At 67.4% G+C, this 57,301-nt stretch carries 46 protein-coding genes, 1 tRNA gene and 12 pseudogenes; 27 read left to right on the forward strand and 32 right to left on the reverse strand.

Translation table 11 applies throughout. From position 1 onward, the window contains the following. The first annotated feature begins 451 nt into the window (after nt 1–451). The 3 genes from ACIQ8J_RS28295 (at nt 452) to ACIQ8J_RS28305 (ending at nt 3,275) form a co-directional block, all read left to right on the forward strand. Nucleotides 452–1,717, forward strand: coding sequence for an amino acid deaminase (locus ACIQ8J_RS28295; RefSeq protein ID WP_403278176.1), 1,266 nt, complete (start codon nt 452–454; stop codon nt 1,715–1,717). A 337-nt stretch (nt 1,718–2,054) separates the two neighbouring features. Next, on the forward strand, nt 2,055–2,237 hold the full coding sequence (locus ACIQ8J_RS28300; protein WP_403278174.1) for a hypothetical protein: 183 nt from the start codon (nt 2,055–2,057) through the stop codon (nt 2,235–2,237). Between the two features lie 33 nt (nt 2,238–2,270). Then, nucleotides 2,271–3,275, forward strand: a complete 1,005-nt coding sequence (locus tag ACIQ8J_RS28305; RefSeq protein WP_403278172.1) for a transposase — start codon at nt 2,271–2,273, stop codon at nt 3,273–3,275. A 23-nt stretch (nt 3,276–3,298) separates the two neighbouring features. Here ACIQ8J_RS28305 and ACIQ8J_RS28310 read toward each other — a convergent pair. Both ACIQ8J_RS28310 and ACIQ8J_RS28315 read right to left on the reverse strand, forming a co-directional pair. Then, nucleotides 3,299–3,982, reverse strand: a pseudogene (locus tag ACIQ8J_RS28310) (IS110 family transposase); the annotation flags it as partial. 1,101 nt (nt 3,983–5,083) lie between these two features. Beyond that, nucleotides 5,084–6,376 (reverse strand): GNAT family N-acetyltransferase, encoded by a 1,293-nt coding sequence (locus ACIQ8J_RS28315; protein WP_403278171.1) that lies wholly within the window; start codon nt 6,374–6,376, stop codon nt 5,084–5,086. Between the two features lie 743 nt (nt 6,377–7,119). On the opposite strand from ACIQ8J_RS28315, the gene ACIQ8J_RS28320 reads away from it, so the two are divergent. The 3 genes from ACIQ8J_RS28320 to ACIQ8J_RS28330 all read left to right on the forward strand — a co-directional run bounded on the left by ACIQ8J_RS28320 (nt 7,120) and on the right by ACIQ8J_RS28330 (nt 9,198). Next, nucleotides 7,120–7,794: an IS630 family transposase gene (locus ACIQ8J_RS28320; RefSeq protein WP_403278170.1), complete on the forward strand. Its 675-nt coding sequence runs from the start codon at nt 7,120–7,122 to the stop codon at nt 7,792–7,794. Between the two features lie 955 nt (nt 7,795–8,749). Then, nucleotides 8,750–9,097, forward strand: a complete 348-nt coding sequence (locus ACIQ8J_RS28325) for a hypothetical protein (protein ID WP_403278169.1) — start codon at nt 8,750–8,752, stop codon at nt 9,095–9,097. Between the two features lie 28 nt (nt 9,098–9,125). Further along, nucleotides 9,126–9,198: transfer RNA gene (locus tag ACIQ8J_RS28330), tRNA-Lys, on the forward strand. Nucleotides 9,199–10,184: 986 nt separating this feature from the next. On the opposite strand, the gene ACIQ8J_RS28335 is transcribed toward ACIQ8J_RS28330, so the two are convergent. The 5 genes and pseudogenes from ACIQ8J_RS28335 to ACIQ8J_RS28355 all read right to left on the reverse strand — a co-directional run bounded on the left by ACIQ8J_RS28335 (nt 10,185) and on the right by ACIQ8J_RS28355 (nt 13,780). After that, a protein-coding gene (locus ACIQ8J_RS28335; RefSeq protein WP_403607973.1) for an IS5 family transposase occupies nt 10,185–10,984 on the reverse strand; the annotation gives its coding sequence in 2 pieces (ribosomal slippage) (nt 10,185–10,645 and nt 10,645–10,984; 801 coding nt in all). Nucleotides 10,985–11,187: 203 nt separating this feature from the next. Next, nucleotides 11,188–11,658, reverse strand: a pseudogene (locus tag ACIQ8J_RS28340) (transposase family protein); the annotation flags it as partial. Beyond that, nucleotides 11,640–12,531: pseudogene (locus ACIQ8J_RS28345) on the reverse strand (glycosyltransferase family 2 protein). The pseudogenes ACIQ8J_RS28340 and ACIQ8J_RS28345, both read right to left, overlap by 19 nt. A gap of 156 nt (nt 12,532–12,687) precedes the next feature. Then, nucleotides 12,688–13,086: pseudogene (locus ACIQ8J_RS28350) on the reverse strand (hypothetical protein); the annotation flags it as partial. A gap of 40 nt (nt 13,087–13,126) precedes the next feature. Beyond that, nucleotides 13,127–13,780 (reverse strand): winged helix-turn-helix domain-containing protein, encoded by a 654-nt coding sequence (locus ACIQ8J_RS28355; RefSeq protein WP_403607964.1) that lies wholly within the window; start codon nt 13,778–13,780, stop codon nt 13,127–13,129. A 319-nt stretch (nt 13,781–14,099) separates the two neighbouring features. Between ACIQ8J_RS28355 and ACIQ8J_RS28360 the strand changes: the two genes are divergently transcribed. From ACIQ8J_RS28360 to ACIQ8J_RS28390, 7 genes are all read left to right on the forward strand, one after another. Beyond that, complete coding sequence (locus ACIQ8J_RS28360; protein WP_403277064.1) at nt 14,100–14,984, forward strand: ParA family protein; 885 nt, start codon at nt 14,100–14,102, stop codon at nt 14,982–14,984. Between the two features lie 280 nt (nt 14,985–15,264). After that, complete coding sequence (locus ACIQ8J_RS28365; RefSeq protein WP_403277061.1) at nt 15,265–15,699, forward strand: hypothetical protein; 435 nt, start codon at nt 15,265–15,267, stop codon at nt 15,697–15,699. 297 nt (nt 15,700–15,996) lie between these two features. Next, nucleotides 15,997–16,461: a hypothetical protein gene (locus ACIQ8J_RS28370; RefSeq protein ID WP_403277059.1), complete on the forward strand. Its 465-nt coding sequence runs from the start codon at nt 15,997–15,999 to the stop codon at nt 16,459–16,461. A gap of 1,872 nt (nt 16,462–18,333) precedes the next feature. Next, nucleotides 18,334–18,837: a DciA family protein gene (locus ACIQ8J_RS28375; protein WP_403607966.1), complete on the forward strand. Its 504-nt coding sequence runs from the start codon at nt 18,334–18,336 to the stop codon at nt 18,835–18,837. A gap of 156 nt (nt 18,838–18,993) precedes the next feature. Further along, complete coding sequence (locus ACIQ8J_RS28380) at nt 18,994–19,125, forward strand: hypothetical protein (protein WP_403607968.1); 132 nt, start codon at nt 18,994–18,996, stop codon at nt 19,123–19,125. 498 nt (nt 19,126–19,623) lie between these two features. Further along, on the forward strand, nt 19,624–20,352 hold the full coding sequence (locus ACIQ8J_RS28385; RefSeq protein WP_403277053.1) for a response regulator transcription factor: 729 nt from the start codon (nt 19,624–19,626) through the stop codon (nt 20,350–20,352). Then, nucleotides 20,349–21,794: a sensor histidine kinase gene (locus ACIQ8J_RS28390; protein WP_403277050.1), complete on the forward strand. Its 1,446-nt coding sequence runs from the start codon at nt 20,349–20,351 to the stop codon at nt 21,792–21,794. Before ACIQ8J_RS28385 ends, ACIQ8J_RS28390 begins: the two co-directional genes overlap by 4 nt. Nucleotides 21,795–21,835: 41 nt before the next feature. On the opposite strand, the pseudogene ACIQ8J_RS28395 reads toward ACIQ8J_RS28390, so the two are convergent. The 4 genes and pseudogenes from ACIQ8J_RS28395 to ACIQ8J_RS28410 form a co-directional block, all read right to left on the reverse strand. Continuing rightward, nucleotides 21,836–21,991: pseudogene (locus ACIQ8J_RS28395) on the reverse strand (IS630 family transposase); the annotation flags it as partial. Nucleotides 21,992–22,062: 71 nt separating this feature from the next. Then, on the reverse strand, nt 22,063–22,530 hold the full coding sequence (locus tag ACIQ8J_RS28400) for a transposase family protein (RefSeq protein WP_403277048.1): 468 nt from the start codon (nt 22,528–22,530) through the stop codon (nt 22,063–22,065). A gap of 252 nt (nt 22,531–22,782) precedes the next feature. Next, nucleotides 22,783–23,838, reverse strand: coding sequence for an alpha/beta hydrolase (locus tag ACIQ8J_RS28405; protein ID WP_403277046.1), 1,056 nt, complete (start codon nt 23,836–23,838; stop codon nt 22,783–22,785). A 286-nt stretch (nt 23,839–24,124) separates the two neighbouring features. Further along, nucleotides 24,125–24,911, reverse strand: a pseudogene (locus tag ACIQ8J_RS28410) (transposase family protein). 366 nt (nt 24,912–25,277) lie between these two features. On the opposite strand from ACIQ8J_RS28410, the pseudogene ACIQ8J_RS28415 reads away from it, so the two are divergent. Further along, nucleotides 25,278–25,475, forward strand: a pseudogene (locus ACIQ8J_RS28415) (transposase); the annotation flags it as partial. Between the two features lie 183 nt (nt 25,476–25,658). Then, nucleotides 25,659–26,546, forward strand: a pseudogene (locus ACIQ8J_RS28420) (transposase); the annotation flags it as partial. Nucleotides 26,547–26,714: 168 nt separating this feature from the next. On the opposite strand, the gene ACIQ8J_RS28425 reads toward ACIQ8J_RS28420, so the two are convergent. From ACIQ8J_RS28425 to ACIQ8J_RS28435, 3 genes are read right to left on the reverse strand one after another with little or no spacing between them, the layout of a single operon-like run. Beyond that, on the reverse strand, nt 26,715–27,662 hold the full coding sequence (locus ACIQ8J_RS28425; protein WP_403277043.1) for an ABC transporter permease subunit: 948 nt from the start codon (nt 27,660–27,662) through the stop codon (nt 26,715–26,717). Nucleotides 27,663–27,667: 5 nt separating this feature from the next. Continuing rightward, nucleotides 27,668–28,471: an ABC transporter ATP-binding protein gene (locus tag ACIQ8J_RS28430; RefSeq protein ID WP_403277040.1), complete on the reverse strand. Its 804-nt coding sequence runs from the start codon at nt 28,469–28,471 to the stop codon at nt 27,668–27,670. Continuing rightward, nucleotides 28,468–28,677 carry a hypothetical protein gene (locus ACIQ8J_RS28435; RefSeq protein ID WP_403277037.1) on the reverse strand — a complete coding sequence of 70 codons (210 nt, stop codon included), beginning with the start codon at nt 28,675–28,677 and terminating at the stop codon, nt 28,468–28,470. The genes ACIQ8J_RS28430 and ACIQ8J_RS28435 overlap by 4 nt, the downstream gene beginning before the upstream one ends. A gap of 159 nt (nt 28,678–28,836) precedes the next feature. Between ACIQ8J_RS28435 and ACIQ8J_RS28440 the strand changes: the two genes are divergently transcribed. From ACIQ8J_RS28440 to ACIQ8J_RS28455, 4 genes are all read left to right on the forward strand, one after another. Next, on the forward strand, nt 28,837–30,102 hold the full coding sequence (locus tag ACIQ8J_RS28440) for a sensor histidine kinase (RefSeq protein WP_403277035.1): 1,266 nt from the start codon (nt 28,837–28,839) through the stop codon (nt 30,100–30,102). Continuing rightward, the gene (locus ACIQ8J_RS28445) at nt 30,099–30,776 is read left to right on the forward strand and encodes a response regulator (protein ID WP_403277032.1); all 678 of its coding nucleotides are present in this window, start codon (nt 30,099–30,101) and stop codon (nt 30,774–30,776) included. The genes ACIQ8J_RS28440 and ACIQ8J_RS28445 overlap by 4 nt, the downstream gene beginning before the upstream one ends. 588 nt (nt 30,777–31,364) lie before the next feature. Next, entirely contained in the window at nt 31,365–32,450 is a 1,086-nt protein-coding gene (locus ACIQ8J_RS28450) for a sensor histidine kinase (protein WP_403277029.1), read from the forward strand. A gap of 536 nt (nt 32,451–32,986) precedes the next feature. Then, nucleotides 32,987–33,649, forward strand: a complete 663-nt coding sequence (locus tag ACIQ8J_RS28455; protein WP_403607974.1) for a response regulator — start codon at nt 32,987–32,989, stop codon at nt 33,647–33,649. 838 nt (nt 33,650–34,487) lie between these two features. Here ACIQ8J_RS28455 and ACIQ8J_RS28460 read toward each other — a convergent pair. Then, on the reverse strand, nt 34,488–34,886 hold the full coding sequence (locus tag ACIQ8J_RS28460; protein ID WP_403277024.1) for an ACT domain-containing protein: 399 nt from the start codon (nt 34,884–34,886) through the stop codon (nt 34,488–34,490). Nucleotides 34,887–35,147: 261 nt separating this feature from the next. Between ACIQ8J_RS28460 and ACIQ8J_RS28465 the strand changes: the two genes are divergently transcribed. Then, nucleotides 35,148–35,962 (forward strand): IS5 family transposase gene (locus ACIQ8J_RS28465; RefSeq protein ID WP_403277071.1). Its coding sequence is split into 2 segments (ribosomal slippage): nt 35,148–35,490 and nt 35,490–35,962, totalling 816 coding nucleotides; the frame shifts between segments, so codons are not numbered across the junction. Nucleotides 35,963–36,370: 408 nt separating this feature from the next. On the opposite strand, the pseudogene ACIQ8J_RS28470 reads toward ACIQ8J_RS28465, so the two are convergent. From ACIQ8J_RS28470 to ACIQ8J_RS28515, 10 genes and pseudogenes are all read right to left on the reverse strand, one after another. Further along, nucleotides 36,371–37,127 (reverse strand): annotated as a pseudogene (locus ACIQ8J_RS28470) (transposase family protein). A gap of 200 nt (nt 37,128–37,327) precedes the next feature. After that, complete coding sequence (locus tag ACIQ8J_RS28475; RefSeq protein ID WP_403277021.1) at nt 37,328–38,017, reverse strand: response regulator; 690 nt, start codon at nt 38,015–38,017, stop codon at nt 37,328–37,330. Further along, nucleotides 38,014–39,219: a sensor histidine kinase gene (locus tag ACIQ8J_RS28480; protein WP_403277018.1), complete on the reverse strand. Its 1,206-nt coding sequence runs from the start codon at nt 39,217–39,219 to the stop codon at nt 38,014–38,016. The genes ACIQ8J_RS28475 and ACIQ8J_RS28480 overlap by 4 nt, the downstream gene beginning before the upstream one ends. 3 nt (nt 39,220–39,222) lie before the next feature. Further along, nucleotides 39,223–41,049, reverse strand: coding sequence for a nitrate- and nitrite sensing domain-containing protein (locus ACIQ8J_RS28485; RefSeq protein WP_403277015.1), 1,827 nt, complete (start codon nt 41,047–41,049; stop codon nt 39,223–39,225). Between the two features lie 196 nt (nt 41,050–41,245). Continuing rightward, on the reverse strand, nt 41,246–41,674 hold the full coding sequence (locus ACIQ8J_RS28490) for a roadblock/LC7 domain-containing protein (protein WP_403277012.1): 429 nt from the start codon (nt 41,672–41,674) through the stop codon (nt 41,246–41,248). Between the two features lie 59 nt (nt 41,675–41,733). After that, a complete protein-coding gene (locus tag ACIQ8J_RS28495) occupies nt 41,734–42,354 on the reverse strand; it encodes a GTP-binding protein (protein ID WP_403277009.1) in 621 nt (206 codons plus the stop codon). Further along, nucleotides 42,335–42,613, reverse strand: coding sequence for a DUF742 domain-containing protein (locus ACIQ8J_RS28500; protein WP_403277006.1), 279 nt, complete (start codon nt 42,611–42,613; stop codon nt 42,335–42,337). The genes ACIQ8J_RS28495 and ACIQ8J_RS28500 overlap by 20 nt, the downstream gene beginning before the upstream one ends. Before the next feature lie 64 nt (nt 42,614–42,677). After that, nucleotides 42,678–43,142 (reverse strand): roadblock/LC7 domain-containing protein, encoded by a 465-nt coding sequence (locus ACIQ8J_RS28505; RefSeq protein ID WP_403277003.1) that lies wholly within the window; start codon nt 43,140–43,142, stop codon nt 42,678–42,680. Next, nucleotides 43,129–45,618 carry a nitrate- and nitrite sensing domain-containing protein gene (locus ACIQ8J_RS28510; RefSeq protein WP_403277000.1) on the reverse strand — a complete coding sequence of 830 codons (2,490 nt, stop codon included), beginning with the start codon at nt 45,616–45,618 and terminating at the stop codon, nt 43,129–43,131. Before ACIQ8J_RS28510 ends, ACIQ8J_RS28505 begins: the two co-directional genes overlap by 14 nt. A 262-nt stretch (nt 45,619–45,880) precedes the next feature. Next, nucleotides 45,881–46,087: a helix-turn-helix transcriptional regulator gene (locus ACIQ8J_RS28515; protein ID WP_403277068.1), complete on the reverse strand. Its 207-nt coding sequence runs from the start codon at nt 46,085–46,087 to the stop codon at nt 45,881–45,883. Between the two features lie 535 nt (nt 46,088–46,622). Here ACIQ8J_RS28515 and ACIQ8J_RS28520 point away from each other — a divergent pair. Continuing rightward, entirely contained in the window at nt 46,623–47,270 is a 648-nt protein-coding gene (locus ACIQ8J_RS28520) for a response regulator (protein WP_403276998.1), read from the forward strand. Here the strand turns inward: ACIQ8J_RS28520 and ACIQ8J_RS28525 are convergent. From ACIQ8J_RS28525 to ACIQ8J_RS28535, 3 genes and pseudogenes are all read right to left on the reverse strand, one after another. Continuing rightward, the gene (locus tag ACIQ8J_RS28525; protein ID WP_403276996.1) at nt 47,228–47,788 is read right to left on the reverse strand and encodes a SigE family RNA polymerase sigma factor; all 561 of its coding nucleotides are present in this window, start codon (nt 47,786–47,788) and stop codon (nt 47,228–47,230) included. The genes ACIQ8J_RS28520 and ACIQ8J_RS28525 overlap by 43 nt on opposite strands. A 640-nt stretch (nt 47,789–48,428) precedes the next feature. After that, nucleotides 48,429–48,893, reverse strand: a pseudogene (locus ACIQ8J_RS28530) (histidine kinase dimerization/phosphoacceptor domain-containing protein); the annotation flags it as partial. A gap of 42 nt (nt 48,894–48,935) precedes the next feature. Beyond that, nucleotides 48,936–49,130, reverse strand: a complete 195-nt coding sequence (locus ACIQ8J_RS28535; RefSeq protein WP_403276995.1) for a hypothetical protein — start codon at nt 49,128–49,130, stop codon at nt 48,936–48,938. Between the two features lie 197 nt (nt 49,131–49,327). Here ACIQ8J_RS28535 and ACIQ8J_RS28540 point away from each other — a divergent pair, with 197 nt between their 5' ends. The 5 genes from ACIQ8J_RS28540 to ACIQ8J_RS28560 all read left to right on the forward strand — a co-directional run bounded on the left by ACIQ8J_RS28540 (nt 49,328) and on the right by ACIQ8J_RS28560 (nt 53,374). Next, entirely contained in the window at nt 49,328–50,047 is a 720-nt protein-coding gene (locus tag ACIQ8J_RS28540; protein WP_403276992.1) for a response regulator transcription factor, read from the forward strand. A gap of 45 nt (nt 50,048–50,092) precedes the next feature. After that, on the forward strand, nt 50,093–50,773 hold the full coding sequence (locus tag ACIQ8J_RS28545) for a carbohydrate-binding protein (RefSeq protein WP_403276990.1): 681 nt from the start codon (nt 50,093–50,095) through the stop codon (nt 50,771–50,773). Nucleotides 50,774–51,469: 696 nt separating this feature from the next. Further along, nucleotides 51,470–52,090 (forward strand): RNA polymerase sigma factor, encoded by a 621-nt coding sequence (locus tag ACIQ8J_RS28550; protein WP_403276988.1) that lies wholly within the window; start codon nt 51,470–51,472, stop codon nt 52,088–52,090. Continuing rightward, entirely contained in the window at nt 52,087–53,058 is a 972-nt protein-coding gene (locus ACIQ8J_RS28555; RefSeq protein WP_403276986.1) for a CU044_5270 family protein, read from the forward strand. Before ACIQ8J_RS28550 ends, ACIQ8J_RS28555 begins: the two co-directional genes overlap by 4 nt. Nucleotides 53,059–53,101: 43 nt before the next feature. After that, complete coding sequence (locus ACIQ8J_RS28560) at nt 53,102–53,374, forward strand: hypothetical protein (protein WP_403276985.1); 273 nt, start codon at nt 53,102–53,104, stop codon at nt 53,372–53,374. A 1,084-nt stretch (nt 53,375–54,458) separates the two neighbouring features. On the opposite strand, the gene ACIQ8J_RS28565 is transcribed toward ACIQ8J_RS28560, so the two are convergent. Next, entirely contained in the window at nt 54,459–55,040 is a 582-nt protein-coding gene (locus ACIQ8J_RS28565) for an ISAs1 family transposase (RefSeq protein WP_403607975.1), read from the reverse strand. Between the two features lie 10 nt (nt 55,041–55,050). Here ACIQ8J_RS28565 and ACIQ8J_RS28570 point away from each other — a divergent pair, with 10 nt between their 5' ends. Then, nucleotides 55,051–55,269 carry a hypothetical protein gene (locus tag ACIQ8J_RS28570; RefSeq protein WP_403607979.1) on the forward strand — a complete coding sequence of 73 codons (219 nt, stop codon included), beginning with the start codon at nt 55,051–55,053 and terminating at the stop codon, nt 55,267–55,269. A gap of 66 nt (nt 55,270–55,335) precedes the next feature. Here ACIQ8J_RS28570 and ACIQ8J_RS28575 read toward each other — a convergent pair. The 3 genes and pseudogenes from ACIQ8J_RS28575 to ACIQ8J_RS28585 all read right to left on the reverse strand — a co-directional run. Then, nucleotides 55,336–55,608: pseudogene (locus ACIQ8J_RS28575) on the reverse strand (transposase family protein); the annotation flags it as partial. Between the two features lie 196 nt (nt 55,609–55,804). Continuing rightward, entirely contained in the window at nt 55,805–56,314 is a 510-nt protein-coding gene (locus tag ACIQ8J_RS28580; RefSeq protein WP_403277252.1) for a hypothetical protein, read from the reverse strand. Between the two features lie 599 nt (nt 56,315–56,913). Beyond that, nucleotides 56,914–57,226: pseudogene (locus ACIQ8J_RS28585) on the reverse strand (IS30 family transposase); the annotation flags it as partial. Between the last annotated feature and the right edge of the window lie 75 nt (nt 57,227–57,301).

The raw sequence follows: 57,301 nt of genomic DNA on the forward strand, positions 1-57,301 counted from the left end.
GGCCCCCCGAACGAGCCTGCTGTGGTTGACACTTCACACGCTACGCCGAGGGGACCGATCTTGTATCCAGCGATCAACTACCGGTGATCCACCCACTTTTGAATGACCTTCCAGCTGTGACGGAGTTCCGTATTCACCGTTTCGGCCTCCGCCTGGGTGGAGCAAATTTTCGGCGTTCTTCACCCGCGCCAGCCTCGATCCTTCAGCATCGTGATTGTGTGGGTCTATCTGCCTTTTCACCCATTTCATCCCGCGTGATCGGGTGTGGGACATGATGATCTCGGTCAGGAAGGACTGGCCCCTGTGTCCCGTAGCCGCCAGTCGCAGGACACTTCTTAATGGGGCCATATGGGGTATAGATCATCGCATTGGTGGCTTCGGCTCTGCTGGTTGTGCTGATGTTCTGTGAGGGGGACCAGCCCCCGAGGGAACTACGCAATATGGAGGACAGATGTCTGCTACCAGCATGTTTGAGCGGCTCAGTGAGGAGCGCATCGGTCATGGTTTCCTGGGCCTCCTGCCGGACTCGGAGGGGATGACCGTCGGTGAACTGATTACTGAGCGCCGTAATCTGTTCACCGGGGGCTTCACCACTCCCATCCTGGCCCTTTCCGCCGAGTCCATTGACCGTGACCTGGTGTTAATGGAGCAGTACTCCACCACACACGACCTGAACTTCGCCCCCTATGGCAAGGTTTGTGCCTCCTCTCAGATCCTCCACCGTCAGCGCGCAAAAGGCGCCTGGGGCATCACCGCCGCCACCCCCCACCAGGTACGCGCCTACCGCGCCTTCGGAATCCAGCGGGTCTTCCTGGCCAGCGAGCTGATTGACGCGGCCATGCTGGGCTGGCTGGCGCGGGAGCTGGCTGCTGACGTCGACTTCCGCTTCGTCGCCTTCGTCGACTCAGTCCGCGGAGTTGAGCTGATGGACGCTGCCCTCCACAAGGCGGGCGCTCCTCGCCCCGTCGAGGTGGTCATCGAGCTCGGGGCGGGCAAGGGGGCAGGCACCGGCGTCCGGACCGCTGACCAGTGCATGATGATTGCAGATGCAGTAGCCAGTGTTCCTACACTGCGTCTGGTGGGTATCGCCGGGCATGAGGGCGAGGTGCCTGGCGCCGACTACACCAAGGTCACCACGTGGCTGCAGCAACTCATCAAGATCGCCACCGACCTTGACAAGGCTGGCCGTTTTACGGACACCAAGGAGATCATCGTCAGTGTGGCCGCCGACACATGGTTCCATGCGGTCACCGCGGCGTTTGCTCAGATTCCCCCGCTCTCCCGTCCCCTTCTGAAACTGGCGCGTACGGGGACGCCGGTCTCCCAGGGCAGCCAGCAGAACCCATTCGACGATCACTTTGACAAGAGTGTCCCGAACACCGGTCTGAGACTGTGGACCCAGGTCGTCTCTCTTCCCGAACCGGGGCAGGCCTTCATCAACACGGGCAAGATCGACACCATCCAAGACCTCAATCTCTCCTCAGTGCAGGTAGTACGCCACACGGATGGTGAGACACACCTGGCGGCCGGTGTCACCCTGGCAAGAGTCTGCGAACACCACGCGCAGCTCAAGCTCACCGACGCAGCTGACCTGGAAGTCGGTGACTGGATCGGTCTTAGCCTGCCCTACACCTCGACGCCGTACGAGACCTGGCCCCTCATCCCCCTCGTACAAGCAGACGGCACCATCATCGACTGCATCCGCAGCCTCCGCTAACACCGCTCCTCCCATGGGTGGAGCCCTTTCCGAGGACTCCACCCGTCACTACAGACACCAAACTTTGCCTGCGGGTGTGATCCAGTTGGGGCTGCAGCGGGCGTGGCGGAAGATCTGCCAGGTCTTGATGCGTGCCGCCGTTCGACGAGGCAGCGCAACCGGGCACGAGGTTCAGGGGCCGCTGTTTCCATGGACCTGACTTGCCAGTCGCCGGCCGGCGGGGCCCGCGAAGGTTCCTCGGGCGCGGTGTAGCCGAGGTTAGCGATGACGGGGATGCCGAGGCGAAGGTTGGCTGACCGGCTCGTTGGGGCATCTCTTCAACCGGCCGGAGCCGCGGGTGGTCTTCGCGCAGTTCGTCGAGGGCTTGCTGGCGGAGCTGCCGAGGAAGAACGGCTGGACGCTCTCGGAGCGGGCCGGGCATGCGACCGAGGACCGGATGCAGTGTGCCTTTTCCAGCCTTTGTGCGCTGACCGCGAGTTGGGTACTCCTGCGCAACGATGAAGCTCCTGGGTGCTGGTGAGCGGGGCGATGTCGTCCCGGATCGAGTTGTAGCTTGTGGATCACGTCGTCCGAGCCGGGTTCCGCGGAGGTTCTGGCTGCCCGGGTGGCGGCGCTGGAGCTGTTGCTCACGACCGTGCAGGCCGAGACGGCAGCGGCGAATGCGCGGGCCGATCAGCTGGCCGGGATGGTCGAGGACCTGTTGATCGTCGTTGAGGGCCGCCCCGTACTGCACCTGGACGAGACCCCGGCCCAGGTCAGCGGGGACGAGATACGGCAGATGGAGACCGAGGCCCTCCTGCGAGGGGAGATCCTGGACCCCGGCCGCAGACAGCCCGGACCGGACTGGATGTACGTCCACGTAGCCCGCTCCGGACAGCTCATCTGGCTCGGCGCCCACAAACGCCGCTCCCACGACGCCACCGATCATTTCGGAATCCTCGAAGGGTACGAAGGCGTCCTGGTCATCGACCGGCTCGCGCTCTACGACAAGTACGCCAAGACCGCCGCCGGCCGACAGATCTGCTGTGCCCATGTGCTGCGGGACCTGACCGGCGTCATCGAGGGCGAACCCGCCCACGATCACTCCTGGGCGCAGGCAGCACAGGACGCCCTGCGTGACTTCCACACCGCCGTCGAGACCACCAAAGCAGCAGGTCAGGACCGGCTCGACGAGCAGACCAGCGTCGAGCTCCACCAACGTTGGCGACACGCATATCTGGTCGGTCTCGCCCAGAACACCGGCCGACGTACCAGCCAGAACAAGCGCCACCCCGCCTGGATCGCCGCCGAGATGCTGAAGAAGCGCACCGACGAAATCCTGCCGTTCACGACGCGCTTCGATGTGGAATGGACCAATAATCCGGCCGAGCGTGCGCTGCGGATGGTCAAGCTCCAGATGGCCGTGGGCGGTTGCTGGCGACGAGTCACCACCGCCGACTGGTACTGCACCGTCCGGTCCTACCTCGACACCGCCCGCAACCACGGCATCGACCTCCTTGACGCCCTCCGCGACGCCTTCACCGGCAACCCCTGGATGCCACCCGCGACATCCTCGTGAGGCGACACCCCTGAACAGTTACCGACGGTCTGCTCGTCGAGCGCGCCGAAGACCTCGTCGATCAGGCGGGTGGCCATCCTGGGCGCCTTGGGCCGGATCACTTCAACGAGCCTGCGGCGTCCGGCTTTTCTCAGGGCGGCCGGGGAGCCGTAGCGTTCGGGGAGCCAGGTCACGGCCTGGTGATCGAGCCGGGGCCCGAGGACCCGTTCGAGGCTGGGGTGGAACTGGGTGAGCAGGCCGCGTATGCGGTTGCTGGTGGCCTCGGCAGCCAGGTCCTGGACGAAGCCGACCAGCACGATCAGCTCGGCGGTGACCTCGTCAGTCAGCTCCAGCGAGCGCAGGGTGTGCGGCATGGTGCGGGCGGCGTACGCGATCACCGCGGCGTCTTTCGCGTCGGTCTTGGCCTCGCCCGGGTAGAGATCGGCGATCCTCCGCATCGCGAGTCCTGGCAGGTAGGCAACCTTGCAGCCCGCGTCCCTCGCGACTGTCAGGGGCAGGGCGCCGATCGAGGCGGGCTGGTCCACGATCACCAGGACGGTGGCGAACTTCGCGGCCAGCTTGTCGAAGACGGCCCGCAGTTTCGGTTCGCTGTTGGGCAGGGGCTTGTCGAAGACCTTCTTGCCGGCCGGGGTCAGCCCATGGCCATGGTGGGCGCTCTTGCCGACGTCCAGGCCGAGGAACACGCCCACGTCGCCGGTGTCGAACATCGTGCTCTCAACTCCTTTGGTGCGGCTGGCCTTGGCGTCGGCGTCGTACTCGCGCATCCACGTTATGCAGACCTGCCGTCCGCGAACTGCCCGGCGTTGCACCGGACCAGACGGTAGCCGGACCTCTCATCAGCGTCTCCGACGGCACCCCTCGGGCCCGGTGACACCACCCCCCAGGTCATCCGTTCCAATGCTGTTGCTTTTTGGTTCATTGCCATCTGTGCCCCCGGGCGGGGCTCTTCGGCCCGCTTCCTGGCGGTGCGGACCGACTGAAGAGGCCCGACGTCCTCGCCATCGAGACGCACCGGGCCGGCGGGCACAGCGCCCCGCCGCGGGGCAAGCCGCTGCTCGACGGTACGGGCCGGCCGGTGTACGGGCCGCGGGATCAGCCCGACCTCGCCAAGGCGGCCGCGTTCGGCATCCCGTTCTGGCTGGCTGGCTGTGCCGCACATCCGCAGCGGCTCGCCGAGGCGCGACGGCCCGGCGAGCCGGCGTCCAGATCGGGAGCGCGTTCGCGCTGTGCGAGGAGTCCGGACTGCGCGCCGATCTGCGCACGGAGTTGAGGACGCGCCCGGACCGGGACGCTGAGGATCCGCAACGACCGGCAGGCCTCGCCCACCGGCTTCCCGTTCAAGGTCGCCGAACTGCCCGGCACGCCCTCCGACGAGACAGTGCGGGCGGCCCGGCGGCCCGTGTGCGACCTCGGATACCTGCGATACCGGCCCGCGCGGCGAGCGGAGCGCTCGTCTACCGCTGCGCGGCCGAGCCGATCGCCACGTACGTGCGCAAGGGCGGGACGGCCGTGGACACCGTCGGACGCGAGTGCCTGTGCAACGCACTGCTCGTGACCGTGGGCCTCGGGCAGCGCACGCCTGGCGGGGCCGCCGAGCCGCCCACGTGGCCCTTGGGTAGGACCTCGGCTTCCTGGAGGACATCAGCCCGGACGATGAGCCCTACCCGGCCGCGCGCGTCGTCGACTGGATGCTGACCACTGGGCCCTCGTTGCACGGGCGACGAGGGCCGGACCAGTGACGCGAACCGAGAACAACCCCTTGGCCAAGTGGCAGGCACATCCAGACAGTTAGGGCAGGGGAGCGGGAGTCACAGGCGCGACAGCAGGGATCGGCAGAAGCTGTGGGGGAGCCACGGTGCCACCGGCGAGGTGAACGCGGCGGTGGCGGTGGCGAGCGCTTCTGGCCGGTGCGCGCCGACCCTGCCGGCTGCGGCCAGTTCCGTCAGCGTGGTGCCGCCGAGGTAGGCCGAGCCGAGGGCACAGGCGTCCAGGGTGAGGTCGGGCGCGGCGTCCGTCCGCGTGCACACGGCTCCGGCCCGGTCACCCACCAGCCGCCAGCGTCCCCGGTTCCACGGGGCCTGCGCGTCCTCGATCTCCAGGACGAGGTCGATCGCGGTGGCATAGGTCCGGGCGGCCAGAGCGACGGGTGCGTCGACGACGCGTACGTACAGGCTGTCCAGCACCGTCGGCGCGCAGTGGCGCACGTCCGAGACCATGTGGAGCAAGGCGTCGTCGACCGGCCGGTTGGGGGCGATGACGCGCGAAGTGAGGTCGGTCTCCAGGAGGAAGCGCCACAGCGCCGCGTAGACGCGCGGGTCGGCCGCCTCGATGTCCCTCACCCGCACGCTGCCCTGAGCGGTATTCTGCGGTGACCAGTCGATGGCGACGGAGTAGCGGGCGTAACCGGCGACCTCGCCGTCCAGGCGTGCCACGACGCATTCGAGGGGGTACGCGGTGGAGCGAGGGCACGGTGTGTCGAGCAGCGGGAGCAGTTCCCAGCCCGGGGCCCGGGCCAGCATCCCCGGGCGGCGGGGGACTTGACTGGCGTAGAACTCCTCGCAGGCGGGCAGGGCCTTGGCCGGGGCCTCAACGGTGAGGGTCACGCCGTGGGCAGCGGGCGCCGTCAGTGAGACGCGGCGCGACTGTATGTCCAGGGACAGCTGCCGGGCCGCGACGCCGTAGCCGAAGCGCCCGTAGATGGGTGCCTCGGAGGCGGTCAGGACGGCCAGCGGCTCGCGCTGTCGCTGTAGCGAGTGCAGCTGATGGTGCATCAGTGCCGAGAGCACGCCTCGGCGCCGATGGGTGGGTTGCACGCTCACCATGCTCACCCCGGCGGTCTCCACGAGGTGATGGCCCGGGACGGTCATGCGGAAGGAGAAGGCACCCGCCGTGCCCACGATGGCTCCGTCGTCGCGGACGACCAGGCACCGCTGGGGCTCCGCGAGGCTGCGCCACAGGGCTGTTGCCTCTCCCGGTTCGGTCTCGTGGAACGCGTCGAGTACGGCGGCGTAGAAGGCCTGCCATTGCGTGGTCGGGAGGGCCTGGACTTCCCACGCGGGCGGCGGGAGGCTACGTGCGGTGAGTTCGGTCGAGGTCGACATGGGTGGACACCTTCCTGTTTCTCCGATGTGGTGCTGCCCATCTGTAGCAACGACGACCGGATATTCCTAGGAGTCGCAGCCATTTCACGCCACCCGACTCACTCCGTGGATCCATCGGATCACGAGCGGTAACTCCCTTCGAATGTGCTTCTGGTGAAGGGTTTCGTCCCTCGCGATCCACGGCGGGGTGCACGGATTCTTTGGCCTGAAGGCCGCCGGGCGACGAGACGTGCGCTGGCTCGGGCTCAGTTGCCCGGCGGCTGGGCCGGATTGTGAGGAGGAGCGGTCTGCCGGGTCGGGGGCGGCGCGCGAACCGCGGACAGCACAGCCGCCGCAACCGGGTGCATGGGGTCGGCCGCAGCATCCGTGACGGGACCGGTCGGCCCGCCGCTCACCACGGCAGGCTTGCGATCTGGACGACGGCGACCGCCAGCAGCCAGGGCGACCGCGAGTTGGACATCGGTGGACAGGAGGGTCAACCGGCGGCCAATTTCATGCCATTGGACGGCGACCGTCGCCATGCACGGCGTCTATTGATCCGAAACGCTTGTCATTCTCGGTCGTTGCGCTGTGTGTGAGTGAACTGGCGGGGGATGCAGGGCACTTGTCGCCGTCGGTGCAGGAGGTCCTGCGGTTGCGTTCGGTGGCCGCGCTTGCGGCGGGGCGAGAGCGTGAAGATGTTGCCTCGGTGTTCAGGGTGTCGTTGAAGGCCGTGGACAACTGGTGAGCGAAGTGGCAGGCCGGTGGGGGAGGCGCTGCTGGCCCGGCCGAAGGGCCGCCCGGTGGGAGTGCATCAGGTGCTGGGTGAGGCTGAACAGGCGGCGGTTCGGCAGGCGGTGCTCGATCACCGGCCGTGTGATGTGGGTCTGGTGGGGCAGTTGTGGACCCGACGGCTGGTCGGCGATCTGATGGCGAAGCTGTACCGGGTACGGCTGACCGAGTCCGGGGTCGGCACGTACTGGAAGCGGTGGGGGCTTTCCTTCCAGCGCCCCGGCAAACGGGCAGTGGAACAGGACCCCGAGGCGGTGGCTCGCTGGCACGAAGAGACCTGGCCGGCGATCGGGCCGAGGCGAAGGCGGAGGGCCGCGGAGATCCTCTTCGCCGACCAGGTCGCCGGCCGCACCTGGGGCGAGAAGGGCCACAGCCCGATCGTGCGACGCACGGGCAACCGGTTATCGGTGAACGCGATGTCGGCGATCAGCACCAAGGGCCGTATGCATTTCATGGTCTTCACCGACAGTTTCGACGCCGGCGTGAGGTGCCGCTTCCTGGAACGGCTCGTCGGGCACTTCGACCACAAGATCTACCTCGTGGTCGACGGGCACTCCGCATACCGCTCGAAGACGGTCCGTACCTGGCTCGCCGCTCACACCGACGATATCGAGCTGCACTCAACACTCGCCCGAACTGAACCCTGACGAGCTGGTCAACGCCGACCACAAGCACAGCCTCCCGAAGGACCACCGGGCCCGGAACCGGGCCGAACTCGCCACCGAGACCCGCAGGTTCCTCCGCAGACGCCAACGTCAGCCCCACATCGTCCGCGGCTACTTCCACGGCCCCCACGTCCGCTACACCCTCAACGAGAACCCTTTGAGTTCTGATCCCCTCCAGACCACACGCGAGATGCTGCTGGAACTGGCCGCCGAGGACGACACCGAGCCGCCCGAACCACTGCCGCCCGGCTACCACGAATCCTCGCCGCCTTCGAGACGGCCGCAGACGGACTCCACGCCAAGGACCTCTGCCAGATACTCAACACCAGTACCGAACCCCGCCACGTCGAGACCATGCGGGCCAAGCTGAAACGGCTGGTCAGCCGCGGACTTCTCAACGAATCCGAGCCCGGCCTGTTCACCCCCGTACAGCCCGCACCGGCTACCCCAGACCCCAACTCAGCCTAAAAGCCAGGCGAACCATCACAGAACACCCACTGAAACACCACGTCCACGCCGCCCGCGCCACCTCGGTCGACGACCTCGCCCGCGAAACACGGCGCTCCCTGCACCGCCGACAGCGCCAACCCCACATCGTGAACGGCTGCTTCCACACCAGACACGTGCGCTACACGATCCAGTAGGCAACCCATCAGGTTCGCCTCAATTGCTCGTCCTGCTAGATATCTCCTAAGGTCCGGATTCACCGTTCGGCTCTTTGAGGCCGCCGAAAGTTGATGTGGTGCCGCTAGGCTTAGGGATATGATATTCCTGATACGGGCCTTCGTTGAGCATCGACTGTGTTCCTCGGTGCCGAGTGGGTGTCAGGGCGGAGTTTTGCTGAATTGGGGGTGCGAGAAGAGTTCATGGAACGGTTTCAGGCGTGGAGGAAGATGGTGCGATTTAAAAGTCGGGCGCAGTGGGAGGAGCTGATCGCATGGAGGTAGTCCTCGTCAACATTTCCCCCAAGGTTCGAGCGCATGTATTGAATCTCATCGCGGCAGGTTGCGGCATCAAACTGTGCGCGCTGATCGTGGGGTGCGATGAACATGCCGTACGGCGGTGGTTGTACAGGGGTGAAGAGGAGAGGGCGCCGGACACGTTTGGCACTGCCGAGAACTGCTCCGCGCTGACCTCCACCGAGGTGCATAGGGCCCGGCAGGCTCGCGGCTTGATCATGTCAGGTGCCTCGATCCCTGACACGGCCCGAGCGATGGCAGTTCCGGAGCGCCGTGTTGTCTTGTGGCTGGCAGGAAATGAAAGCCGCCGATTCCCCGTCCAGTGATATTCGGCGCAAATGGCGCCTCGATCACGGGCCATTAGCTCAATTGGCAGAGCAGTGGACTTTTAATCTATTGGTTCAGGGTTCGAGTCCCTGATGGCCCACCGGTAAATCAATCATGCATACATCGGGGACTATTGGTGCAGGGTGTGGCATTGCCCGGAGTCAACGGCAGCCATCGGAATGGAGGTGCTGATATTTTTTGAGGGTGGTCTGTGTGCCGCGACCCAGGCTGCCAGGCGGCGCTCTACGTCACTGAACCTTTCTCATCTTGGGTTGTTGCTGGTGAGCAGCTTGCTCCGGCGTGAGCCGTGCGAGCCTGTGACCAGCGATGTCACGAGGAGCTCCGCACCGCTCATGGCATCGTCATCATCCCTGCGAGACAGGATGAGAAAGGTTCACTCACAGCACCCAATTGAGATCGGTGATGTGCCGCGATGCCTATCAACCCATGTGGAGGGAGTCATGGCTCACGGCACCCGCCGCCGTACGCGCCATCGCATACCGCGGCGGCGCGATCGAGGCTGCCACCGACGCCCTAGTTATGCACGGCAGATGACACTGCTCCTAGCGCTTCTGGCCATCACAGCCTGGGCAGCCAGCCAGGGCTGATTCAAAGTCGGACAACACTGAGCCGCGTACACTGGCGCGTACATGTAAACGATCGGCGTCGGCCCTGGTCGGAGAGCCACTCGAGGCCGACTGCACCTGACCCTCCGTCAGGAACGGTCGCCTGCAGGACCAGCTCCAGTGTTACTGACCAGCGACGCCCTGGGCAGCCAGCCAGAACAACGGTTGAGCCTGAAGAATCGGCATTTTTCACAGAGCTATGCTGGCTGCGGGTGATCGCGGCCGGATGCACGGTGCGGTACCCGAGCAACTCCCGATCAGCAACCAACATTGGCTAGCAGGCGACCTTGGCCTGGCGTGTCCTGTCCCGTCATCACTGCGGGGCCTTGGGCGGGCACGCAGGATCTTGCCCTGCTATGACCGGATCGCGGCTGGCGCGCCCGAGGTGCTGGTGAATTAAGCAGCCGCCGCTGGAAGGCGGGGGACCTGATGCTGCAGCGGCGGCTGCTAAGACGTCATCTCATTTGGCGAGTCTGCGGTAGCAGATGAGGGTGCAGGCGATGCTGGTGAAGGCGAGGAAGTGGTCGGCCTTGCGTTCGTAGCGGCGGTGGAGGCGGCGGCAGCCGGCCAGCCACGACATGGTGCGCTCGATGGTCCAGCGGTGGCGTCCCAGGCGGGTGGAGCTCTCGATTCCCCGGCGGGCGATGCGATGGGCGATGCCCCGGCCGCGTAACCATCGCCGCAGGTGGTCGTAGTCGTAGCCCTTGTCGGCATGCAGCTTTCCGGGCCGTCGCCGCCGGGGGCCGCGGCGCGAGCGGATGGGCGGGATACCCCGCACCAGGGGCTCGAGGGCCTGACTGTCGTGCAGGTTCGCCCCCGAGATCCCCACGGACAGGGGCAGACCGGTCCGCTCCGTGATCAAGTGGATCTTCGAGCCGTACTTGCCCCGGTCCACAGGATTCGGACCCGTCAGGTCCCCCTTTTCAACGCCCGCATGTTCACCGAGTCGATCGCGCAACGCGACCAGTCCAACTCCCCACGGGAGCCGAGTTCATCGAGGACCAGGCGGTGCAGCTTCGCCCACACCCTGGCCTTCGACCACTCGGCAAACCGCCGATGGGCCGTCGCTCCCGACGGCCCGAAGGACGCCGACGGCAACTGCTGCCAGGTACAGCCGGACGTCGCCACGAACACGATCGCAGCCAGCACCTCCCGGTCGCCGTGCCGACGCCGTCCGCCACCCTGAGGACGCATCGGCGCCTCCGGCACCACCCGCTGGAACAGCTCCCACAACTCATCCGGCACCAGCCGCTCAACAATCCCCACCACAGCCAGCACTCTACCCAAGGCTAGCCAAATGAGATGACGTCTAAATGATCATTACTGAGTCTTGGTACGGAGGCAAACGGACCACTGCCGACAAGAACGGAAACGTGCCATTGGTCCTTCCTACCGTCCAGTTTCCACGGCGCCGGTCCGACTGCCCGCACGATCTTCGGTGCGCGCGTGGCCCGCTGATCGAGTCAGTTTGATGCGGAGCGCACCACTGAACCTCGTTCTTCCTGCGATTTCGCAGGTGGGAGGGTGCGGATGGCGGCAACGCATCTGCTGATGCGGTTGGTTGAGCAACGTGTCTTGCGGAAGAGACGCCACGTCCTGAGGCGGGCGAAGGCGTGTTCGCCCGGGGCGCGCAGGCGGGCGTGGTCGCGGATGTAGTGCTGGTAGTGCTCGAGCAGTTCGCGGTGGCCCTTGTAGGGGGTGCGGACGGTGGCGCCGGCTTCTTGGTTGGCCGTGACGTTGTGAGGCACAACGTCACAGCCACCTTGGTAGGCGCGGTCGGCCAGGATCAGGATCTGCCTCGTGAGGCAGGCCTGGACGCCGTGCGCGCTGGCCGCAGTCAGATCGTGGGTGCGGCCGGGTGCGGCCCGCGAGAACCACAGGGGTGTGCCGTCCGGCGCGGCGATGACTTGCACGTTCATGGCGTGCTGCCTGTGTAGATGCGGCCGATGTACTCGCCGATCAGCCCCAGCATGATCATCTGAACGCCGCCCAGCCCGACGATGATCGCCACCAGGGTGACGTAACCCGGCGAGTCGGCACCGCCGCTCATCGCCATGACGATGATCCACAGGGCATACAGCCCGGCCAGCGCGACGAGCGAGACCCCGAGCCAGATCCCGATGCGCAGCGGCCGGTTGTTGAAGGAGATCAGGCCGTCCATGCCGTAGTTCAGCAGGGACCCGAACTTCCACTTCGTCTCGCCGGCCTCGCGCTGGGCGTTCTGATAGTCGAAGTGGACGGTGTCGAAGCCGATCCAGGAGAAGAGCCCCTTGGAGAACCGGTTGTACTCGGGCAGCGCCAGCAGCGCGTCCACGGCCGGCCGCGACAGCAGCCGGAAGTCGCCGACGCCGTCCGCGAGCTCTACGTCGACCCGGGGGTTGACGCCCCGGTAGTAGAGGCGGCTGAGCGCCGAGCGGAGCTTCTTGTCGCCCTCGCGCGTGCGCCGGGCGATGACCTGGTCATGCCCCTGCCGGTAGTAGTCGAGCATGATGGCGATCAGCTCCGGCGGGTGTTGGAGGTCGGCTTCCATGATCACCACGGCGTCGCCGGTGGCCTCGCGCAGCCCGGCGAGCATGCCCGCCTCCTTGCCGAAGTTCCGGCTGAAGGAGACGTAAACGCGCCTGGGCACCGTGCTCGGCCGCGATCTTGCGGAGCTTTCCGAGAGTTCCGTCACGGCTGCCGTCGTCGACGTAGCAGACCTCGTACTCGACGGGCAGGGCGTCCAGGACCCTGCGGACGTCGATGTCGAAGCTGTCGATCACAGCCTCTTCGTTGTAGCAAGGGACAACTACGGACAGCTTGGTCATAAACACTCCCTACGTTGTCGGCCGCTCAAGTACCGAAGTGGTTCTAGGGGTTCGGGCGGCACCCGATTCGCGGGGGTACTTTGGCAAACAGTCGCTATGGCATCTGGATGGGGTGGTTGGGCAGTCGCCGGTTGCTCTGCCGCCTACGATTCCGCGCTTTTGAGAGTAGTGGGGCTCGTCCGCCTTGATGCGGTCGATGGGGATCAGGGTGCCGTCGACGATGACGAAGCCGCCCTCGCCCAGACCCACGTGCCTCCCGCAGGCCCGGGGCCCACTCGGCCAGCACCTCAACTGTCTCGTTCACATGCCGCCACGCTGTGGCTTGCGAGACCCCAAACCCTGCTGCGACCTAGGCCAGCGTCTCGTTCTTGCGATGGCTGCGACGACCCAGTTACCACCGGCGTAGCCATTCTTGCGAAGATGGGCGAGTGCCAGAAGAGAGTGTTTGAAGCGTCCCAACCTCCGTCAGCGCGAGCCCAGTTCATGCCTTCGCGTGTAGATGAGCCATGGGACGTGCTCTACGCCATGTGCCCCCAGCTGACCAGCCTCTTTCACCGCAGCGGAACCGGATGAATGAGGTTTGCTGACGGGCCCCTCATGGTGTTGGTGTTCTGCCTGTACGCGGGAGTGCCATGGCACTCCCGCGTACAGGGCGGGGTGAGAGTAGTCCTTGCTCCGTTAGAAGATTGACGGCTTTGTTGATCGTTGTGGCGCTCACTCCGTACTCGGTGGCGAGCTGGGCACGGTTGGGTAGACGGTCCTGCGGCAGACCCGCGCGGATTCGGTCGCCGAGGTCGTCGGCTACGCGCCGCCAGGGCGGCCACTTTGTGTTCTCGGTACCTCTGAGTCCGCCAGCGCTTTGGAGGACCGGGGAGCGCCTACGGGTGTGCAGGGCGCGCCGGACGAATTGGGCGGTAGTGAGAGAGACCCCGTACAGGCGCGCAATCTCCGTGGCCTGAGGCGTGGATGCACGCGTGCCCTGGATGGCTTCGGCGATGCTCTGATAGCGCGGACCGGCCCCCTCGGCAGTCGCCCGTCTCCGCCGGCTGGGTGCGGCGGTGTGGCGCGTAGACAATGTCCATCCTCCGAGTGGCATGTAGGTGCGTGACGTTGAGGACAGTGTCCTGCCATGGAATGGACTGACGCACGGGTAATTGGTCCTGCCCTTTGGGCCGATGGGCCATCGGGGAATGAGTGCCGTCTCTCGGATGATGCTGTCAAGGGCCCAACGCCCTCTCCCGGACATCATGATTTATTTCCTTTGGCCGATATTTTCTGGACCATCGGCGAATCGGTTGTCATCGTTCGGTTGTGCTTTCGCGCAGCGCCCCCCATCTGGCCAGGGAGATTGCCCATCCGAGGAGCGTCCGTGCGGGGCTGATGTGCTCCTCGTCGGGTTGTTAATGTCCTGCCTGTCATTCCCGCGCCACTCTGAAGAACGGCGGATAGTCAGTGCAACTTCTGTCGCTGCACCCCGGGATTCGAGCCGTGGTCGGCTGCCGTTGCTCCGGAATCGCTCTCGTGACACGAGAGCCGGGGAGCGGCGTCATTGCATTCGAGGGCGCCTCATGAAGATCATTGCTGTTGCGACGCAGAAGGGAGGCGTCGGCAAGACCAGCACCACCGTCAACCTTGGAGCAGCGCTGGCCCTGGCTGGGCAGCGCGTTCTGATTGTGGACCTCGACCCGCAGGCGCAGGCGGGCACCGCCCTTGGACTCAACCTCTCCAGCGAGGACCAGCTACCCCGCTCGCTTGGCTGGGTCATTCAAGGCCGGCTCCAGGGGATGAGGATGAGCCTGGCATCCATCTGGTTCGACCGGAGTGAACTGGTCGCTGAATTCGAGGGGTCGGGCTCTCTCCACCTGCTGGCTTGTGAAGAATCGACGATGACGGCAGCCCAGGATCTGATCCACAAGCGGGGCTACCAGGCCACGCCGGTCCTGCGCCGCATGCTCGTGGAGGGGGCCTCCGAGTTCGACTTCGTGGTTATCGACACGCCGCCCGCGGTCTCTTCGATGTCGGCGACGGCCTTGGCGGCCGCCGACTACGCGCTCACGGTGTGCGTGCCCGAGTACCCGTCGCTGAAGGGTGCGGCAGCGACCCGAGGCACCGTGCGGTATGTGAAGGACCGCACGGGCGGGGAGTGCGACCCCCGGTACCTGGGCGCAATCGTCAATCGCTCGAATCCACCATCCGGGTGGAGGATGCAAGAGGTGAACGTGCGCAATGGGATGCTCGACGCGGACCTTGCACCCTTCCGGGCCGACATACGCCTGGACAACCGCATCAGCGACTCCTTTGCGTTCGGCGTCCCGGCTGTCGTCCGCTTCGCCAGCCACGCCCCCGGTAGAATGTACGGCGAACTGATGCATCAGGTGCTGACTCGGATGCGGCAGGCGCAGGAGGAGTGGGAAACCCCCAGGCGGATCGATGGGGAGATGCTGGGTGGCTGAGGAAGCTCGGCACTCGCAGGCGCGAGGCGCTAAACGGCGCATTCCGCCCCACTTCCGCGTGGCTGACGCCTCTCTGGTGCAGGACCTGCTCGCCGGAGCGGACGATGTGGCCGATCGATCGTTCCTTGGCGCGGGGGGCCAGGCGGTCGGACCAGAATTTCTCCGATCCGCAGAATTGAGTGACGATGGCGGAGTCTCAGAGCCGCCCGGTGTGCGAAATGCGGGGGGACCGGCGGGTTCTGGGCAGCTCTCTGGTGGGGGTGCGTGGGCGCACACTGCGGTGCATGAGAGCTTCGCCGATGCCAAGCTCTCGTCAGCGAAGTGGAAGTCGCACGGATTCCGCATCGCTCCGGACGTCCTGGCCCGCCTCAAAAGCAGGGTGAATGCTGACCGGCGTCAGACTGGCAACGTGAATTTGGCGTTCGGTCACTACGTCGACGCCGCCCTGCGGCACATGCCTGGGCAAGTGTCCGAGCTCATCAGCATGGCCGAGGATTTCGGCGCGGGCCAGCTGTGGAATTCCGAGAAGACCCAGCCCTCCACCTATCGGGTCGGGGAGGCCGCTTATCGGGTTGCCTCCAGCCTCAAGGTCATATTGCAGGAAGCCGACTACGGGCGTCGAGGCACCCGGGTAGTCTCCGCTGGCGTCGAGGCCTTCCTGGACGCCCTCGACGCACAGGGCCCTCTGGCACGGCCGGAGTGTCGGCATCGCTGAAAATAAAGTTCCCAGGCTTTTACTGCGGCTGCAACGATGGATATTCAGATGGCTGCGTCATTGCAGCTAGCAACGAATCTATCGATCCATCATGTGATCTCTTCAGCCACCTTTCTATCCTTGTGGCATTAGACCGTATCCGTGCCAGTTGCAGCGATTCTCCCGTAGAACTCTGGGGTGGCTCCGAGAGGATTCCCCGGGAGGGGTCTGTCGTCTAGTGACGCGAGAATCCAGTCCTTTTGCTGCGCTAATATGATGCGCGCAACGTTCCGTCGACTTATGTGGGAGAAGTCCCTCGTGTTCCTGCTCAGTGAGAAGCTCAGTATCAGCGCTGTTGCCGCCGCTGCCAGGCTCAGCGAGTCCTGGGCATGGAAGGCCAGAGACCAGGGCGTGCTGAGCGAGCCTCATTTCGAGGAGGACATCGTCGCGCTCCGCGTCTACGCCTTCGTGTCGCAGATCGTGTGGCCAGGGACCCGTCGCCCCCGAAGCGCTCGGCAGGATCTCGAACTGTGGCAGCAAGCGGCCGTCGAGGCAGCGCGCCAGGCCGCATCCGACACATCTACAACCCCAGAGACCGCGCTCTGGGTCTTGGAAGACTCCGTGCACCTCATCGCGGCACCGGAGGAGCGCGCGGCATTCGACCTCAAGTACCTAAGTCGGCGGTCTGCCTTTCGTATCCCGGTCGGACTCTGGATCTCAGAACTGCCTGATGCCATGGCCGCCCGGCGGCGCCGAGGCACTCAGTCCAGGTCGCAGGGGTAAGACATGTGCCGAATTGCGCGCCAGCGCAGACAGATGGCCTATGCCGTCCCGTACACCCTCGGGGGTGTGAGATGACATAGGCCATAGGGCGGCTGAGCCGCTGGGGACATGCCTTGACTGAAGTGATTCGCAGTCACCTCAAGGGATGTCCCAATGACTCCGGAGGGATTCGCAGCCCCTCTGAAGGAATTGTCCGACCGGTTCACACCGGATTCGGACGGTTCAGCTTTCCGCTTCCTGCCGAGCACCCGAGGAGCGTCCACGAGGGCTTCGCCATGCCCTCGATATCCTAGAAGGCTTCGTTTATCTTGCACTACAGCCATGCCTTTTTCCAGTTCGATCTTTCTGCCGACACAGCTGCCCGCGCCCGTGGAGCAAGCCTGTGAGCGCGTCGGCGCACGAGGAACCGACCACACTCTGGGTGCCTGAGGCCGGACAGTGGCTGTCGACGACCACGGGCCGCATCGCATCGGACGGCTACTCCTGGATGCAGGCCGTTCACTGGGTCGCCGGCTGCGGCCTGGACCGACCGCAGCGATCGCATGGCCCCGCCTTCGGGGCAACCACCATCCGGGTCGCGCGCGAACTCACCCGTCTTTCGCCCTGTCGTCCCGGCGTCTCCTACCTGGAGCGACGGCTCGGAGTGAGCGAGCGAACCATCCAGTACCACCTCCAACTGCTGCGGCAGGCCGGGCTGTTGGCATACGTACAGCGAGGCACACGAGTCCGCGCCGAGGGTGCGCGGGCCAGTGAGTTCACCCGAGTCATTCCAGCGAGCTTCGATCGCACTCTCGGGATCCGGACTGAGGGCGAGGGAACCAGGCGGCGAATTGTCGGCATTGCCGGGCACGGACGTGCCCTCATAGCGGCCTTGGCCCGCAAGGCCGCGAGCAAGGCCCCTGGCCGAGTGGGCTCCGGCCGCCGAGCCCGGCGTAAAACCGCCGTCGCGCGCACCTCCCGTTGCACCCCAATGGGGGTTGGTATCTGCAGTTTGTCTCGTGCGGATAGTTCTCTCCTGCCCCCTGAGAGCGAACTCGCAAGCGGGCCCGACACCTTCGCATCCCCCCAGCGATCTGGTCGCAGGGCACCGCGGACGCTCAACAGAGTCGGCCGCCGCTACCAGCTGGCAGGCGAACTCATCCGGCAGGTGGACTGGCTCGCCCGGAGCCGGGCGCCACGGATCGCCTGGATTGTGCGGCACGTGGCCGACGCGGGATGGACTGTTGCGGAGGTACGGGCCTGGCTGCACTCGCGCGGTGAGGCGGACACAGTTCGGCGCCCGTCCGGGCTGCTGGCGGTACTCCTCGATGGAGCGGAACGGATACTGGACACGCCGGCCAAGCGCGCTGCGGCTGTGGAGGACTGGCGTGACTCCCGCACCGCAGCCGAACGGCGCCATCGGCAATGGGCCGTGGTCCCAAGCGGCCCGCGAAACCGGGCGGTGCAGCGGATGGTCGCCGCAGCACTCATACCGCGACCGCCCCGGATCCCCTCGCAGGCACTCATGCCGACGGAGGGCCCAGCGCTGTCCGCCGCGGATCTGAAGGCCCTGAGAGACACCGCCCGCGGCGAGTTCATGCGGGGGGAGACCACACTGGTCCGCTCAGCCGTCGAAGCCTGGGGGCACGAAGCCGCCGAGGAGTTGTACGGCAGCGCGCTGGTCCACCGTGCCGTACAGCTTTCCACCGGAACGACGCACATGCTCCTTGGCGGCCAGCGTTCGGGGCCGAGGTGAGGGACATCGGCGGTCGCCCACGCGGCACAGGTGGGCAGGATGTTGGGCCGTCCTGGCAGGGTGGGACCGACCTGGCGCGCATGGCGCTCCAGGCGGCGCGCGAAGCCGCCCGTGGGGGCAGGGAACAGGGAGCCCGGATGGTGAACAGAGCGCGGTCGTCGCGAAGAGAGGGTGGGCGGGATCCTTACGCACTGGGCACAGTCGTCGCGGCCGTGGTGGCTGAGCGGGCCTGGGACACCGCGCTGCCCGAGAACACCGTGCTGGACCAATGGCCTGTCTCCGCCCCTGAACTCGCCCGGCACGTCGCAGCGGTGTGCTTCGCCATCGACGAGGGGCGACTGGACCTGCTGCCTGATTCGCAGGCCTATGCGGTGCAGGTGCGCCTCACCGCGGATCGGCTAGTCGAGCGGATCAACACGGAGTTGGGCAGAGCGGCGATCCGGAGGATCCGTGTCCTGGTACCGGGATCCGCCGACGCTGCGGGGCCCGCTGAGGCGGCGGACAACCGCGACGACGCACCCACCGGTCCGGAGCCGTCCGCCGGCTACCGCAGAGCGCTCGCGGCACTGCGCTCCAGCAAGGCGGGCCGGTCTGGCGGTCCAACGACGCCTGTGGTGCGGGTGGGACAAATCCGTGAGTAGGTGCGGGCTGCGCGAGTATATTCGGGGCCAGACGTCTGCGGATTACCTGAGTGGCAGCCGGGCCAGGGGGCGCAGCCCTCTCAGCTGTCCTGGGTCTCGACCGTGGGCGCGTGGTCGTGCCACGTGCAAAAGACCGAGCTCTCCCGAGCTCCTTTGGTGAACGTCACCCGGATCCACTTGCCCTGGTTCCAGGACTGCATCTGCCAGTCGGACGACGGCGTCGCGCTGACCAGCGAGGCGGAGGTGGCGCCCAAGTCGAAGACGACGCGGCCTCCGGTGACGGTATAGGCCTTGATGCTGCTGGCTGGAGTACTCGGCTCGGATGCGCTGGAGCTGGGGGAGCCTTTGCTCCTGGGGGATTGGTGCGCGGGCTGACCTGGTGTCCCGCTCTGTGGGGCGCGGGCCGACGGGCTGTTGGACGGTGACGGTGGTGCGTCGCGGGCGGGGGAGGGCGAAGTCGATCCGGCTGACAGAGGAGTGGGGGCAGGCGAGGCGCCAGGGGGAGACTGCTCCGCAGTGATGGGCAGAGCCTGTGGTGGATCTTGGGCGCTGGACATCACGTCGTGTATGCCCCACCACGGCAGGATCACGACGGTCCCCATGGCCAGGAGCCAGACCGTTCCTCGCACGAACGCTCGTTGCATTTCTTCAGGCTATCGGGGCTGCATCTGGGATGCCAAAGGAGGATCCCCAAATGGTGAATTGGGAAATTGACCGGTGGCTTGCGCCGCTGTACTGAATGACGTTCCCGAGGGGGCCGGTCGGCCATGACATACACTTTTGGCCATGGCAAGTGTGCTCGTAGTCGAAGACGATCCGTCGGTGCGCTCCGCTCTTATTCGGCATCTGTCCGATGCGCATCACACGGTCCGCAGCGTTGGCACAGCGCTTGAGGCGCTGCGGGAAGTCTCCTCGCAAGACCTGGACGTCGTTATTCTCGACCTGGGGCTTCCCGACCTCGACGGGTCGGAGGTTTTGAAGATGATGCGCGGTATCACCGACATTCCTGTGATCATCGCAACCGCGCGGGACGACGAGGTCGAGATCATACGGCTGCTCAACACCGGCGCCGACGACTACTTGACTAAACCATTCTCGGTGGAGCAGCTCTCCGCCCGCCTGGCGGCCGTCCTGCGCAGGGCCCGGATGGGCACCCCCGACCAGCGGGATCCCACGGGCCTCATCCGTGTAAATGACCTGTGCATTGACCCGTTGCGCCGGAAGGCAGCCCTGGGCGACCAGCCGCTGGAACTCAGCCGCCGCGAGTTCGACTTGCTGGCATTCCTCGCCAAACGGCCCGGCATTGTCGTATCCCGCCGCACCCTGCTCTCCGAAGTGTGGCAGCAGTCCTACGGCGACGACCAGACGATCGATGTCCACTTGTCCTGGCTGCGCCGCAAGCTCGGTGAAACGGCCGCGCGGCCGCGCTACCTGCACACCATCCGGGGGGTCGGCATCAAACTCGAGTCCCCGGGCACGGCGAGAGACCCCGAGACGATGGCCCACAGCGCATGAGGTGGGCGCTGGTCCGGATATGCCTGACGGTGACCGTGATGGTGGTGGCGGCGTTCGCGGTGCCCCTCGGCGCCGTCGTCCAGCAGATGGCCCGTGACCGGGCCTTCACCAACGCCGAGCGGCAGGCAGCCACGATCGGACCTGCCCTCTCCATCACCACGGACCGGCAACAACTCGGCAAGGCCCTCGCCTCCACCCAGGCCGGCGCACAGGAGTGGATGGCTGTCCATATGCCACGCGATCCGGCCGCGCCGGACGGTACGGGATGGGAGTTGGGAACCAGCCGGGCACGTGCCGGGGACGTGGAGACCGCTCAAGCCCACGGGCAGGTGGCACGGGCCGCCGTCCCAGGCGGCTGGGTCGTGCTCCAACCAACGGCCCTGGGAACCGGCCGGATGGCCGTGGTCGAAGTGTTCGTCCCGACGGCGGAGGTCACGGCGGGCGTGGGCACCGCCTGGCTGGTGCTCGCCGGTGTAGCGGCAGCCCTGGTGGTCGGTTCGGTGGCCGTTGCCGACCGGCTCGGTGTCCGCATGGTGAGGCCGGCCGAGCGCCTCGCGCGCGCCGCGCATGAACTGGGGGAGGGGCATCTGGAGACACGGGTGCCGGAAACGGGACCGGCCGAACTCCGCGCGGCGGCAATGGCGTTCAACTCCATGGCCGACCAGGTCCTACAACTGCTTGCCGCCGAGCGGGAGCTGGCGGCCGACCTGTCCCACCGGCTGCGGACGCCGCTGACAGTGCTCCGCCTCAACGCGGCGTCCCTGGGGCAAGGACAAGCCGCCGAGCAGACCCGCGCCGCCGTCGAACAGCTGGAGCACGAGGTTGACACGATCATTCGTACCGCCCGCGAGCAGCGCCCCCCAACCCAGAGCGCCGGGAGCGAGAGCGGCGGCTGTGATCTTGCGGAAGTGATCCGCGAGCGGATGGACTTCTGGTCGGCACTGGCCGAGGACGAGGGCCGGGAGGCGCACTTGGCAGGCGTGTCGGAGCCGATCCATCTACCTGTGTCCCGAGCCGAGTTGACGGCCGCGCTGGACGCGATGCTGGGCAACATCTTCCGACACACCCCGGTGGGCACCGCCTTCGCGGTGGACGTCCACCGGGGAGACGGCATGGTCATCCTCCTGGTCTCGGACGCGGGCGAGGGCATTCCCGATCCCGACCGGGCGCTGCTCCGCGGCAACGACGGGGCCCAGCAGGGTTCGACCGGCCTCGGGCTCGACATCGTGCGCCGCCTGGCCGAGTCGACCGGAGGGGATGTCGGCATCGGCAGCTCCATGCTCGGCGGCGCGCAGATCAGGGTCCGGCTAGGCTGCGCGTCCCGCCCGGCGGACGGGACGCGGCCCCGGGGGCGGCGAGCCCTGCGGGGACGTCCTGCGGTGGCGCAGGGCTCACGGGCACGCACCAACCGGCGCCGCAAACGCGGTGCGGCGCGCCCGTAGTGTCCTGCGCCGGGAATTCGATCAAGATATGCGGCGAGTCGTTAGAGGAGCTTGTCGGCAGTCTTCGTCCAGACGAATGGCCTGGGGTCCTCGTTCCAGTTCTTGGTCCAGGCGCGGATGTCCTTCTCCAGTGCCTGGATGCTCTTGTGGACTCCGCGGCGTATCCGCTGGTCGGTGAGGAGTCCGAACCATCGCTCGTCGGGTAGGACCACTGCATTGCTGCGGTCCCCCCTCAGAACCGGCCGTGCCCGATTTCCGAGCAACCGGCTCAAGCAAGCTCCACGGGCTCGCGGGCGGACAGAAGTGCTGGTCTCCGGCCTGCGCCGGTGGCCAGCCGACGATGACCGTGGGTGTGAAGCAGGCGTGGGGCGGCGGTTTTGTCCGGCGTGCCGTTGCCCCCGTCGGCGATGACCGCTTGTTTACGGATCGCGGTGCGGGTCAAGGAGCCGCTTTGGGAACAGCGGTCGAGACGTATGCCGAGGCGTTCCAGGACGCGCGGCGGAGCGTCGGTGATCCACTCGCTGACTGCCAGCAGAGAGGTCGCTCCCGCCAGAACTGCGCACGCGGTCAGCGCGAGCACGGCAAACAGAGCGTGCCATACGCCGCGTGGGTCTCGCGGGTCGGGCACCTCGGCCAGCCGCTCCAGCAGGCGCGGAACCTCGTTGGATACGGCCTCGGGATGCTCGCGGAGCTGGTCAAGTGCAGGAGGGATTAGCGATGATGCGTCGACAGGCACGTTCTTCCACTCAAATCACGGGGCGTTGAGAACTCCATGATCTTGGAAGCCGTGCCTGTCACGTTCCGGGGCACCCACCACCGAGCTGACAGATCGTCACGCACAGGATGTCACGTGACTACGCCGAAGCCCTGCCTGGCCCTGGGCCGAGCCCCGGTTGAACGTTCCGTAGTTGTGGCTACACCTGGGCTATATGACGCGACGTCAATGACCTACCCAGACCAGGCTTACCGTTTTCTCTTCAGGACGGGTCTATAGCCAGAGTCTGGCAGTTTCGGTCCAGTGGTGGGCTTCTTGGGCTATGGCGTGGGTGAGATTGTTCATAGCGTACTGCATGGCGTAAGCGACTGAGGGGCGGGTTCGGTGATTCTGGTGTATGAGGTTTTGCGGCTGGCCCATGACGATCTGTGCGATGTTGTGAACGGACTCGCTACCGGCGTCGTAGTAGTGGCTGTGTTCGGAAATCATGTTGCGATCCGGACCGGTGTAGTCGGCACGGAAGCGAGTCGCGCCGAATGCGCGGTGGGCGGGGTCGGTTCCGAACCTCTGGAGGTAGGTCACCGCGTCCATATTGGATGCGCCGACGAAGACGTTATTGGTGCCAACCTTGAGATCGGCGGCGTGGTCGGCGTACGAGCCGGGGCTTCCGAGGAGGATGAGCGAGTCGGCGAATCCTTCTTGACGGGTGGCGGCCAGCCCCACGGTCGCGCTGCCATAGCTGTGGCCGCTGACGGTCAGTCGCGGAGCAGGCAGGTTGAGCCGGCGGCGTGAGGCGCTCTGGTTCCAGCCCTGCTTCAACTCATCAAGGTCGCGTCTCAGAAGCTTCTCTCCCTCCTCTGCGTAGGATGCCAGACCGGCCTGGGGGACAAGGGAAGGGGGCTGGTATCCCATCCAGTACACAACGGCCACGTTCGCTTCGGGATTGCCCTCCAAGCACTCTTGGTGGAGGCTGCGTGCTCCCTCTGCACACCAGGGCAGTGTTGCGAGGCTGTGCCCTGTGCCAGGGACGCAGAAGGCGACATACGCGGCGTTCTCCAGATCGCCGACGACGATGGCAGCCCGGCCACCCCCGCCGAATGCCATGGGGTCGTAGGCCCACAACTGCCCCTCGTATCCAGAGTGTCCGAGGATGTTGAGGGCCTTGCGGACGTACGTGGCATTGGTGCGGGTCTTCAGGTCATCGGAAAGCAGGTCGCCGATCAGAGCTCTCCGGTTGCCACCGTATGCGGGCCCAAATGCCGCAGACGTGTCTTTGAGGCTCCGGGACGGCTGGCCCGCCCACTTCCTGAGCGCAGGTGTCGTCGCCATTTGGGTTTGGGCGACCTGTTGAGCAGCTTTGCGTCGGTGCTGTCGGTTGGATTTCCTGTGTGCCTGCCGCTTGGCATGAGCGGTGGCACTCGCCTGAAGGGGCAAGTGTCTTCTCCTGACAGTGTGCAGACCACAACCACAGGATCTCAGCAACTGCCGCTGTGATCGGGACATGCCCTGTATCGGGTCGTACAAAGCCTCAGTATCGCTGTCTCCGGTATGCACAGTCCTATCCAGGAGCTGACATGGAGTATCCAAAGGGTGATTAGTGAGGTTTTCTCAGGGATCACTGCCGGGCGTTGTTGTGGACGAGGGCCGCCTGGGCGATGGCGTCGGTCCGGTTCGGGCTGAGTGTGACGTGCTGGAGTGTGCGCCAGCGCTGTTTCAATATGGCCATGGGGCGTTCGCCGGGGAAGCGGAGTCCGCGCGGGAGTTTGTTGTAGGTCTGGTTGTTGGGGCCGAGGCCGCCGGGCAGGTCGGTGTTCGCGGAAGGGAACGTGGATGCCTGCGCCGGCGCCGAGGTAGGCGATGTCGGCCAGGGTGGGCAGGCCGTGGACGGCAGCGTGGTAGAGGGCGGGAAGCGCGTGGAGGCGGGCGGCGGACAGGTCATGGGTGCTGCCGGCTTCGACGTCGGAGACCCATAGGGGTGTGCCGTCGGGGGCGGCGAGGAATTGCACGTTCCCGGCGAAGTGCTTGATCCGGATCGGGTACCAGAGATCGGTGCCGCGTTCGGTCTCCCCGGCCACGCGGTCGCAGCGGACGAGGGTGCCGTCCAGAACCACGAACGGCACACCCTCATGCAGGCAGCGCTCCAGGATCTCGGCAAGGTCTGGCGCCCGGGCCGCCAGGACGTCGATGCCTTCGTGAAGGTAGCGGTAGCCGGTGGCCTGGGAGATGCCGGCATCCCGGGCGAGACAGTGCACACATGTGTGGTCGCGGAACCAGCGCAGTATGAACACGGCCTTGCGGAACGGGCCCAGCACCCGCGTCCCACGCCGGGTCCCGATGGCCTGTCGGTGTGCGGCCAGGAGGCGGGCGACGAACTCAGCCACGGGACGAGGAACGTCGGGCATGGCACCATGAGATTCCAGTGAAGCCTCCTGGGAACAGCGGAAACCGTCGCAAGTCCCGTCCTACCAGGGGCTTCACGTGCTGTTCAGAGGTCACGCAGGTCGAACACCTCTACCAATGCACTCACTTGCTGAGAAAACCTCAGTGGGCGTCTGAGGCCCCCCGGTCAGGGCAGGGCTTCGGCGGCGCGGTGCAGCAGGAGCATGACCGTAGCCAGGTAGATCGCGTTCTCCTGGGTGGCGGCCAGGTACTCGCAGTCCTTGGAGAGCCTTCGGCAGCGGCCCAGCCAGGCAGTTGGGTAGGCCGCGCGGCGAGGTGCCTCTGGGTGAGGTCCTTTTTCGACGGCCCTTCCCCGGGGCCAACCTGCGTGGCCGCCCGGCCAGCTCGTGGTGGTCTCGGTGCTGCAGTTCCTGCAAGGGCTGTCGGACCGCCAGGCAGCGGCGTCGGTCCGTGGCCGGATCGACTGGAAGCTGTTGCTGGGGCTGGAACTGACCGATCCGGGCTTCGACTACTCGCTGCTCAGCGAGTTCCGCGACCGCCTGGTGGCCGACGACCGGCACGAGCGCGTTCTGGATGCGGTACTTGACCGGCTGCGGGAGAAGGACCTACTCAAACGCCCGGCGCGACAGCGACCGACTCCACCCACGTCTCCGGACCCTGAACCGGCTGGAGATGGTCGGGGAAACCCTGCGGGCCGCGCTGAACGCCCTGGCCGGTGCCGCTCCGGACTGGCTGATCTCGTGGGCACCGGACGATTGGTTCCACCCGGTACCAGCGCCGGATCGAGGACTGCCGGCTCCCCAAGGCAAGCAGGCCCGCACCGAGTACGCCGAACAGATCGGAGCGGACGGCGCCGTACTGCTCACCAGTGTCTACGCGCCGGGCCCGATGCACCGCCGTGGCTGGGCGAGATCGACCGGCTCACCGGTGAGGTCGCCGCCATCGCCCGCGCGACGCTGCGGGACGTGGTCGCTGTGGAACGCAACGCTCGCCGCGTGCTGGGCAACCGGCCGTCGGGACGGCTCACGCACCTGCTCGGCGAGCTGGCCGAAACCGTGGCTGGCACCCGGCGTCTGCTGGAGCAGACCAGACTGCGGCTGGCGGGCATCCGCACGATTCCCGACCGGCTGGTCTCGTTGGCCGACCCCGACGCCCGGCCGATCCGCGAGGGCCCCCAGCACCCGACCCAGTTCGGCTATACCGCGCTGGTGGCGAGGACGAACGTGGCTTCGTCGTCGACCACCAGGTCCAGCGCGGGAACCCGGCCGACGCGCCGCAGTTGGTCCCCGCGGTCGAGCGGGTGACCGCGCGGACAGGCCGGGTGCCGGCAACCGTGGTTGCCGACCGCGGCTTCGGCACCGCGGCCGACGACCGGGCCCTGGCCGAACTCGGCGTCCGGCGGATCGGCCTCCAGCGCAAGGGCACGTTGGGAAGAGCTCGCCGTGCGTACGAAAGCAGCCGCCACTTCCGGCGCATGCGTAACTGGCGAGTTGGCATCGAAGCCCGGATCAGCCATCTCAAGCGCAGCTTCGGCTTCCGCCGCACCCGCCTGCGCCGCCTGACCGGCGCCCAGAACCTGGGCCGGACTCGGGATCTTCGCCTACAACCTCCAGCGGATGGCCGTCGTCAGCCAATGACGCGAGGCCACCCGCAGGAGACACCACCACGACCCGCCCCCGGCACCGCCCCTCAGCTGGACGAACCCTTGTCCAGGGGCAAGGAACTATCGAGCACAACTCCAGTCACCTCAGCACGAAACGAGACGCCCGGTGAGAGCGTGTCCTGGGCGTGCCCGCACTGGATCTTCAGGTGAGCCGACGGCGAGTCCACCAGAAGCAGAAGATCCCCAGCGCTGCGGCGGCCGCCAGACAGACGCCCGTCTCCATCCACTGCAGCGGCCACAGGTGGGACGTCGGGTGGTACTCCGCCCACTGTCCCGTCACCCCGTGCTGCGTCAGGCACTGTTGGTAGTTGTCGGCTGCGAAGCACTCGTCAACCTGCCCGACGCGCTGCCCGGAGGACGTGAGCAGACCTTGGCCGAGTACCCAGGCCCCGTCCGGCGCGGCCTGCGTGGCGGCGTCTTGGTGCTGGGCGAAGGCGGCCGGCCACAGCGCGCCACGTACGTTCTCCAGCGTGAACAGAAGACCGGCTCCGAGCAGCACCGTCGCGCCCATGGCCGCTACCGTGCGCCGGATCAGCAGGCCGCAGGCGACCCCGATCATCAGCATCAGGAGCGTCTTGGCGACCGGGGCTGGCCCAATGGCGTCGTACGGCATCCAGCGGTACCAGGGAAGGGCGCTGCCGAGCGGGACTGAGACCGTGTGCCACCACCAGGTCGCGGCGGCAGTGATCAAGCCGCTGAACAGCACCGTTATGACGGTGGGAACGGCGAGCTTCGCCAGGAACCAGCGTGTCCGTGTCACTGACTGGGACAGTGCGGTGCGATAGGTGCCGGACTCCAACTCCTGGGCGAACAGGGTCGCGCCGAGGAACGCGCCGACGACCAACGGGAGCAAGACCAGGGCTCGTAGCGGCGTCCGCAGCGGACTCTGGTGCTCCTGTTGGAATGCGGGCACGGCCTCCGCGCAGTGCCGGGACAGCTCAGCGACCGGGCCAGTACATCCGTTCAATTGCTGAGCGATGGCGTCCGCCGCGCCGTACCGGCCGAGGAGGCAGTAGCCCACAAGGGCGGCGGTCCCGGCCGAGACGGTCCAGAAAGCGGTGCGGTGCTGGCGCCAGACCAGCCAGGTCACGCCCCTCACACTGTCTCCCGCGCCGAGGTGGGACGGGCGGCCGTAGTGATCAACGTCGGCAGGCCGGGGGCACGCAGATAGGTCATGAGGAGCTGTTCCAGCGAGGAGGGTTGGGCGCCGTCGGCCTGGTGGGCGGCGCGGAGTTCGTCGATTCCGCCAGCGAGGCGGACCCGGCCGGAACCGATCACGAGCAGGAAGTTGCAGATGTCCTCCAGCTCGGAGACGACGTGCGAAGACAGGAGCACGGTGGTGCCGTGCGCGGCCGCCTCCGTGGTCAGGAGTTGTGCCATCTCGTAGCGTGCCAGCGGGTCCAGGTCGGCCATGGGCTCGTCCAGCATCAGCAGGCGGGGGCGCTTGCCGAAGGTGAGGGCGAGGGCGACCCGGGTGCGCTGGCCGCCTGAGAGCGAGCCGACTCGCGCACTGATGGGGATGTTCCCTGTAGAGATGACGCGCTCGGCGGTGGCCTGGTCCCAGGTGGGGTTCATCTCGCGGCCCATGCGCAGGATCTCGGCAACCCGGAAGCCTCGGTAGAGCGGTTTGTCTTGGCTGAGGAACGCGGTCGAGTGGCGGGCTGCGGGGTCGCGGGGCGGCGCCCCGAACACCTGGATCGAGCCGGCGGTGGGGGTGAGGAGATCGGCGGCCAGGGACAGCAGGGTGCTCTTGCCGGCGCCGTTGGGGCCGACCAGGGCGCAGACCCGGCCAGCGGGAATCTGAAAAGTGCAGTCCTTCAAGGCCCAGCCGCGCCGGTAGTGGCGGCCAAGGCCGACGGCGCGCACCGCGGGGACGTCGGGGTGGTCCGTTCCGCTCATCGCCCGTACCGGGCCCGTCGTACGGCGAGCATTGCGAGGCCCGCGCCCAGCAGGACCAGGAGCACGTTGAGCGTCCAGTACGGCAGGTAGATGTTCAGCGCGAGGCGGTCGAGCACGGTGCGGACCAGTGGCATCCCGCCGCGGGTGATCAGCAGCACGGAGAGTACGCCGAGGAGCATGGTCGGCAGTTTCAGGTCGGTCTTCATGGCGTCGACGCTAGGAGGGGCATCCGGTCGGAGACATCGGCGCAAGGTTGATAGCAGACCCGACCTTGTGCGGGTGCCGGGTAACCAAAGTTTGTGTTCTTGTGACGAAGGAACGAATGCAGCATTTGATCGAATTTGTGTCACGTAATCTGTGACCTCATGTCCCGAATCTCCCGCATCTCTCGCGAGCGGTTCATCGACCTCGCCGTCGTGCTCTTCAGCGCCGGCCTGTCGGTGGCGCTGGCCATGGCGCGCAGCAATCCGCTGCTCATGTTTCCGCAGTTGCCGGTGAGTGCAAGGCTGCTGTACCCGGTGGAGGAACTGATCGCGTTCGTCACTCCCAGCCCGGGGCCGATGGTTCTTGCCCCGGGGCCGGTTCTTGGAGTGTGCGGAGCTCTCGCACTGTGGGGGCGGCGCCGCTTTCCGCTCGTTGTCGTCGTGATCACCCTGGGGCTCGGGTTCCTGTCGTCGGCCGTCACGGTCTCGGCGATGGTGGCCCTCTTCACTGTTGCGTCGCTGCGCTCGGTACGTGCCACTGCATGGGTCGCGGCCGGGGCCGCTCTGCCCGTACCGCTCGCCACGCTGCTCCACGCGTCGCCTCAGGACGGGCTCTCCATCCTGGGCGGGCTGCTCATCGCCTGGACCCTGGTGGCTCTCGCCATCGGCTGGGGCCTGTTCGTCCGCTCGCGCAGGTTGCTCGTCGTGTCGCTGACCGAGCGGGCGCGGCAGGCCGAAGCGGAATCGGCCCGGCGGGAGCTGGAGGCCCAGCAGCGGGCCCGCGAGGACATCGCGCGCGAGATGCACGATGTACTGGCGCACCGGCTGTCGCTGTTGAGCGTCCACGCGGGAGCGCTGGAGTTCAACAAGTCGCCCGACCTGGCTGACGTCGGGCAGGCGGCGGGTGTGATCCGGGAGAACGCCCACCAGGCTCTGGGGGACCTGCGCATGGTCATCGGCGTTCTGCAGACACCAGCGGACGAATCAGCCGCCGGTGACGAGCGCACCGAGCGGCCGGCAGAGGCGCCCCAGCCCGTCCTGGCAGACCTCGGCCGGCTCGCGCGGGAGTCCCGCGCCGCCGGCATGCGTCTCCAACTGGACGTGCGGGTCGAGAACCCTGGAGCGGTCCCGGCACTCGCGGGCCGCACTGCGTACCGGATCGTCCAGGAGGCCCTGACCAATGCCCGCAAGCACGCTCCGGGATCCGGCGTCCGCGTCGAAGTGAGCGGCGAGCCAGGCAGCGGCGTCGACGTCATCGTCCGCAATCCGGTCCCGGCGCAGCGCGTGCAGTCCGCGCTGGCCATCCCGGGCTCCGGGCGGGGACTGATTGGCCTATCCGAACGCACCTCGCTGGCCGGCGGGCAGCTGCGGCACGGTCCGAACGGCGGGGACTACCTCGTCCAGGCCTGGCTCCCGTGGTCGCCATGATCCGTGTTCTCCTCGCCGACGACGATCCGCTGGTACGGATGGGGCTGCGGCTGATGTTCGGCAGCGTTGACGACATCACCATCGTGGCGGAGGCCACCGACGGCGAACAGGCCATCGAGCTGGTCCGGCAGCACGCCCCCCATGTTGTCCTGCTCGACATCCGGATGCCCGTCATGGACGGACTGGCCGCCACCGTGGCCTTGCGGTCCTCACCTCGTCCTCCCGTTATCGTGATCCTCACGACGTTCAACCCGGATGACTACGTCGTACGGGCACTCCACGCCGGAGCTGCCGGATTCCTGTTGAAGGACACCCCGCCGGCGGACATCGTGGCCGCTGTGCGCCGCGTGGCGGCCGGCGAACCGGTCCTGTCGCCCGCCGTCACGCAGCAGCTCATCGCTCGGGTGGCCGCACCGCCGCCCGAGCCCACCGACTCCCGGGCGGCGGCACGCACCCTTCTGCAGCGCCTGGCCACGCGCGAGTACGACGTCGCGCTCGCCATCGGTCAGGGCCGTACCAACGCCGAGATCGCCGCTAACCTCTACATGAGCGTGCCGACCGTCAAAGCACATGTGTCGAGCATCCTGGCCAAGCTGGATGTGACCAACCGGGTCCAGGTCGCTCTGATCGTGTACGACGCGGGGCTCCAACCAGCGCCGAGACCGGACCGGTAGCGGATTGCTGCTGTTCCGTGTGTGCGTGTCGGGGCGGCGGTCGTGGAGTGGTCTCCCAGGCCGGTGCCGTGCTGTTGGTCGAGACAGTCCGGAACTGTGCAGCGGCAGTGCAAGATCGACGGTGCCCAAATTCCAAGGAAACGAGCATCGGCTACCTCGGGACCCTTGGCATCAAGCACATCGTGTGCTATCCGGCGGCATCCGGTAGACCCTTCTGGGGAAGCGATCCATTCGGGCCGAGTAGGGCCTACCATCCCCGCCCCGCCTCAAGACGCTTCACCGTACCTTCCTGGTCCTCGGAGCCGGAATGCGTCCGGCTCCGAGGGTGCTTCCTGAAGGTTACGAAAGCTCCCAGGCGGGCCGCATTCTGCACAGGAAGGGCACCCCGACTACGCGGAGGACTGGGGCAGCTCTGCATGGCGGTGCATGCTTGGCCATCAAATAGCCGCTTACATCACATATTGTCCATATGTGATCTTTGCTGGTTTCGGGAAGCGGTGGTCGGTGCCCTCCCTGTGTGCGCGCCTGTCACTCGTTGATGTCGCTGTCGCGGCGTCTGTGGCGGCGTATGGGGTGGCTGATTCACTCGTGCTGGCCCGCAATGGCTTGCTCACTGGCCACTCGCAGTGGGCGGCCACGGTTGCGGGGCTGCTGGGGTTGGTGGTGGTGTCTCGACGCCGCTGGCCGTTGACGGTGACGTGGATTGTCCTGGTGGGGAACGTGCTGTGCTACGCGCCAGCTGCGTTGATCGTCGCGCTGTACACCGTCGGCTCGCGCCTGCGTTCACGGTCCGTGGTGCTGGGGGTGATCGCCGTTGCGGCGCTGGTGTCGGAGTTGTGGGCCGCTGCGCCCGGCGGGCGGGGCTTGGATCTGGTCCACGGTGTGCCGTTCGTGGCGGCCCCGCTGTTGACCGGCCTGTTCGCGGCCACTCAGCAGCAGTTGAACGCCAGTGTGCGCGAGCGCGCGGCCGCGTTGGAGAGGGAGCAGGTCCTGATCGGCGAGCGGGTGCGTGCGGACGAGCGCACCCGTATCGCCGGGGAGCTGCACGATGTGGTTGCTCACCGGGTCAGCCATGTCGTGCTGACCGCCGGCGCCCTTGGGGTCAGTGCGGACCGTGGTCCGCACTGGGTGCGTGCGGAGGCCGAGCGTATCCGGCGCACTGGGGTTCAGGCACTGCAGGAACTGCGTGAGGTCCTGGGCGTTTTGACGGCTGGCCAATCCGGCAGTGACGGGCCGCTGGAGCCCATGCCCGCTGCCGCAGACCTGGACGTGATGGTCGCTGACTGCCGCCACTTGGGGATGGACGTGCGACTGGCGTTGACCGGCCAGCTCGAGGACCTGCCGGCCGCGACCCAGTTGACTGTGTACCGGGTGGTCCAGGAATCCCTGACCAACGCACTGAAACACGCACCGGGCGCTGCGGTCACTGCCGAGGTGGAGTGCCGGGAAGAGGCCGTGCACGTCCAGATTGCCAACGGGCCGGCCGCCACCGCCGCGCGCACCGACCTGCCCTCGGGCGGACACGGCTTGCTGGGCCTGGCTGAACGCCTGCGCGTGATGGGCGGCACGTTCTACGCATCCGACCAACCCGGAGGCGGTTTCCTGGTCCAGGCCCACATGCCCGTCCACCGCACGCAGTCCACCGTGTTCCTACCCACCACCGACCAGCCATGACGTCCACCCCGGCCATCGCCCACAAGCAGCGTCCATGCCAACAGCCGAGCCCTCTGGGACGGCGCCCCCGACAGCGGCGCGCTGACGAGCGCAGCCCGCCAAGGCTCTGTCGGGCGGATTTTCACAGCCTGGGAGATAGGGTGCCCCGCTGAGCCACGAGCCCGGCAGGCACCTGGGCTGTCACCGCATAGTCGTACCTGGGGAGCGCGTCGCGACCGCTCCGCCGGCCAGCCGCCGACGAAGTGGTCCGTTGTGCGCCATCCTCGCGTACGGGACCCTGGACGGGTGCCAGGCCGTCACCGCCGACCTGAACCGGACAAAGGCGCCAGCCTGAACACAGTGAGGTCGGGGCTGGAGGGCGAGCCTTCACAGGCGCGGCCACCGCGCCAGTCTCCGACCCTACTCAGGTCGTTCCGGGGCGGCTCGGCGTCCATTGCGGGCAGGTATGGCGCGACACCGGCTGGGCTCCACCATCCAGAGCGATTGAGGTGTGTACTGGTGAGCGAAGCGCGTAGCGGATCGAGGTGGTCGCGTTGGTGAAGGTGATGGTGGTCGACGACGATGCGATCGTGCGCCGGGGATTGCGGACCATCCTGGAGTCGGCGCCGGACATCGAGGTACTGGCCGAGGCCGCCGACGGCCAGGCAGGCGTCGAGCAGGCCCGACGCCTGATGCCGGATGTGATCTTCATGGACATTCGGATGCCGCGCCTGGACGGGCTGGCCGCGACCCGGGAGATCTGCGCGCTCCCGGTGGCAGTCCCGCCGCGGGTCGTTATGCTGACCACGTTCGGCTTGGACGAGTATGTGGCCGAGGCGCTGCGCTCGGGGGCGGTGGGCTTCCTCCTCAAGGACAGCGCACCGACCGAACTCCTCGAAGCGGTGCGCATCGTCATGGACGGCAACGCCCTGCTGTCCCCCGCCGTGACTCGACGACTGATCACCGCATTCGCCGACCGCGTGCCCTCCATCACCCACGACCAACAGGCCAGGCTCGGCGAGCTGACCGCACGCGAGACGAAGGTACTCACCCTGCTGGCGCAGGGCCTGTCGAATACGGAGATCGGCGCTCGGATGTTCCTGGGCGAGGGAACCGTCAAAGGCCATGTCAGCCGCATCCTGTCCAAGCTGGGTGCCGCCAACCGGGTGCAGGCTGCGATCTTCGCCCACAACGCAGGACTGGCCACCGGCACGTCGTAGCCAACTCCCCCCAGCGACACCCGGCACGTGAACGAGGATCACCCACGGCGAGGCTCGCCGCGTGACACCACCTCCGTGCCCCCAGCATGCTCCCGACAGGGTTACCGGTAGTTCGTTAGATTCGGCGGGTCTATCAGGAATCAGGCTCTTCCAACATTTTTCGTAGCCGTTGATCGCGTGAACTGGCCTGTGGTGCGGGGGTGTTGACGGTGGCACGCTGGCAGCGTGTGCCATCGAGCTGGAGGACCTGCTGCCGCAGTTGGCCACGGTGCGGGTCGAGACGGTTGTGGCCGGCGAGAATCTGGTATGGATCACGGCACGGACGCATACCGACGTCCCGGTTTCCTGTCCGGGTGCGGGCGGGTGTCGAGCTGGGAGCACAGCCAGTATGTGCGGCATGTCGCGGGCGAGGCCGTCGGTGGCCGTCCGGTGATGATCGACCTGTCGGTGCGGCGGATGTACTGCGAGAACCCGGACTGTGCGAAGCCGACGTTCGCCGAGCAAGTCGCGGGCCTGACGCTGCGCTACCAGCGCCGGACCCCGGCCCTGCGGGCCGTCGTTGAGGCGGTGGCCCGCGCCCTGGCGGGCACGGCCGGCGCCCGGTTACTTCTGCACCTGCACCAGGTGCTCAGCTGGGCCACCATGCTGACCTGTCTCCTGCGCATCCCCCTGCCCGAGCGGCCGGTGCCCCGGGTACTGGGGATCGACGAGTTCGCCCTTCAGGGGAGGGACACACCGGGCGGTCGCCATCCGGTACGAGAAACTCGCCGTCCGATACGAAGCGACCGTTCTCGTCGCGGCTATCAACGAATGGCTGTGACCAGGCCGGTTGCGGAGGTCAGACGGACCGTTGCACGAGGCCTTCCAGCAACACGACTGCCTCGGCCGCGCGCTCGTAGGGAATGAAAAGGTGGTCGTGATGGAAACCGGCCACGACGTTGCAGCTCAGGCCCGCCGCAGCGAGCTCCTGGGCAACAGCGGCAGTGAGTCCGACGGCATCCAGGGCGGAATGGACGCGCAGCGTGATCCAGGCCGCCACGTAGTCATAAGCGAGCCCTGCCGCATCGGCGTCCTCAAGCCGCAGGACCAGAGTCAGACCCTCCTGCTCGGCGACCGTGACGACGGGCGTGAGACCTGGCGGGATACCGGCCTCGACGACAGTGAAAACATAGCGGCCCGGCCTCAGCTCGGGACTCATACCACTCAGCAGCTTCTGCAGGTCAGTCTCACCACTCATAACGACGATCCTACGCAAACTAGGAATACAGAACCTCCCTCACCTCCCGTTCGGCTCTGCGGGGCCACACTCCCGAACCGCACTTCCGGGGTCGAGGGGGATCTCTCCAGTTCCCAGGACAGCCTTCCGACCGTTCCACGCCCCACTGCGCCGGGAGGTTCTTGAGTACTCACTCCAGGTCCCCAAGTGCCTTCCGTAGCCTTCGCCGTAAGTGGGTGTTAAGACCGTGTCCTACATGGTCAGTTGGTGGTTGTGCTGGGTATGGGGAGTGGACAATGGGGATGGATCGTTCCCGACGGCTTGTGGGAGCTGGCAAGGCCGTTGCTGCCGGCGGCGCGGGTACGTCCGCAGGGCGGTGGGGTCACGAACATCGATGATGAGGCTGTATTTGCGGCGATCATCTACGTTCTCGTCAGTGGCTGTGCATGGCGGGCGTTACCGCCATGCTTCGGAGCGTCGAAGTCGACCGTGCACCGCCGCTTCGCCATCTGGTCCCGCGCCGGGGTCTGGGGCCGACTGCATCAGAAGGTTCTCCAACTCCTGGACGAGCAGGACTTGGTCGACCTGTCCCGTGCAGTCCTCGACTCCGCGCACGTGAGGGCTAAAAAGGGGGCGAACAGACAGGTCCGAGCCCCGTGGACCGGGGTAAGCCGGGTTCCAAGATGCACGTCCTGTCGGATGCGAACGGACTGCCCCTACGCGTCGGACTCTCCGCGGCCAACACCCACGACAGCCTCGCCTTGAAGCCGATGCTGTCCCATTTCCACATGGGACACGAACTCCACGCGGCGGATTCGAAGCCGCAACGCCTGCATGCCGACAAGGCGTATGACGTCCCGCACCTGCGGCGATGGCTATGGGGCAAGCGCATCGGTGTCCGTATCGCCCGCAAGGGCATCGACTCCAGCGAGCGGCTTGGCCGTCGTAGGTGGGTCGTCGAGCGCACCATGTCCTGGCTGACCGGCTACCGACGGCTCAATCACCGGTATGAGCGGCAACCAGGCAACTACCTGGCCTTTCTTGGACTGGCAGCGGCGCTCTGCTGCTACAAGCGGTTACTCAAACTGACCATGTAGGACACGGTCTAAGTCCGATCTTCCTCGGTTCGTGATCGCTCGAGCGTGGTACTGATCGCCGCGCAGGTCGTCTGGTGGGCATGTCTATGTTGAGATTCGGGGCGTGAAGAGAGAGCCGCCTCAGCGACTTATTGAGCCGAAACTGGTGGGTTTCCTACTCGGCTGTGTAGCGGACGTGGTGGGCCTTGAAGTAGCCGCAGATGATCAGTCTCGGCGCAATAACGAAACCGTCCACGCTGCGTTGGGATTGACAGGCCGTCAAGTTGCAGGAGGATGGAGACCGCGTCGGACAGTGCTCCGACCTCGCGACCTGCAGCTTCTCGCCCGTCCGGTGCAATTCCCGAGGGTTGGCGTAGACGATGGCTGTGACGTCGAGGTAGGCGTGACCGAGGACTTCCTTGAGCTTCTTCAGCGGTGCTGCTCCAGAGTGAGGATGGCCTTGGCCATTGACGTGAGTCGGTTGGGGCTGCAGCGGGAACGGCGGAAGATGCGCCAGGACTTGAGCCGGGCAAAGGCCCGTTCAACAGGACTCCGAAGCCAGGAGTGTGCGCGGTTGATGCAGTTTTGATGGGTGGTCAGCTCTCGGCCGCCGTGGCGTTTGAACGGCGTGCAGAAGGTCCCGCCGGCCCCTACGTATGCCTTGTCCGCCAAGGCCGGGATCTTCAATCGCTCACACATCGTGATGATGTGGTGGGTCCGCGCTGCCGCGATGTCCACGGTCCGTCCGGGCAGTGCGGGCGAGTGCCAGATCACCTCGCCGGCCGGATCGGTGACGGCCTGGATGTTCACACCGTGGCGTCTGGCCTTGCCAGAGTAGTTGCGTTGGCCCTCGCCGACCCGGTCGCACTCGGCGATGGTGCCGTCCACCAGGACGTACTCGGGCTTGGCTTTCCGTAGCGCCCGGGACAGGGACGGGGCATTGGGGGCGAGGAGCACCGTCACGCTGTGTACGTAAGCGTGGGCGTGGGGCGGTGGCTTCGCTGGTCCCGAAACCTGCGGCGATCTTCGCGAGGGTGGTGTGCTCTCGCAGGTAGACCAGCGCCACCAGGGCCCGTCCCGACGGGCGGAGCTAGCAGCGGCGGTCACCCTCCTGGGTGACGATGAGCATGGTGACCCACTCCACGAGTGCATGCGGCAGGTCCAGTGCGCAAGGATGGGTAACCAACGAGGCCATCTGGCTGATGAGTTGAGACGTGAGACATCTCGCTCAACAGCCCGAGGGCCTCGCCTGTCACGGGATTCCCTCTGTCACCTGATCAGTGGGCTGAAGAAGCTCCTTGGGGCAGAAGCGGGGAGGGAGTTCGGACACGCCCGCACGACGACACCTGATCCGCAGCCGCAGAGCCACAATCCAGCGAAGCGCTGCTAAGCCGCCGGGCTGTCGCCCGGCCCGTCCCCCGGATTGTTGACCAGCCCGATCGTGTAGGCGACCACCGCCGCCTGGGTGCGGTTGTTCAGGCCCAGTTTCGCAAGTGTCCGTGACACATAGGTCTTCACGCTCGCACCCGCCAGGTGCAGTTCCTTGGCTATCTGGCCATTGGACATTCCCATGCCGATCAGGCGCAGCACCTTGCGTTCGCTCTCGCTGAGTGCAGCGACCCGCGCCTCGATGTCGTTGACGTGCACCGGGGTGCGCAGTGTCGCCTGGCGTACGAGGTTGCGCAGGAGCTCCGGGGCGAAGACGCGGCCTCCGGAGGCGATGACGCGCAAGGCGGAGAGGAGTTCCTCGCAGCGCAGGTCCTTCAGGAGGAAGCCGCTGGCGCCGGCGTCGAGGGCCTCCAGGACGTGGTTGTCGCTGCTGTACGTGCTCAGGACGAGGACGTGCGGGGGAGCTGGGAGCTGGACCAGTTTGCGGGTGGCGCAGACGCCGTCCATGTTCGGCATGCGCAGGTCCATTAGCGCGATGTCGGGCTGGTGGAGCTTCGCCTGGATGATCGCGTCCGCACCGTCGGCGGCCTCGCCCACCACGACGAACTCCTCCGTCGACTCCAGCATCATCCGCAGGCCCGACCGGATGATGGCCTGATCGTCGACGATGATCACTCGAATGGTCACGGTGCGGGTTCCTTCTTCTCGGGGTGCGGAAGTGGGATGACGGCTTGGACCTGGTGACCGCCGTCCGGCAGTGGCCCGGCGCGGAAGTGGCCGCCTGCCGCCGTGATGGCCTCGCGCAGGCCCGCGAGGCCCAGCCCGCCCGAGCTCACGGGGAGGGGCTGGTGCGGGGAGGGGCCGTTGCGGATGGTGAGGGAGACCGCGTCGGCCGAGAACGCCAGGCCGATGTGGACCGGGGCGCCGGGGGAGTGTTTGGCCGCGTTCGTGAGTGACTCGCGGCCCACTCGGTACAGCAGGTTCTCGGCCTGAGCGGCCAGGGTTCGGGGCGTGCCGCTGACCGAGTACGCGGCGTCCATGCCGATCGCCCGCATGTTCCGCGTCAGCTCCGCCAGGAACTCGTGGCAGTCCGGCTGCGGCGCCTGCCGGTCGGTGCCGTGCGGGGCGCGCAGCTCGTCGATGACGCCGCGCAGCTCGCGCATGACAGTGAGGGCGCCCTCCTGGAGCTCCTCGAAGTCCCGGGCCGCTTCGGGCGGCAGCCCCTTGCGGCGCTGGGCGGCCCCGGCGCGCAGCGCCAAGTACGTCATGTGGTGGCCGACGTTGTCGTGGATCTCGAAGGCGAGCCGGGTCCCCTTCTCCGTCAGGGCGAAGCGGGCCACCTGGTCGGTGGCCGCCTCGGCCCGGACGAGCCGTGCGCGCAACTGCTCCTTGAGTTCCCGCTGGCGCCGTATGACGTGCCCGTAGCAGGCGGGCAGGACGAAGGCGAGACCCGTGAAGTACACGCGCCACGGCGAGCTGCCGATCAGTTCGCCGGTCAGCCACCGGGTGCTCAGATAGGCCGCCGCGGCGAGGCCCACGATCGGCGCGCGCCAGCGGGTGCCGTACCGGCCCACCGCGTACGCCGCGGCGGCCAGCGACGTCCCCTCGTCCGAGGTCAGGGTCGCGGCGAAGGCGACCAGGGCGCAGATCTCCGGGTGCGTCCGCCGCCACATCAGGCTCGCGGCCGCGATCAGCGCGCACAGGCAGCTGACCGGATAGCTGTGGACGAGGCCCGTACGGTACGACGTCGCCAGGGCGAGACAGCTGGCGGCCGTGACGAGCGCGGCGAGCGCGGCGTCCTGGACGTGCCGGCGCCGGGGCGAGGGCGTGTCGCAGAGGGCCAGGGAGCGCAGGCGGCGGTGGGCGAGGGTGCATATATGGGCCGGCATGCGTCACTCCGGCCCTGGTTGTGCCGGCGGACTCACCAGGAGGGTCGCCGGAAGGGATACGGCGACGGTGGTGCCGTGCTGCGTCGAGTCGATGTACACGCTCGCGCCGTGCAGCGCGGCCAGGCAGTTGACGGCGTACAGACCGGTGCACTCGGACTGCACCCAGTCGACGGGCAGTTCGCTCTGGAGCCGCACGTTGAGCGCGTCGAGCTGCTCGCGGGGAATCCCGCCCCCGCCATCGCTGACGCGGACGACGGCGCCTGCGGTGGCGGTCGTCTCCGCCGACAGGAGGACGGAGCGGTGCGCGGGCGAGAACTTCGTGGCATTCTCTATCAATTCGGCCATCATGTGCGTGATGCCGTGCACGGCCCGCGCCTTGAGGAACAGGCCGGGCACCTCCGGGCCTACGACGGCCCGGGTGTAGTCCTCGACCTCGGCCGCCGCGGCCCGAAGGACGTCGACGAGCGGGGCGTCCTCACGGTGGCGGCGCCCGGGGTCCTCGCCCGCGAGCACGAGCGTGGTCTCGCCGTGGCGGCGCATGCGGGTGGCGAGGTGGTCCAGCTGGAAGAGCGAGCCGAGGGTGGCCGGGTTCTGCTCGGCCATCTGCAACTGGCTGAGCAGGTCGAGCTGTTGGTGCACCAGAAGGTGGCTGCGCCGCGACATGGCGGCGAGCTTGCCGCGCACGGCGGCGCGCAGCACCGCCTGCTGTGCCGTCTGGCCGACGGCCTCCTTGACGACCGCGTCGAACGCCCGCGCCACGTCCCCCACTTCGTCCCGGTGGCCGAGGTCGACCGGCGTCACGTCGACCGCTACGCGCTGCGGGTCGGGGGAGCGGGACATCCGGTGGACGAAGTCCGGCAGTTCGTTCTGCGCCTTGAGCGCCGCCCGGCGTAGCCGGTGCAGTCGGCGCACGAGTCTGCGGGCGGTCAGGGCGGCGACGGCGGCCGAGGCGGCGAGGACGGCCGCGACCAGGGCGATGTGCCACATCATGGTGCGCCGGGCCTGGTCCCGGGCCGCGGACGCGGTGTGCAGGGACTGAGTGAGCAGAGCAGCTTCGACCTCGTGCATCCGGTCCAGGACGCGCGAGCTGCAGGCGACCCACTGCGCGGGCGCGGGGCGCTCTCCGGCCACGGCCTTGCCGAGCGGCTCGGCGAGGCAGGACGCGTCGACGGCGACCTCGGGGGCGGGGCGGCCGAGTTGCTGGGCCGCGGCCTCGAACTCCCGCGACATGAACTGGCGCACCCCGTCCTGCCGGGTGAGGAGGGCCTGCTCTTCCTTGATCAACTTGCCTGTCACAGTAGGGGAGTTGATGAGCGCACGCTGGGCGGAGAGCGCCGAGGCCCCTGCGGCGAGCGTGTACGGAGCCCAGGACGTGGCCACGGCGTGCGCACCAAGGCCACCGGCCGGAACGAGGGCGATCATTGCGTCGACGATGGTGGTGTAGGCCGCGATCGACGGCAGCAGCGCGGTCCGCTTCGTCATCTCGCCCTTGCGCACCGAGACCAGTTGGTCCAGGGCCTCCCCGCTCTGCGCGAGCCTGGTCGCCACCTCCTGGTCGCCCGTGCTGCGGGCGGCCGCCGTGCGGAAGTCCTTCAGCGCCGTGTCCGTCAGCTCGCGCCGCTGGGTGACGCCGTCGTCGACCCGGCCCGCCGCCACGGACAGGGCGTCCCGTTCGTTTTGCAGGTCGCGTGCCAGGGAGGCCGCGGCCACGGAGAGCAGCGCCCGCCGCTCGGCGGTGACGCTCTGGGCGGAGTGAGCGGTCGCCTCCCGGATCTGGAGTGCGGCCAGAGCGATGGCCAGGGAGACCGGCAGGGCCAGCACTGCGGTCACCTGTACGCCAAGTCGCCGATGGCGCAGCCAATGTGTACTCATGTGATCCCAAGTCATGGAGCGGTGGTGCCGATGAGCGCCCAACCAGCCCAACCTTTCGTCACATTACGGACTAACTGCAGCTTAGAGCATTGCCATTGGCGGACGAACACGGGCAAAGGTTGACCGGCCTCCGACGCTTGTGCCGGACGGTCCGTCAGCCGGGCTGGAGGAAAAACCGGCCGAGGTGTTCCCGGGTCGTGCCGTCCAACAGCGTGGCGATGTCGCCCGCCAGCACGGACGTTGCGTACATGACGTGCCCGGTATCCGTGTCTGCGTCGCACAGCACGACCAGGCTCGTCTGGGAGTCGACGGGCGCCATGCACAGGTGGTGCCGCTGCATATTGATCACCACGGCCCCCACCCAGCCGCTGCCGTACGCCTGGGCCGCCGCCCTGGTGAGCGAGACCAGGCTCGACGACAAGGCGGCGAGCCGCTCGGCGTCGGCCGTGTCGGTGGACGGGTCCGCGCACAGCACGAGGCCGCCGGCCGACAGCAGTACGGCCCGCTGGACGCCCGGTATCGCCGACCAGGACTCGTGGATGACGTTCCGGATGCCCAGAGCTCGGTTGTCGACTGACTGCATTCTTCTCTCCGTTCCGAAGGACCAAGGGCCGTTTCACAAGCCCGTTCCACGCGCCCGCTTCACAGGCTCGCGGTCGCGCGCGCCGATCCGGCCACTCCGGCGAGGCGCCGCTCCAGGGCGTGCTCCACCATGTGGATCAGGACGTCCTGGACCGCGGATCGTTGCCGGGCGTCGGTCTGTACGACGGGCACGTCCTCGCTCAGCTGCAGGGCGCGGCGGACCTCGTCTGGCGCGAAGGGCTGGCGGCCGTCGAACCCGTTGAGCGCGACCACGAACGGCACGCCGCACTCCTCGAAGTAGTCGACCGCGGGAAAGGAGTCGGCCAAGCGCCTGCTGTCCGCGAGGACGATCGCGCCGATCGAACCTTGGACCACGTCGTCCCACATGAACCAGAAGCGGTCCTGTCCCGGCGTGCCGAACAGGTACAGGACGAGGGACTCCTCCAGGGTCACCCGGCCGAAGTCCATGGCCACCGTGGTGGTTCGCTTGGTCGGCACGTGGTTGAGACTGTCGATGCCCTCGGACGCCACGGTCATGACCGCCTCCGTTCGCAGCGGGACGATCTCGGAGATGCTGCCGATCAGCGTGGTCTTGCCGACGCCGAAGCCCCCGGCGACCACGATCTTGGCCGATGACATTCTCTCGGCGGAAGACGGCTGTTTAGAGGCTGTGAAGTCCACTGAGGACCCTTTCCAACAGTGCGGTGGTCGGCCGATCGCCGATGGGTTCCATGACCGCGACGAGTCCCGTGGTGGACAGGTCCGCGACGAGGATGCGGGCGACCCCCACGGGCACCCGCAGGTGCGCGGACAGTTCGGCGATCGAGGCTGGCTCGGTGCACAGGGCCAGAATTAGGTTGTGCTCGGGCTGTCCCGCCGTGACTGGGCTCCGCCGGTTGGCCACGACCAGGGCCTCCAGGGGCAGTTCCAGGTGCGTCACCGTCCGCCCGGCCGTGATGGTGTAGGGACGGGGAGCCAGTGGCGGGGGCCCGGGTCTGGGCGGCTCAGCAGGCTGCCGCGGCATGATCCCTCAGAGTGGACCGCAGTTCGGAGGTGAGGACATGGCCGACCCGGCGCACCAACCGGGTCATCTGATAGCCCAGCACCGCCCGGTCGGTGCCCGAGTCGGCGGCCACCGCGAGTAGCGACCCGTCGGAGACGGTGACCACGACCAGGGTCGAGTGTTGCATCTCCAGGACGGTGCGGTGCACCGCACCCGACTCGTGCAGCTGGGACGCCGCGCCCGCCAGGGCCGCCAGACCGCTGGTGATCGGCGACACGAGGCCGGGGGCCGGTGCCTTGGGGGCGGAGGCCCGCGCAAGCAGCAATCCGTCCGCCGAGACCAGGGCGACGTCGAAGACGCCCGGCAGGTCGGTCTGGAACTTCTCCAGCACCCACTGGAACTCGCGCACCTTGTCGGTGCCTTGGGTGAGCGAGCGCTGTGCGGGAGACGGCTCAATCGCGTACACGGGGGTCCTCCTGTTCCGGCTCGGCCTGGGCGATCCCGTCGGTCAGGCCGCTCATGCGCCGCCGGATCTCGGCGGGATCGGGGAAGGCGGCCGCGTCGCCGCCCGCCGGGCCGGGAGGGCTGATGCTGCCGACGCGGGCGCGCCGCTGACGCACCGGCAGACCGGCGCGGGTGGACTCCGCCGCGCCGCCGCCCGGCTGCGGCGAGGCTTGCGGGCTAGCCGTCGGGCCGCCTGGCGAGGCCTGCCCCGTACCGGCCGCGGGGTCGACGGCCGAGGCCTCGGCTCCGGTCGTTGCGCCGATGGCCCGCATCGATACGGTTGGCTGGTCCTGGGCGGGGTCGGCGGGGCGCTCGATCGCCTGGGGCGGCTGGGGCCGGGTACGCATCACCCCACGGGCGTGCCCGTGGCGGTGGCGCTGCGGCGCCCGCTCCATCGGAGCCGATGCCAGAGCCAACGACGAGGGCGGCACCGAGATCGCGCCCGAAGCTGGAGCCGACGGTGAACCCGCAACCGGGGCCGAGGCCAGGCCCGAACCCGGAGTCGACCGCGAGACCGCCGGGGCCGCACCCCGCCCCGCAACCGTTGCCGCGCCCCGCGCCGAGACCGGCGTCGCCCCCTGCGTCGTCAGCGGTGTCCCACCCACCTGCGCCAGCATGGACTGCGGCAGGATCAGCGCGGCCACCAGACCTGTCGGCGTGTTCTCGTACAGGCGGACCGCCACCTGGTGCTTGCGGGCGAGTGCGCCCACCACGTACAAGCCCATGGACTCGCTGAGGTCGGACCGGCAGCCCGCGGGCTGTTGCAGCGCCTGCTCGGCCCGGGCGAGCTGTTCGGAGCCCATGCCGATGCCCGCGTCGCGGATCTCCAGGAGCACGCGGCCGTCGGGCATCCGCCGGCCGCTTACCACGACCCATGTGTCGGGGCTGGAGAAGGACGCGGCGTTGTCCAGGAGCTCGGCGATGAGGTGGACGAGGTCGTCGGCGGCGTAGCCCACGACGCCGACCGGGGGCAGCGCGTGATAGGTGACTCGTTGATAGTCCTCGATCTCGGAGGCCGCGGTGCGGATGAGCGCGAGCAGGTCCGTCGTCTCGCGGCGCTCGGAGGTGATCTCCGCTCCGGCCAGCACCAGCAGGTTCTCGCTGTTGCGGCGGATCTGCGTGGCGAGGTGGTCGAGATGGAACAGGTGCGAGAGCTCTTCGGGCTCCAGCTCGCGGCTCTCCAACTCGGTGATGACCGCCAACTGGCGCTGGATGAGGGACTGGTTGCGCCGGGAGAGGTTCTGGAAGAGGAGGTTGACCTCCTCGCGCGTGCCGGCCTGCTGGCGTGCGAGGCGTACGGCCTCCAGGTAGACGCGGTCGAAGGCGCGCGCCACGTCGCCGATCTCGTCCCGGCTGCGCGGCGCGAGCACCTTGCCCTCCAGCGCGCGCGGCAGCTCGCTGCCCTGCGAGAGGTGCCGGGTCACGTCGGGCAGGTGGACGTCGGCCACCTTGACGGCCGAGCGGCGCAGCCACGTCAGTCCGCGCACCAGGTGCCGGGAAGTCGCCATGACGAGGACCGTGGCCAGCAGCAGGGCGAGGACGGAGAGCGCGATGGAGATGACGGCCTTCTGGCGGGCCTGGTCCTTCTGCTTGAGCGCGCTGGCGAGCACGCGGCTCTCCACCGTGTCCTGGAGCTGGTCCAGCTGGGTGCTGACGCGGGTGAGGTCCTCGTACCAGCTCTTCGGCAGCACCTTGTTGAGGTTGACCTGGCCGGTGGAGGTGCCCAGCTTCTGGACCGCTTCGGTCACGGTTGCGGAGGGCGCGGCGCCGACGATCTTCTGGAAGGCGGCGGCTTCGGTGGGTTCGGCGTACAGGCCGAACTCCGTGCCGGTGATGTCGCGCACGAGTTGGGAGGAGAGGACGTTGCCCTGCGCTCCGGTGCTGAGGGTGCCCGAGGGCATCGTGGAGGACAGCACCGAACGCTGGCTCGTGACCATGACGTCGTTGAGGGCCAAGGTGTACAGGGTCCAGCCGGCGCCCCGGGCCTGCTCGCCGATCCCGCCGACCTGGTTATACAGACTGGCGATCGGCACGATCACACCGCCGTACTGGTTCTCGACGTCGCTGGGGGCGCTGTGGGAGTCCGCCAGTTTGCGGATCGTCTGGAGGGCGTCGAGTCCGGCGCTGGTGACCTTGTACTGGCGCTCCATGCCGGAGCTGGCGGGGAGTTCCGTGAGTTCGTGCAGGAACTGCTTGGCCTTGGCGTCGGTCTCGGCGCGCCCGTCGCCGTCGGAGGGGTGGAGCCGCTCACGGGCCTGCGGGTCGACCGCGAGGTCGCGCTCCTGGGCCAGTGCCCGGATGAGGGAGGTCCCGGTGCGGCTGGTCCTGGCTATCTGCGCCGTACTGCGGTACTGGTCGGCGGTGTCCAAGGCGTCCTTGACGCGCATGCCGGCGAAGCCGAGCGCGGCGAGCAGCGGTACGAGGACGACGATCAGCATGCGAGTCGGCACTCGAAGGTCGGCGAGCACTCGCCTGCGCCAGGGAAGGGGCGGCCGCGTTCCGCCGGCTCCTGGTATCCGCTCTTGCCGGGGGCCCGGCGCAGGAGCACCTTTTTTCACGGGAGACCTTGTTTCCGAGGGAGTGGAATAGGGCCGTCCCAGCCTATGTACCTTCCGAAGGCGACCTGCGTGACCAATGGGCTACGCCCATCAGCCGAAAGTTGACCTCAACGGCTGGTGCCGTCCGATAGGGTGCGGCGATTCACGGGCCGAAGAAAATTCGGGCCGCCGCCACACGGTTCTGCGCTCCGAGGCGTGCGAGTACCTGACTCACGTGCGTCTTGACCGTTCCGGTGAGCAGACCCAGGGATTCGGCGATCTCGGCGTTGGAAAGACCGGTCGCGAGGAGTTCGAGGACCTGGTTCTGACGGTCCGTCAAGCCTTCGAGAGCGGAAGTGTCATCTGGAATGCGCTGGGTCCAGACGCGGCCGTGACGTGAGTTCGACCACGTCCCTGGTCATTTCGCTGGAGAAGGACGCATTCCCGGCCACGACGGCACGTACTGCGCGTACGAGGTCTTTCGTCAGTGAATTGACGGACAGAAGTCCCGAGGCGCCGGTCCCAATTGCCTCTTCCGTGAGCCGGTCCTGCGGCGATCCCACGAGAAGGATGTGCTGTGCATTCGGCTCGTGGGATCTCCTGCCCGATGGACAGTCCGTCGGTTCCGGGGGCGGCGTGAACGACGACGGCGTCGGGGAGCGGGACGCGGACGCGGTCCTTCGCGGTGGCGCTGTCCCATGCCTCCTCAACGGTGTTGATGCCACGGCCGTCCAGTAGGTCCCGCGCAGGACCGCGCGCAGGTGCCGGTCGCCGCTGACCGGCAGGACCGTGATCATCCGGGTTGCTCCGATTGGCGGTGCCGGACGAGGGCATCGGAACGAACCGCAACAGATGGTGGCATACAGCGATGGCATGCCGACTGGCGATGGGGAGTTTTGCCGCTGATGATCGAGGCTGTGATTGTCGAGGACAACGTCATCGTCAGGAGCGGGCTGGCGCAGATCATTTCCTCCAGCGAGGACATCGCGGTGGCGGGCACGGCGCCTGACGGAGCGTCAGGTGTGGGGGCCGTGCTCCGCGCCCGCCCGGACGTGGCCCTGGTTAACCTGGGGCTGCCGGACGAGAGCCGACCGTCGCTCGCCGGGCGTCTGCCGGCGCTGCCGGAACCGCCCCGGGTGCTGATCCTGACGGCCTTCCACGACCACTCCTCGGTGCGCGAGGCCCTGACCAGCGGGGTGTCGGAATTCCTCCTGAAGGACATGTCGGTGGAGGACCTGCTGGAAGCCATTCACGCGGCCCACGCCGGGCACGCGGTGCTGCACCCCGAGGCCGCGGGCCAACTGGTCGGCTCGCGGCGGCAGGCCGACCGCCCCTCGCCCCGGGAGCTCGAGCTGGTCGCGGCGCTGACCGACCGGGAACGGGCCGTCCTGCGGCCGCTCAAGACCGGACTGACCAACGCCGCCATCGGCCGGGAACTGGGGCTTCCCGAGGCCGCGGTGAAGAACCACGTCACGCAGTCCCTCACCGAGCTGGACCTGGCGAACCGGGTTCAACTGGCCCGCTTCGTCAGCCGGGTCGGGCTGCCGGAATGAACCGCTCCGGCCTCGTCCCGCTCCAGATCCGCGCGCAGCCTCAGCAGCGTCTGGAACAGGGTACTCCGGACGGTCCCCGGAGCGAGGCCGAGGACCGTGGCGATCTCACGGGTGCTCATGCCGAGCCAGTACCGCATGAACACGACGTGACGGCGCCGCCGGGGGAGCCTGCTCACCAGCACCCGCAGGGTGTCGTGCTCCGCGTGGTCGGGCACGAAGTCGGGCGCCGTGCCGTCCAGCGGATCGGCGGTCGGTACGTCGCGGAGCCCCCCGCCGCGCCACAGGTCGATCCGTACGCTGTTGAGGACCTGCTGGACATAGGCGTCGGGGTTGGTCTTGTTGCGGATGCGGTTCCAGCTGTGGAACGTGCGCAGCAATGCCACCTGCAACAGGTCCTGGGCGTCCTGCCGGTTGGGCACCAGGCGCTCCGCCCTGCGCAGCAGCACGCCGCGTCTGGCACGTACGTACCCTTCGAAGTCCGGGTAGGGCGTGGTCGGGTATTCTGCCGCGTCGTCCATCGTCCCTCCAGGCTGGCGCAGCCGGGCGGCGGGAGGGTGTCCTCCTGGGGTGACGGCCGCGGACGTACGGACCGTCCCGACTCAACCTTCGTCGATCACGGGCGGGGCGGCCGGGCTCCGGGAGACGGCGACTGCGTGACGTCAGGTGCGGCGGAGGGTACTTCGCGCGTACGAGGTGCCGGCACACGTACGGGGTGTGGGGCAGGGACGTCGCCCTCGCCGGGCCGCCGGGCCAGGGGCAGGAAGGCGCGCACGGCGAAGCCCTCGCCGCACCGCCCGGCGGGGAAGGCGCCTCCGAGCAGGCCGACGCGCTCCGCGAGCCCGTTGTGGCCGGACGGCAGGGCCGCGGCCGGAGCACGTCGTGCCCCGGGTCCGCCACTTCCACCCGCAGTCCGTCCGCCTCGCACCGGACCAGCACCGAGACGTCGGCCCCCGTCGCGTATCGGACCGCGTTCGTCAGGGACTCCTGGACCACACGATAGGCGGTCAACTGCACTGGCTCCGGGAGCACTTCGGGATGCCCGTCGATCTCCAGGCGTACGGTCGTGCCGTCCATGCGGAGCTGGTCGGTCAGCGCCACGATGCGGTCCACGTGAGCGGCGGGCGTCCTGACGGCGGCAGCGCGGGAGGCGAGCAGACACAGTGTCTCGCGCAGTTCCTCCAGTGCCTGGTGGCCCTCTTTCCGGATCCGCTCGACGGCCAGGGCCGACACGGCCGGGAGGCTCCCCGACGTGGCCAGGAGGGCGTTCGCGGTCACGACGATGCCGCTCACGCGGTAGGCGAGGGTGTCGTGCATGTCCCGGGCGATCCGCGACCGTTCCCGGGCCGCGGCCCGCTCCTCCCGCACCGTCCGCTCGCGCTCCAGGTCCCGCACCCGGTGCTGAGCGGCGGCACGGCGCTCGTGGTGCCGGCCGATCGCGTACCCGGCGGGCAGCGGGCCGAGGGCGAGCGCCGCGGCGAGCGAGTTCCCACGCACGCCACACGGTGCCGCCGTCCACCAGCGGTGCGGTGCCCGCGTCATTCCGGGTTGTTGGGACACGCACAGAAGTAGAGCACGGCGGAAAAGAAACTCCGGGAGGCCAACGTCCCGGTTAGGAACTTCCATTAGTCCCGAGGAATTAAGTACCAAAGTCCCGCCGGGATTTTCTCAATTGCCCTGAGGGTCCTGCGCGGGCAGGTAACCGAGATGCCGTTCCCACGTCAGTTCAAGACGGCCGGGAACGATCACGTCCATGTAGGGGTACCCGAGATCTGCCACCACGGCGTCATAGACGGGTGTATCGCTCGGCGCGGAATGGGAAGCAGGCCACCTGCGGCCTGGGCCGCTGTCGAGATTGTTCATGGCGTCGGCCTTCTGTCGGGCGGTGGATTCTGACAGTTGGCGAAACCATACCGTCTTCACCGTGCGAGGAATTCCATCGCGGGGAACTGTGACCGCGCGGGCACGGTGGGTGCCGTTTCCCGATCGATAACCCGGGTTAAGACATTTTAAGAACTCGTTAGACGATACCTAAGCCTGCATGCGCCACACTTGTCCTCATGAACTCGACAGCGGAACTTCACGGCGTGCCAACGGGCGTAAGGCGGCAGCCGGTTCAGAGCACCGTGCTCGTCGCCGACGGCGACCAGGTATTCCGTACCCGGCTGTGCAGTCTTCTGGAAGGTCTGGGTTACGACGTCGTAGCCGAGGCGTCGAGCGCCCTGGAAGTGACGAAGCTTCTGCGGAGCACCGAGCCTGAACTCGTCGTCATGGACCTGCCGTTGGCGCGGTCCGTCGGGTTCCGCACCGAGCGCCTCGGCGGTCTGCTCAGCCGGCCCCCCAAAGTGGTCCTGCTCACCGGCGGCGCCGGGCTCGAGGGGCTGGAGGAGGCGCTGGACGCCGGGGCCCGCGGGTTCATCACCAAGGACCTGGACGCGGCCCTGCTCGACTCCGTCCTCGGTCATGTGCTCTCGGACGGCTGCGCGATCGCGCCGGAGGTCTTCGGCCCTCTGATGGACAAGCCCACCGGCTCCAGCACCCGCTTCACCCGCGCCCACCCCCGGGTCAGCCTGCTCAACGACAGCGAGCGCCTCGTACTGCAACTGCTCGGCTGCGGTTTCGAGAACGCCCGCATCGCCGAGGAACTCCACCTGTCCCGGGCGAGCGTGAAGACGTACGTGTCCCGGCTGCTCGGCAAGCTGCACCTCGAAAACCGCACCCAGGCTGCCCTAGTGGCCAACGAGACGGGCCTTGCCCGTCAGGTCGCCGTCCCCGCATAACCTGAGCAAATAAAGGCAATTCATGACATGAGACGGTGGTAGAGGGTGGCCGACCAGCAGTCGCCGTCCGCCGGGGAGCAGTGGGAAGGCCCCCATGGCGAGACGGCCCCCGACGACGAGACGATAGTGTTCGATGCGGCGCAGCTGCAGAGCAGGCGCCGGAGGCTACGCAGCGCCCGGTGGCGCATATACGCGGGCTCCGCGAGTGTCGTGGCGCTGGCGGGAGCGGGCATCTTTGCCTTCGGTGGAGGCGGACCCGACAACCTCGCCGCGCTGATGGGATCGACCGGCCATGGCGCCGGAGCCCCCGATACCGTTCCGTCCACGACACCGTCCACCGCCGAAGACCAGGCCCGCGCCGAGACACAGGCCTCACCCCACGGTTCCCCCAAGGGCTCGACCCCGGGGTCCGTGAGCCCCTCCGACCCCTTCCGCTCCGCACAGTCCAGTCCCGGAGCCGACGGGCAGCGCAGCCCGAGTACGGGGACGGACCCCTCCGCGTCGCACTCGACGTCCACGACGTCCCACCCGACCTCGCCGTCCCCGTCGCACTCGGATTCGCACTCGGGCGAGATCACGCCGTCCTGGCAGTCGCATCACTACTACGTGGTGGGGAACCGCGTGGTCTACGGCGGCGTGGCCTACACGTGCATCCAGGCCCATACGAGCGTCGACAACCCCGACTGGTTCAGGCCTGAGGCCCACCTGTGGAAGCCGACGGGATAGCCGGGCCTGCCACTTGTGGTCGTCCGGTTGGCGGAGTCCCTATGTCTTTCGCCAAGCTGTCTGGGCGCCTGCGGGGGTCTCCTCGGTGGGCGCGTCAGTAGTCCGTGGAGGTGTCGGCTCCGGTGCATTCGTAGATCCAGCCGGCGGAAAGCATCAAGGCCCGGCCGGGTGTGTATGTGCTCGGCCCCTTGAGCCTGCATCTGGCGGGTCATGGCCTTGGCGATCGGATGGGGGATCGTGTCGCGTTGCCCCGGTGGTATTCAAGGAGTTCGCGGTCGGCGTTGCCGCTGATCCAGATGACGCGGGCGTCGAGACTGGTCAACAGGTCGAGAACTTGCGTTGGTTGCGGGCCGGTCGGCACAGTCGGCACGCAGACCGCAGGCGGTGGCGTGTGAGCCTGCTTGACGGCGCGGGGCACGGGCGTGGCCAACTGGCCGATGCCCTGCGGGCGCTGGACGCGCGGCTTGGGGCGGTCCGCGCGAAGGCGGCTGGGTCGTTGGGCCAGCTGCGCAGGACCGGCGTGCCCTCTCGCGGGTCGTCGGTGTCCGCGGTCGTACGGTCCTTGACGCCGGTGGTCTTGATCAGCTTGGTCTGGACCTTCGCGGGCGTGGCCCGGAATGTGACGCGGGTCACCGGAACTGGCTCGTGGTCGCGGAGAGGAACTAGACGTGAGGAGAAACGGACTGAGAGGTATCCATGCGCGACCGCATACGAGCGGGTAACAGGGAGGCGTTCGCCGAGTTCTACGAGGAGCATTCGCGAGGGGTCTACAACCACGCTTACCGGCTGACGGGCAACTGGTCGACGGCTGAAGAGGTGATGTCCGACACCTTCCTGGAGGCTTGGCGCACCCGGGAGGAGATCGAGCCGCAGGGTGGGTCCCTGCGGCCGTGGCTGCTGGGCGTCGCCACCAACAAGGCGCGCAATGCCAATCGGCGGGTCCGTCGCCGGATCGCCTTCCTGACCCGTCGGCAGGGGCTGGACGAGGTCATCGACTTCGCGGACGAATCGGCATCGCGTATCGACGGCAGCCGCGAACTGGACGCCGTACGCCAGGCGTTGACGCAGCTGCGCCGCCCCGAGCGGGAGGTACTGGCATTGTGTGTATGGGCCGACCTGGACTATGCCGAGGCCGGACAAGCCCTGGGCATACCCGTGGGCACCGTGCGATCCCGCCTCTCCCGCGCCCGCGCCCAGCTGCGGAAGCTGACCGACGAACAACTCAGCGGTCGATGCGAGCGCACCCGGTCCGCCGGCGCGACAGTACAACCCACGGCCGCTCCACCGGCCCTGACCGTTCAGGAGGCGTCTCGATGAGTACCCCCGACCACCAGGAGCTTGCCCGGCTGCTGCCCACCCCCACCGATCAAGACCTGCCTCCTGTCCGTCACCGCCACCACAAGGAACTGCTCATGCACACCATCGACGGTGACCGGTCCCGGGCGCGCCGCCGGCTGATGCGCCCGCCCATCGCGCTGCCGCTGGCGGCAGCGGCCGTAGCGGCGGCCGTGCTGGTCACCGTCCTGCCCAGGACGCACCAGGACGGCTCCGCGGTGCGGATCGAGGCCGCCGCTCCCGGCACCGCACACGGGGCGACGGCGCTGCTCGACCGGCTCGCCGCCGTGGCCCTGACGGCCAACGTCGGGCCGGTGAGGGACGATCAGTACGTCTACGTGCGCAGCAAGGCGACCCGTACGGCACACATCAAGCCGGTCGAGGCGGGCGAGCTCAAAGACCGGGAGGACTGGCGGCCGCAGGATCTGCGCCCGACCGGTGACGTCGGGGTCTTCCGCCAAGACGGGGAGTTCGTACCCATCCACAGTGAACCGACGCCCGCGGGCATCCATCGCCCCACCTACGGATGGCTGGCCTCCCTACCTACTGAACCCGACGCTCTCTACCAGCGCATACGACAGGAGAGTTCGCCGGTACAAGGCCAGGACTTCGACCAGACCGTCTTCGACTCTTTCGGCAGTCTGCTGGGGGAGACGGTGATGCCGCCCAAGATACAGGCTGCCCTCTACAAGGCTGCGGCGAAGATCCCGGGTGTGGTGGAGACGTCGGATGGTGCCGACGCAGACGGCCGCCATGGTCTCGCCATCGCGCGTGAGGACCGCCAGCGCTGCCAGCGCACCGAATGGATCTTCGACAGGGCGACCCTGGCGTTCCTCGGCCAACGGACCTTTCTCACCAGGACCAGCGAATGGGGGAAGGCGGGCACGCTGGTCTGGGCCAACGCGATCCTGGAGCGGGCGGTTGTCGACCGGCCTCGCCAACTCCCCTGAACCAGAGACGGATACGCGCTGCCTACCCGCCGGGCTTCGGGCCGTGGCGTTCGGGTCTGGCGGCACCGAGGCGCGTCCCGCGGAGCAGACCGCCAGCAAGCAGATCAAACTGAGCGGGGGCATCACCGCCTACGCGGGGGTGAAGCCGAAGACCGCCAAGGGCAGCCGTGGCAAGGAACAGGACAGCAGCATCATCGTCGCCGTCGGTGATGGCGACTCCAACTCGGTTTCCCTGCCGGTCGGCACCATCACTGTCGACCACCCGATCGTCACCAACTGGCGCACCGCCCCGAAGGACGCCGTTCCCTCCAACTGAACGGACCTGCTCCAGCTCCTGCCGACGGCTGCACGTCCCGGGGTGCGGTGCAGCCTCGCCCTACCAGCCGGTCGGCTGGTCCTCGGGCCAACGCCGGGCACTGGGACGGGGCCTGGGGCCAGCCAACGGGTAAGCCCGGCACGTCTCCGCCCGTCCACACGACGCCGCGCTGCTCCTGATGGCCGTTGGGGCGCGCAGAATGGTGCTCATCGCGGTCTCCCTCGTGCGGATTCGACTGGCGGCCGGCGGCGGCTCGGCCACGCGTACGGTGTGGTTGTGAACATTGGCGCGTGCTGTCACTGAACCTCTTTCATCCTGGCTCTTGAAGGGTGAAAGGGCTGGTCAGCGGGGCTGTTGGTGACATGGCGAAGCCTCCGTCGTTGGTGTGGTGTTCTCACGCATCACGCCGACAACGGAGATGCTTCGTTGCGTGGGGGGCACCCTCTGGTGAAGGTTCGTGACACCCGTGTGACCTGCTGATTCTCAAAGCCGCCAGGACTATGAATCAGCCCTGATCCGGTGCCAGGCACGGCGCGCCAGAAGGACACAGCCGACGGACACAACCAGTACGAGGACGAGTACAGCACAAATTACCCATGCGGCGAAGTGACCCATCTAGCCACTATAACGATAGATACAGGGAGGCCTCTCGGGTCGCCAGTGATCGAGATCACGAGATCATGAGGGCCTTTTTTACGAGAACGAGAAAGCCCTCAGCGAGCACCTGTGTCGAGGGGCCTCTCGGGGGCGGTCACCATGCGGGCAGTCCTATACGCCACGGGCACGGGAGCTATGACCCGGGACATCACGCAAGGCTGGGACAACAGGGCCTCCTCGGCGTTCGAGATGGCGTCGCAACCCCGAGCCACCAAGGGGCCCAGTTCCCATGCCTCCGCCCGGCCAAAATCACCCGACCAGGGGCCCGATCGAACACAACCGTCCTCCTGATCGATAGGCCAACGGCTTCTTGATTCTTAACCTTGCAGGGCTCGTGACCTGCTGAGATTCCCGAATCTTGGGACATGACACGCGGCCGTCCCGCCAGGGCTGATTCAAAGTTCGGCGGTCCGGGTGTCTTTGCAGGTCACGGGAGTTTCAGCAGGTCGAGCGGTCGGGTGAACGGCTCGTAGGAGATCTCCCGGAGCCCGGCGGCGATGCTTGTGTAACCCGCCGTCCGCGGGGTGTTGATTGCCAGGTTGCGGAAGGTGGCCATGTTCGCCGGGCCGTGCCCGGTGCGGATTTTCGAGGCGTCCTCGCTGAACGTCACGTCCCGGACGTGATGGACGGCCTCGATGCCCCACTGGGACTGAGCGGTCTTTCCCAGTGCCGCCGGATGGGCCTGGCGGGAGTTGAGGTCGGTGATCGCGTAGATGGTCGGCCGGGTGGTCTTGCCGGTCTTGCGTGTGGTGCGGTGTCGCCGGATCTTCACCGCCTGCACTGCGAAGGGGAAGCCGAGGTCGAGGTCGGTGATGGTCAGCGCACGGGCCGAGCGGGTCTCGCGGCGTCTGTGGCCACGGTTGCGGGCGTAGGCCACCTCGCGGCACCGGCTCCACGGCAGCTTCCTCAACACTGCGTGGAGGGTGGGCTGGTTGGCCTTGACCACCAGGAAGTAGTGCGCCTGTTTGCCGGGGACGATGTGGCGGGCTTGTTCGCGGGTGGTGTGCAGGGCATCGGCGGTGACGACGGTGCCTGTCGGGTCGAAGGGGGGACAGCAGCGCGGCGAAGGCGGTGACCTCGGTGGTCTTGTCTGGCACGGGCAGTTGGGAGATCACCTGGCCGTCGCCGGTCAGCGCGGAGAGCAGGTGGACGGCGTCGGCGGTCTCGGTGCGCGAGCCGCGGGCGGTCTTGCCGTCGACGGCCACGGTGACGGTGCCGGTCGGGGTGGCGCCGAGTAGGCCGGCCAGTCCACCGGGGCACACCGCGATGATCACCCGGCGGAGGGTGGCGGTGGACGGCGGGATGCGGAGGTTGAAGATGGTGGTGGTGCGGGCGCCGAGGCGGGCCAGAGTGTGCTGCGGAGCGGACCGGGCCCACTGGCCGATCACGGCGTAGGACTTCGAGCCTGCCAGGACAGCCGCGCAGGCGGTGAGCAGAATGCTGACCAAGTGGTGGCGCCTGCCGCGGCGGTCGCGGGGGTCGGGAAGGGCTGTCAGCCGTGCGGCCAGATCGGGCAGCGAACGCTGTTCCGGGGTGGGCGAGTTGGTCAGGCAGGGCGTGGCAGACTGGCGGCACATCGAAGCTCCGGCGGTTCGGGCGACTTGGAGGTCCCCTTGATCGTCGGAGATCTTCGTTGTCGGCGTGATGCGTGAGAGCACCACACCAACGACGGAGGCTTCGCCATGTCACCAACAAACCTGCTGACCAGCCCTTTCACCCTTCACGAGCCAGGATGAAAGAGGTTCAGTGGGTCTGCCGCTAACTAATTCGAGGTCAGTTCTCAACCTGGATGAGCTTGGTCTCAGAAGTCACGATGTCGTCATGCATGATTACTGTGGCATCCAGTGGCATGAAGGCACCGGGGTTCTTCCCCAATTTGAACGTGGCGTGAAGCGTCCGGCTATCCCCCGCGTTCAAACTGTCGATCTTCCAGACGGTCTTGGCCATGGGGTGGTCACCCCGCTGCGTGCTCACCTCTCCGTCGTCGTCAGCCTTGAGTGCCTCAACATCCCCCCCAAGACCCAGATCGACTCGTACGCCCTCGAGGTTGCTGTCGCTTACATTCTTTACGGTGACGTCGATCTTAAATTCGTGATCAGAATTAACCTTGGGCGGAGTGTCGAGAGTTACCAACATTGGCGAATTCTGCTGAATCGCAGGCACCGCGAGCGTCGCACTTCCCTGCGAGACTGTAGTTGCGGCATGGGCTGCCGACACCTCGATCGCAGGAACAGTGGTAGCGGCCAGGATTGCCGCAATCGCACAAGCACGTCCGTATCGCACTATGAAACTCCTTTTCTCTGAGACACAGGATCCCCCAATCCCGCCGGAAGGCGTAACGAAACGCCCCAGAGGAAAATCACCTGGAGGATGATGGCAGTACTCATCGTGCAGCATGCTCTCCGGCCGAATCACTGGACGCTGGGCTGGCTCTACCCCCTGCCAAAGTTGCAGTCAGGGCCCCAGACGCTCGGGACCTTTGTCACTTCGGGCACGGACGACTTCTCCTCAGGTCAGGCCGGTGCTGTGGGCGATCAAAGCGACTTGGGTGTGGCTCTTGGCTCATACGAGAATTTTTGTGGCTGTTGATTGCTCGGGCGGAGAGCGTGACCTAACGTGCATGCGGCGGGATGCTGGGATGTGGCGAATGAGGTCGCTACCTCTTGCTTCAGCAACTCGCCCCTGTGGTCGTCGAGTCGGTCGCTGTTGTCGACGGCGTTGTGGTCGTCACGGCGCGGACCCGGGACGGCCCGGCAGCCTGCACGGGGTGTTGCGCAGAACTCTGCGTGGGTGCACAGCCGCTACCAGCGGCATGTCTCGGATGAGGCAGTCGGTGTCGCCTCTGCGCGTTGACCTGACGGTGCGACGTGTACTGCCCGCACTCAACCGGTCGTCGCAACATCGGTTCGTTGATCCAAGTGTAGGTGCTCACCCGAGGACTTCTCCCGGAGTCCTCCAGCCGAGCGTCTTGCGTGGCCTGCTGTTGAGCGAGGCTGCGACTGCCTCAAGCTCCCTCTCGCTCCAGGGGGAGAGGTCAGTGACCTTGGGGAAGTACTGCCGCAGCAGGCCGTTGGTGTTCTCGTTGGTGCCGCGCTGCCAGGGGCTGTGCGGGTCCGCGAAGTAGACCTTGGTGCCGGTCTCGCTCGCCAACTTCCCGTGCTGGGCAGGCTCCTTGCCGCGATCCCAGGTCAGGGACCCCCATCTGCGGGCCCGCCTTCCGCTTCCTGAGCGGGCGGGCGTCCTCCCGTCCCACCGTCGTCCTCTCCACGC

The sequence above is a fragment of the Streptomyces sp. NPDC094147 genome (genome assembly GCF_044764265.1).
Lineage (GTDB): Bacteria > Actinomycetota > Actinomycetes > Streptomycetales > Streptomycetaceae > Streptomyces.

Bases quoted from the DNA above. Each gene is read 5' to 3' on its own strand.
- ACIQ8J_RS28325 (WP_403278169.1), top strand. From the start codon at position 8,750: ATGGAGGTAGTCCTCGTCAACATTTCCCCCAAGGTTCGAGCGCATGTA.
- ACIQ8J_RS28355 (WP_403607964.1), bottom strand. From the start codon at position 13,780: ATGATGTCCGGGAGAGGGCGTTGGGCCCTTGACAGCATCATCCGAGAG.
- ACIQ8J_RS28390 (WP_403277050.1), top strand. From the start codon at position 20,349: ATGAGGTGGGCGCTGGTCCGGATATGCCTGACGGTGACCGTGATGGTG.
- ACIQ8J_RS28360 (WP_403277064.1), top strand. From the start codon at position 14,100: ATGAAGATCATTGCTGTTGCGACGCAGAAGGGAGGCGTCGGCAAGACC.
- ACIQ8J_RS28550 (WP_403276988.1), top strand. From the start codon at position 51,470: ATGCGCGACCGCATACGAGCGGGTAACAGGGAGGCGTTCGCCGAGTTC.
- ACIQ8J_RS28295 (WP_403278176.1), top strand. From the start codon at position 452: ATGTCTGCTACCAGCATGTTTGAGCGGCTCAGTGAGGAGCGCATCGGT.
- ACIQ8J_RS28540 (WP_403276992.1), top strand. From the start codon at position 49,328: ATGAACTCGACAGCGGAACTTCACGGCGTGCCAACGGGCGTAAGGCGG.
- ACIQ8J_RS28525 (WP_403276996.1), bottom strand. From the start codon at position 47,788: ATGGACGACGCGGCAGAATACCCGACCACGCCCTACCCGGACTTCGAA.
- ACIQ8J_RS28375 (WP_403607966.1), top strand. From the start codon at position 18,334: ATGGTGAACAGAGCGCGGTCGTCGCGAAGAGAGGGTGGGCGGGATCCT.
- ACIQ8J_RS28315 (WP_403278171.1), bottom strand. From the start codon at position 6,376: ATGTCGACCTCGACCGAACTCACCGCACGTAGCCTCCCGCCGCCCGCG.
- ACIQ8J_RS28460 (WP_403277024.1), bottom strand. From the start codon at position 34,886: ATGAGTGGTGAGACTGACCTGCAGAAGCTGCTGAGTGGTATGAGTCCC.
- ACIQ8J_RS28520 (WP_403276998.1), top strand. From the start codon at position 46,623: ATGATCGAGGCTGTGATTGTCGAGGACAACGTCATCGTCAGGAGCGGG.
- ACIQ8J_RS28555 (WP_403276986.1), top strand. From the start codon at position 52,087: ATGAGTACCCCCGACCACCAGGAGCTTGCCCGGCTGCTGCCCACCCCC.
- ACIQ8J_RS28480 (WP_403277018.1), bottom strand. From the start codon at position 39,219: ATGCCGGCCCATATATGCACCCTCGCCCACCGCCGCCTGCGCTCCCTG.
- ACIQ8J_RS28430 (WP_403277040.1), bottom strand. From the start codon at position 28,471: ATGAGCGGAACGGACCACCCCGACGTCCCCGCGGTGCGCGCCGTCGGC.
- ACIQ8J_RS28405 (WP_403277046.1), bottom strand. From the start codon at position 23,838: ATGGCGACGACACCTGCGCTCAGGAAGTGGGCGGGCCAGCCGTCCCGG.
- ACIQ8J_RS28490 (WP_403277012.1), bottom strand. From the start codon at position 41,674: ATGCAGTCAGTCGACAACCGAGCTCTGGGCATCCGGAACGTCATCCAC.
- ACIQ8J_RS28535 (WP_403276995.1), bottom strand. From the start codon at position 49,130: ATGAACAATCTCGACAGCGGCCCAGGCCGCAGGTGGCCTGCTTCCCAT.
- ACIQ8J_RS28435 (WP_403277037.1), bottom strand. From the start codon at position 28,677: ATGAAGACCGACCTGAAACTGCCGACCATGCTCCTCGGCGTACTCTCC.
- ACIQ8J_RS28445 (WP_403277032.1), top strand. From the start codon at position 30,099: ATGATCCGTGTTCTCCTCGCCGACGACGATCCGCTGGTACGGATGGGG.
- ACIQ8J_RS28440 (WP_403277035.1), top strand. From the start codon at position 28,837: ATGTCCCGAATCTCCCGCATCTCTCGCGAGCGGTTCATCGACCTCGCC.
- ACIQ8J_RS28385 (WP_403277053.1), top strand. From the start codon at position 19,624: ATGGCAAGTGTGCTCGTAGTCGAAGACGATCCGTCGGTGCGCTCCGCT.
- ACIQ8J_RS28510 (WP_403277000.1), bottom strand. From the start codon at position 45,618: ATGCTGATCGTCGTCCTCGTACCGCTGCTCGCCGCGCTCGGCTTCGCC.